This is a genomic window from Sphingobacterium puteale (genome assembly GCF_003627955.1).
In the GTDB taxonomy this organism is placed as follows: domain Bacteria; phylum Bacteroidota; class Bacteroidia; order Sphingobacteriales; family Sphingobacteriaceae; genus Sphingobacterium; species Sphingobacterium puteale.
In genome coordinates this window covers 1-57,671 of sequence record NZ_RBWS01000020.1, presented here as the reverse complement: position 1 = coordinate 57,671, position 57,671 = coordinate 1, and the positions used below count along the sequence as shown (strand labels likewise).

General features: G+C 40.4%; 50 protein-coding genes (1 of these 50 running past the window's edge). 16 read left to right on the top strand and 34 right to left on the bottom strand.

The features are described from left to right. Positions 1-354, bottom strand: partial view of a M61 family metallopeptidase gene (locus D7322_RS22555; RefSeq protein WP_121126467.1) — the 5' end (the start) only. It extends 1,392 nt beyond the left edge of the window; only the first 354 of its 1,746 coding nucleotides appear in the window; its start codon is at positions 352-354; the stop codon falls past the left edge of the window. 260 nt (positions 355-614) lie between these two features. On the opposite strand from D7322_RS22555, the gene D7322_RS22550 reads away from it, so the two are divergent. Next, on the top strand, positions 615-1,481 hold the full coding sequence (locus D7322_RS22550; RefSeq protein ID WP_108636951.1) for an N-acetylglucosamine kinase: 867 nt from the start codon (positions 615-617) through the stop codon (positions 1,479-1,481). Positions 1,482-1,492: 11 nt separating this feature from the next. Next, positions 1,493-2,017 carry a glutathione peroxidase gene (locus D7322_RS22545; protein ID WP_121126466.1) on the top strand — a complete coding sequence of 175 codons (525 nt, stop codon included), beginning with the start codon at positions 1,493-1,495 and terminating at the stop codon, positions 2,015-2,017. A gap of 150 nt (positions 2,018-2,167) precedes the next feature. Here the strand turns inward: D7322_RS22545 and D7322_RS22540 are convergent, their stop codons facing one another. Beyond that, complete coding sequence (locus tag D7322_RS22540; RefSeq protein WP_121126465.1) at positions 2,168-3,304, bottom strand: serine hydrolase domain-containing protein; 1,137 nt, start codon at positions 3,302-3,304, stop codon at positions 2,168-2,170. Between the two features lie 30 nt (positions 3,305-3,334). Then, the gene (locus D7322_RS22535; RefSeq protein WP_121126464.1) at positions 3,335-4,219 is read right to left on the bottom strand and encodes a LysR family transcriptional regulator; all 885 of its coding nucleotides are present in this window, start codon (positions 4,217-4,219) and stop codon (positions 3,335-3,337) included. Positions 4,220-4,415: 196 nt separating this feature from the next. Here D7322_RS22535 and D7322_RS22530 point away from each other — a divergent pair, with 196 nt between their 5' ends. Further along, positions 4,416-5,129, top strand: coding sequence for a class I SAM-dependent methyltransferase (locus D7322_RS22530; RefSeq protein ID WP_121126463.1), 714 nt, complete (start codon positions 4,416-4,418; stop codon positions 5,127-5,129). Positions 5,130-5,545: 416 nt separating this feature from the next. Here D7322_RS22530 and D7322_RS22525 read toward each other — a convergent pair whose 3' ends face one another. From D7322_RS22525 to D7322_RS22515, 3 genes are read right to left on the bottom strand one after another with little or no spacing between them, the layout of a single operon-like run. After that, positions 5,546-6,001 carry an NUDIX domain-containing protein gene (locus D7322_RS22525; protein ID WP_121126462.1) on the bottom strand — a complete coding sequence of 152 codons (456 nt, stop codon included), beginning with the start codon at positions 5,999-6,001 and terminating at the stop codon, positions 5,546-5,548. A 36-nt stretch (positions 6,002-6,037) separates the two neighbouring features. Next, positions 6,038-6,784: a hypothetical protein gene (locus D7322_RS22520; RefSeq protein WP_121126461.1), complete on the bottom strand. Its 747-nt coding sequence runs from the start codon at positions 6,782-6,784 to the stop codon at positions 6,038-6,040. A 52-nt stretch (positions 6,785-6,836) separates the two neighbouring features. Further along, positions 6,837-8,027 carry a DEAD/DEAH box helicase gene (locus tag D7322_RS22515; RefSeq protein WP_121126460.1) on the bottom strand — a complete coding sequence of 397 codons (1,191 nt, stop codon included), beginning with the start codon at positions 8,025-8,027 and terminating at the stop codon, positions 6,837-6,839. Positions 8,028-8,305: 278 nt separating this feature from the next. Between D7322_RS22515 and D7322_RS22510 the strand changes: the two genes are divergently transcribed. After that, complete coding sequence (locus D7322_RS22510) at positions 8,306-10,723, top strand: alpha-ketoacid dehydrogenase subunit alpha/beta (protein ID WP_121126459.1); 2,418 nt, start codon at positions 8,306-8,308, stop codon at positions 10,721-10,723. A 120-nt stretch (positions 10,724-10,843) separates the two neighbouring features. On the opposite strand, the gene D7322_RS22505 is transcribed toward D7322_RS22510, so the two are convergent. The 5 genes from D7322_RS22505 to D7322_RS22485 all read right to left on the bottom strand — a co-directional run bounded on the left by D7322_RS22505 (position 10,844) and on the right by D7322_RS22485 (position 16,312). Next, positions 10,844-11,698, bottom strand: coding sequence for an ROK family protein (locus D7322_RS22505; RefSeq protein ID WP_121126458.1), 855 nt, complete (start codon positions 11,696-11,698; stop codon positions 10,844-10,846). Further along, positions 11,685-12,791 (bottom strand): chorismate synthase, encoded by a 1,107-nt coding sequence (gene aroC, locus D7322_RS22500; protein ID WP_121126457.1) that lies wholly within the window; start codon positions 12,789-12,791, stop codon positions 11,685-11,687. The genes D7322_RS22505 and aroC overlap by 14 nt, the downstream gene beginning before the upstream one ends. 216 nt (positions 12,792-13,007) lie before the next feature. Beyond that, a complete protein-coding gene (aroA, locus tag D7322_RS22495) occupies positions 13,008-14,258 on the bottom strand; it encodes a 3-phosphoshikimate 1-carboxyvinyltransferase (protein WP_121126456.1) in 1,251 nt (416 codons plus the stop codon). Then, complete coding sequence (locus tag D7322_RS22490) at positions 14,258-15,370, bottom strand: chorismate mutase (RefSeq protein WP_121126455.1); 1,113 nt, start codon at positions 15,368-15,370, stop codon at positions 14,258-14,260. The genes aroA and D7322_RS22490 overlap by 1 nt, the downstream gene beginning before the upstream one ends. A gap of 117 nt (positions 15,371-15,487) precedes the next feature. Continuing rightward, complete coding sequence (locus D7322_RS22485) at positions 15,488-16,312, bottom strand: prephenate dehydratase (RefSeq protein WP_108636938.1); 825 nt, start codon at positions 16,310-16,312, stop codon at positions 15,488-15,490. Between the two features lie 546 nt (positions 16,313-16,858). On the opposite strand from D7322_RS22485, the gene D7322_RS22475 reads away from it, so the two are divergent. The 4 genes from D7322_RS22475 to D7322_RS22460 are packed head-to-tail and all read left to right on the top strand — an operon-like array spanning position 16,859 to position 19,688. Next, positions 16,859-17,335, top strand: coding sequence for a thermonuclease family protein (locus tag D7322_RS22475; protein ID WP_121126480.1), 477 nt, complete (start codon positions 16,859-16,861; stop codon positions 17,333-17,335). A 15-nt stretch (positions 17,336-17,350) separates the two neighbouring features. Further along, positions 17,351-18,223, top strand: coding sequence for an EamA family transporter (locus D7322_RS22470; RefSeq protein ID WP_121126453.1), 873 nt, complete (start codon positions 17,351-17,353; stop codon positions 18,221-18,223). Continuing rightward, complete coding sequence (locus tag D7322_RS22465) at positions 18,220-18,837, top strand: IMPACT family protein (protein WP_077437423.1); 618 nt, start codon at positions 18,220-18,222, stop codon at positions 18,835-18,837. Before D7322_RS22470 ends, D7322_RS22465 begins: the two co-directional genes overlap by 4 nt. Further along, positions 18,834-19,688, top strand: coding sequence for a nucleoside phosphorylase (locus D7322_RS22460; protein WP_121126452.1), 855 nt, complete (start codon positions 18,834-18,836; stop codon positions 19,686-19,688). The genes D7322_RS22465 and D7322_RS22460 overlap by 4 nt, the downstream gene beginning before the upstream one ends. Positions 19,689-19,716: 28 nt before the next feature. Here the strand turns inward: D7322_RS22460 and rodA are convergent, their stop codons facing one another. The 11 genes from rodA to D7322_RS22405 form a co-directional block, all read right to left on the bottom strand. Then, entirely contained in the window at positions 19,717-20,982 is a 1,266-nt protein-coding gene (gene rodA, locus D7322_RS22455) for a rod shape-determining protein RodA (RefSeq protein WP_121126451.1), read from the bottom strand. Beyond that, positions 20,975-22,957: a penicillin-binding protein 2 gene (mrdA, locus tag D7322_RS22450; RefSeq protein ID WP_121126450.1), complete on the bottom strand. Its 1,983-nt coding sequence runs from the start codon at positions 22,955-22,957 to the stop codon at positions 20,975-20,977. Before mrdA ends, rodA begins: the two co-directional genes overlap by 8 nt. Positions 22,958-22,984: 27 nt before the next feature. Further along, on the bottom strand, positions 22,985-23,503 hold the full coding sequence (locus D7322_RS22445) for a rod shape-determining protein MreD (RefSeq protein ID WP_104385799.1): 519 nt from the start codon (positions 23,501-23,503) through the stop codon (positions 22,985-22,987). Further along, positions 23,496-24,338, bottom strand: a complete 843-nt coding sequence (gene mreC / locus D7322_RS22440; RefSeq protein WP_121126449.1) for a rod shape-determining protein MreC — start codon at positions 24,336-24,338, stop codon at positions 23,496-23,498. The genes D7322_RS22445 and mreC overlap by 8 nt, the downstream gene beginning before the upstream one ends. Positions 24,339-24,430: 92 nt before the next feature. After that, a complete protein-coding gene (locus tag D7322_RS22435; protein WP_028071379.1) occupies positions 24,431-25,453 on the bottom strand; it encodes a rod shape-determining protein in 1,023 nt (340 codons plus the stop codon). Positions 25,454-25,904: 451 nt separating this feature from the next. After that, positions 25,905-27,212 (bottom strand): NAD(P)/FAD-dependent oxidoreductase, encoded by a 1,308-nt coding sequence (locus D7322_RS22430; protein ID WP_121126448.1) that lies wholly within the window; start codon positions 27,210-27,212, stop codon positions 25,905-25,907. A gap of 252 nt (positions 27,213-27,464) precedes the next feature. After that, positions 27,465-27,797 carry a 2Fe-2S iron-sulfur cluster-binding protein gene (locus tag D7322_RS22425; protein WP_121126447.1) on the bottom strand — a complete coding sequence of 111 codons (333 nt, stop codon included), beginning with the start codon at positions 27,795-27,797 and terminating at the stop codon, positions 27,465-27,467. A 2-nt stretch (positions 27,798-27,799) separates the two neighbouring features. After that, a complete protein-coding gene (locus D7322_RS22420) occupies positions 27,800-28,804 on the bottom strand; it encodes an NAD(P)/FAD-dependent oxidoreductase (protein ID WP_121126446.1) in 1,005 nt (334 codons plus the stop codon). A gap of 5 nt (positions 28,805-28,809) precedes the next feature. Continuing rightward, positions 28,810-29,244: a MarR family winged helix-turn-helix transcriptional regulator gene (locus D7322_RS22415; protein WP_121126445.1), complete on the bottom strand. Its 435-nt coding sequence runs from the start codon at positions 29,242-29,244 to the stop codon at positions 28,810-28,812. 114 nt (positions 29,245-29,358) lie between these two features. Next, positions 29,359-32,346, bottom strand: coding sequence for a protein translocase subunit SecDF (gene secDF, locus D7322_RS22410; protein WP_121126444.1), 2,988 nt, complete (start codon positions 32,344-32,346; stop codon positions 29,359-29,361). Between the two features lie 257 nt (positions 32,347-32,603). After that, complete coding sequence (locus tag D7322_RS22405) at positions 32,604-33,080, bottom strand: hypothetical protein (protein WP_121126443.1); 477 nt, start codon at positions 33,078-33,080, stop codon at positions 32,604-32,606. 224 nt (positions 33,081-33,304) lie between these two features. Between D7322_RS22405 and guaB the strand changes: the two genes are divergently transcribed. The 4 genes from guaB to murA all read left to right on the top strand — a co-directional run bounded on the left by guaB (position 33,305) and on the right by murA (position 39,650). Beyond that, positions 33,305-34,780 (top strand): IMP dehydrogenase, encoded by a 1,476-nt coding sequence (gene guaB, locus D7322_RS22400; RefSeq protein ID WP_121126442.1) that lies wholly within the window; start codon positions 33,305-33,307, stop codon positions 34,778-34,780. 141 nt (positions 34,781-34,921) lie between these two features. Further along, positions 34,922-37,201 (top strand): ATP-dependent helicase, encoded by a 2,280-nt coding sequence (locus tag D7322_RS22395; protein ID WP_121126441.1) that lies wholly within the window; start codon positions 34,922-34,924, stop codon positions 37,199-37,201. Positions 37,202-37,253: 52 nt separating this feature from the next. Further along, on the top strand, positions 37,254-38,054 hold the full coding sequence (locus D7322_RS22390) for a DUF4290 domain-containing protein (RefSeq protein ID WP_121126440.1): 801 nt from the start codon (positions 37,254-37,256) through the stop codon (positions 38,052-38,054). A 270-nt stretch (positions 38,055-38,324) separates the two neighbouring features. Further along, positions 38,325-39,650, top strand: a complete 1,326-nt coding sequence (gene murA, locus D7322_RS22385; protein ID WP_121126439.1) for a UDP-N-acetylglucosamine 1-carboxyvinyltransferase — start codon at positions 38,325-38,327, stop codon at positions 39,648-39,650. A 94-nt stretch (positions 39,651-39,744) separates the two neighbouring features. On the opposite strand, the gene D7322_RS22380 is transcribed toward murA, so the two are convergent. Next, complete coding sequence (locus D7322_RS22380) at positions 39,745-40,149, bottom strand: DUF5606 family protein (protein WP_104385787.1); 405 nt, start codon at positions 40,147-40,149, stop codon at positions 39,745-39,747. A gap of 25 nt (positions 40,150-40,174) precedes the next feature. After that, on the bottom strand, positions 40,175-40,633 hold the full coding sequence (locus D7322_RS22375; protein WP_104385786.1) for a peptidylprolyl isomerase: 459 nt from the start codon (positions 40,631-40,633) through the stop codon (positions 40,175-40,177). Between the two features lie 163 nt (positions 40,634-40,796). On the opposite strand from D7322_RS22375, the gene radC reads away from it, so the two are divergent. The 3 genes from radC to D7322_RS22360 all read left to right on the top strand — a co-directional run bounded on the left by radC (position 40,797) and on the right by D7322_RS22360 (position 42,837). Further along, positions 40,797-41,495 (top strand): RadC family protein, encoded by a 699-nt coding sequence (gene radC / locus D7322_RS22370; protein ID WP_121126438.1) that lies wholly within the window; start codon positions 40,797-40,799, stop codon positions 41,493-41,495. 15 nt (positions 41,496-41,510) lie between these two features. Then, positions 41,511-42,260, top strand: a complete 750-nt coding sequence (locus tag D7322_RS22365) for a class I SAM-dependent methyltransferase (protein WP_121126437.1) — start codon at positions 41,511-41,513, stop codon at positions 42,258-42,260. Positions 42,261-42,378: 118 nt separating this feature from the next. Then, positions 42,379-42,837: a hypothetical protein gene (locus tag D7322_RS22360; protein ID WP_121126436.1), complete on the top strand. Its 459-nt coding sequence runs from the start codon at positions 42,379-42,381 to the stop codon at positions 42,835-42,837. A 117-nt stretch (positions 42,838-42,954) separates the two neighbouring features. Here D7322_RS22360 and D7322_RS22355 read toward each other — a convergent pair whose 3' ends face one another. The 4 genes from D7322_RS22355 to D7322_RS22340 all read right to left on the bottom strand — a co-directional run bounded on the left by D7322_RS22355 (position 42,955) and on the right by D7322_RS22340 (position 50,598). Beyond that, a complete protein-coding gene (locus D7322_RS22355) occupies positions 42,955-46,269 on the bottom strand; it encodes a DEAD/DEAH box helicase (RefSeq protein ID WP_121126435.1) in 3,315 nt (1,104 codons plus the stop codon). 11 nt (positions 46,270-46,280) lie between these two features. Then, positions 46,281-48,350 (bottom strand): TonB-dependent receptor, encoded by a 2,070-nt coding sequence (locus tag D7322_RS22350; protein WP_121126434.1) that lies wholly within the window; start codon positions 48,348-48,350, stop codon positions 46,281-46,283. Positions 48,351-48,368: 18 nt separating this feature from the next. Beyond that, positions 48,369-49,178 carry a hypothetical protein gene (locus D7322_RS22345; RefSeq protein WP_121126433.1) on the bottom strand — a complete coding sequence of 270 codons (810 nt, stop codon included), beginning with the start codon at positions 49,176-49,178 and terminating at the stop codon, positions 48,369-48,371. A 109-nt stretch (positions 49,179-49,287) separates the two neighbouring features. Further along, on the bottom strand, positions 49,288-50,598 hold the full coding sequence (locus D7322_RS22340) for a BamA/TamA family outer membrane protein (protein ID WP_121126432.1): 1,311 nt from the start codon (positions 50,596-50,598) through the stop codon (positions 49,288-49,290). A gap of 251 nt (positions 50,599-50,849) precedes the next feature. Between D7322_RS22340 and D7322_RS22335 the strand changes: the two genes are divergently transcribed. Then, positions 50,850-52,730, top strand: a complete 1,881-nt coding sequence (locus D7322_RS22335; protein WP_121126431.1) for a M1 family metallopeptidase — start codon at positions 50,850-50,852, stop codon at positions 52,728-52,730. Between the two features lie 157 nt (positions 52,731-52,887). Here the strand turns inward: D7322_RS22335 and D7322_RS22330 are convergent, their stop codons facing one another. From D7322_RS22330 to D7322_RS22305, 6 genes are all read right to left on the bottom strand, one after another. After that, positions 52,888-53,502 carry an alpha-ketoglutarate-dependent dioxygenase AlkB family protein gene (locus D7322_RS22330; RefSeq protein ID WP_121126479.1) on the bottom strand — a complete coding sequence of 205 codons (615 nt, stop codon included), beginning with the start codon at positions 53,500-53,502 and terminating at the stop codon, positions 52,888-52,890. A gap of 23 nt (positions 53,503-53,525) precedes the next feature. After that, positions 53,526-54,362, bottom strand: coding sequence for a methylated-DNA--[protein]-cysteine S-methyltransferase (locus D7322_RS22325; RefSeq protein WP_183078811.1), 837 nt, complete (start codon positions 54,360-54,362; stop codon positions 53,526-53,528). A 78-nt stretch (positions 54,363-54,440) separates the two neighbouring features. Further along, on the bottom strand, positions 54,441-54,728 hold the full coding sequence (locus tag D7322_RS22320; RefSeq protein WP_108636909.1) for a SelT/SelW/SelH family protein: 288 nt from the start codon (positions 54,726-54,728) through the stop codon (positions 54,441-54,443). Positions 54,729-54,880: 152 nt separating this feature from the next. Then, positions 54,881-55,738, bottom strand: a complete 858-nt coding sequence (gene ygiD, locus D7322_RS22315) for a 4,5-DOPA-extradiol-dioxygenase (RefSeq protein ID WP_220700158.1) — start codon at positions 55,736-55,738, stop codon at positions 54,881-54,883. Positions 55,739-55,852: 114 nt separating this feature from the next. After that, positions 55,853-56,686, bottom strand: a complete 834-nt coding sequence (locus tag D7322_RS22310) for a helix-turn-helix transcriptional regulator (protein WP_121126429.1) — start codon at positions 56,684-56,686, stop codon at positions 55,853-55,855. 434 nt (positions 56,687-57,120) lie between these two features. After that, positions 57,121-57,417: a hypothetical protein gene (locus D7322_RS22305; protein WP_121126428.1), complete on the bottom strand. Its 297-nt coding sequence runs from the start codon at positions 57,415-57,417 to the stop codon at positions 57,121-57,123. Positions 57,418-57,671 lie beyond the last annotated feature (254 nt).

Below are 57,671 nucleotides of genomic sequence, written 5' to 3'. Positions count from 1 at the left end.
TATAAATGCGTGGTCGCTGTCAAAAAAATTCGTGCGGACAGAAACTTCAAAGCCATATACGGCATAGCTTATATGCAGCTGATCCAGTGCATTTGTTGTAACACGCCAGGTATTTTTTGAAATTTTGCAGAAGGGAACGGGATTTCCATCAGTATCAACAGGTTTAAATCGCTCTACATTTTTTGCATATTCACGAATTAAATAGGAGCCTGGCGACCAAACTGGCATTTTGAGATCAACATAAGGCTGATTGAGTTTTTTTATGCTCATATTTACGTTAATGTAATGAGCCTGTACTTCTGGAAAAGATACCTCAAAGTTTATTATGGGTATATTTAAATGGTCACTATCCATGAAAGATGATTTTAGTATGCGCTTACAAAATTAAAATTATCTTATGCTTAAATCAAAACAAAAAAATGTTTTATTGGTTCTTCAATAGTTCATTAAATCCGTCAGACTTTAATTGATTTAAAAAGTTTCATTAGATTGTAAAGATATCACATAAAAAATCCAAGATACGTATTTTCTTTAAGAACCGTCGTTTCAGTTTGGACGTAATTTTCGTATATTTGATACACTAGTTTATCAGGGGAAAATAATCAAGAATTTGTATGATCTTAGTTGTTGATAGTGGCTCGTCAAAGTCAGATTGGAAATTGGAATTGCCCGACAGCGCACCTATTTCGTTCAGTACAAATGGACTCAATCCTTTTTTCGTTAACGAAAAAGAAATTACACGGGTTATTAAAGAGATACCCGAAATAATACCTTATGCGGATGAGGTTACGGAGCTTTATTTTTTTGGAGCTGGCTGCATTACCCCAGATCGCCGTGAAATGGTTTCAAATGCCTTGACTCCCTTGTTCGAAAATGCCTATATCGCTGTTGAGAATGATCTTTTCGGATGTGCGCTGGCAACCTGTGGCAATAAAAAAGGATATGTTGCCACGCTTGGCACAGGATCGGACCTGAGTTTTTTTGATGGCGAAGAGTTGATGCCTTCGCATAACGGCAACGGTTATGTGTTGGGAGATGAAGGCTCTGGGGCCTATTTTGGGAAAAAGCTTCTTCGTTTATTTCTTTACGGGCGTATGCCGAAAGATCTGAACGAGAAATTTGCGGTCAAATACCGCATTAATAAAGAGATTGTTATAAAAAACGTGTACCAGAAAGAACGACCAAATGCTTTTTTAGCATCTTTTGCGCCTTTCATGTCTGATAATATTACCCATCCATTTATCATCGACCTGGTAAAAGGAGGTTTTGAAGAGTTCGTTCAGGCATCTATTTTAACTTATGCTGATTACAATCAGTATGAGTGTCACTTTGTGGGGTCAATTGCTTACAGTTTTGATTTATTATTACGAGAAGTGTGTGAAACGCATCAGATTAAGGTCGGAACAATCCTCAAGTCCCCTATAAATGAATTGTTCAATGCAGTATTGGAAAGAGAGAGTAACTCATTGTTGAGTCTTTAAACAAAAAAAATATGATTATAGCAACTATTATGGTGTATATGTCAATGTTATTTGGCAATCCCGAAATTTATAATTTCACTTTTAAGACCCTGGATGGGCAGGAAGTGAAAATGTCCGATTTCAAAGGCAAGAAAATCTTGATCGTCAATACAGCGTCTAAATGCGGTTTTACGAAACAGTATAAAGACCTGGAAGAACTACACAAGACCTTTGGCGATAAATTGGTGATCATTGGTTTTCCAGCGAATAACTTTGGACAACAGGAGCCGGGTTCCAACACCGAGATTCAAGAATTTTGTGAGCAGAATTATGGTGTGGATTTTTTAATGGCAGAAAAGGTAGATGTGAAAGGTGATCAGATTTCGCCATTATTTAAATATTTGATCACACAAAACAATCCGGATTTTACCGGCGATATCAAATGGAACTTTGAAAAATTCCTGATTGATGAAAATGGTCAATTGGTACACCGCTTTCGATCAGCAACCAATCCATTGGATCCGGCAATTGTAAACTGGGTTGAGAATAAAAAATAAATCAATCCATACGCTCAACGATACGATACCCCCAAAAAGTCGAATACTATTTGGGGGTATTTTTATGCGTTGTTATGGAAGTTGCTATCCATTTAATTGTTTTCTTTCCTGCTTGAGGCAGACAGTCAGACTTTGTCCTTAGACTTCAGCCTATTTTATAAAGCTATCATATAGGGCTTGGATACAGTCTTTGAGCAAAGGATTGAAATTATCGCTATCTGGCAAGTTGCAACCGTTGGTGATCACTACGAATCCATATTTTTTTGTGGGATTAAAAAATAGCGCACTGTATAATCCATAGGCAGATCCCGTATGCCCCGTTAGGGTGAGGCCGGGAATAATGCTGCTTTCGTTCATGATCGCGAGACCATAACCAGATTGCTTGTTAACCGCCGTTTGCATGATCTTTGCATATTTTTTATCCATTATTTTTTTCCCTTTGGTCGTACCATAGTTCATGTGCATGAGCATGTATTTTGCGAGATCGAGTGCTGATATTTTCATACCACCAGTGGGAGAGAGTATCGGAGTCGTATAGCCCAGGTGATAAGTTGCAAGTTCATCGCGTCTTGGAGCATAGGCATTTGCTTCTTCTATAAAATTAGCTTTTTCATCGAATGAGTATAAAGGGACTAATCTTGAATGATCCAGTGAGTCAACACAATATCCACCATAAAGCTGCAATGGCTTGAGAATGTTTTTGGAGATATAGTTATCAAAACGCATCTGTGTCAGTTTCTCCAATACGGCTCCCGCCATATTAAAATTTAGATTACAATACTGATATCGGCTGCCCGGGGCATAACTGTTGTATGAATCTTTCCAGTTCGGATTTTTGGACGGGTTGATCACATCCAGGTTAAAATAACCGTTTTTATCATTCATACTGGAAGTGTGGGAAAGTACCATCCGCAGGGTGATTTTTACCTCAGGGTAGTTTGGATTTCTAATCGGGAAACCGATTAGATCCCCGAAATCATCATCTAAAGAACAGAGGCCCTGTTTTAAGAGTTGCATAAAAGCCGTGGCGGTAAATGACTTTGATATGGAAGCTATCCGGAAGATGTCGTTTTCCTGTAATGGGGTTTTGTCTTTTATATTTTTGTAACCATAGTTTTTATGAAAGTCAATCTGGTTGTTTTTGACGAGTACGACACTCAATCCTATCGCTTGATAGCGCTGCATAATGGCCTGCAATTTCTGGTCAATTTCTGATGCCCGCTGTCCGAACAATAGTACGGGGAGCAACAGTGTTAATGGAAGAAGGGAAATGATGGTTTTTTTCATTGTTTGAATCGGGACAAACCAGTCCTTTTTTTAATATGCTTTATTAAATTTAAGGTATTCCTTTTGAATACATTGAATGAACTCTCCGAGCGCACTGTTCTTACTTTTTATATTGGAAACCAAAATAACTTCTGTTTTGCTATCTATATCATCGAGTTTCATAATTTTTAATTTCAGATGGGGATACTGTTTTATCGTAGATGCTGGTACTACAGCTAATCCTAAGCCTTGTGATACCAATTCGAGGATCGAAGACATGGAATTGCTCTGGTGCACAATCTTGGGTTCAAATCCCATGCGATTACAAGTATTGATTGTTAAGCGATGGTATTCAGAGGCGTATTTTTGGTTGAAGGAGATGAAATTCTCGTTGAAAAAATTGATATCCTTGAAGTCTACTGCTGTGGATCCCACAATGACCATTGGGTCTTCGAACAGCGGTGTGATCAGGAGCTCGCTAGCGTATATGGGCGCACGCATAATTCCGAGATCCAATTTTCCGTTTTCTAACGCTGCTTTTTGTTTTTGTGTAGATGTCTCAAATAGGCTGACCCGTAGATAGGGGAATTTTTGCTGAATCTGTTTCAATACTGTTGCCAACATCTGTTTTGGTGTGGAACTGATATAACCTAATTTAAATTCCCCTGAGATATTGTTATGGATCTGTTTTGTGATTGTTTTGCTATGCTCTAAATTTTGAAGGATTTCGATGACCTCTTCCAAAAAGTATTTACCGGCTTCGGTCAGTTCCACCCTTTTGTTTGTTCTGAAGAAGAGAATAACACCAAGCTCATCTTCAAGATCTTTGATCTGTCTACTGAGCGGTGGTTGGGACATAAATAAACGCTCGGCTGCTCTTCCGAAGTGAAGCTCCTCGGCTACTGTTTTGAAATAAATAAGATGTCTGATTTCCATTGATACTTTTTTGGTATGAATCGATGACAAAATAAATATTTTTAATGAATTCGAGTTAACACTACCTTTAAATAATTAAAATTTATATATCCTATCTTATCGGAAAAAGCCCGACATGCTTTTCAAAACGATCCGGATACGATGTAGTCATTGAAAGACAACAGAGCATAGTCAGCTCGTAAATAAATATATTACTATGAATAAAGCAACATTACAGGAGATTGAAACGCGATTTGACAAGGATGTTGAACGGTTTGCTAATTTAGAGACGGGGCAGGCGACGACATTGGATGCCGTGTGGAATATGGAACTTATAACGGATGCAATTTCATCCCTTTACCCGGGGCTCGAGCAGGTATTGGATATTGGCTGCGGTGCAGGTAACTATGATGTCAAATTATTGCAAAAAGTCAGTTCCAATCCAGATGTTACCTTAGTTGATCTGAGTTTACCGATGTTAGAACGTGCTAAAGAACGTGTCGGAGCACTTACCAGTGGACGGGTGCATCAGGTGAAAAGCGATTTTCGACAGGCTGATCTGTCCGAGGGAAAATATGATGTAATAATTGCGACGGCGGTATTACATCATCTACGGGACGATCAGGATTGGGAGACTGCATTCCAGAAACTTTTTAGATTACTCAAAAGTGGTGGTAGTGTATGGATTTTCGATCTAATCGAACAAAATAGTGCGTCTCTCCAGCAGCTGATCTATCGCGAAAAATATGGAGCCTACTTAACGAATTTGCAAAATGAAGCATATCGCGATCATGTCTTTGCCTATATCGAACATGAGGACACACCGAGGCCGTTGGTATATCAGCTTGAGCTATTGGCAAAAGTCGGATTTAAAAATATAGATGTATTGCATAAAAATTTGTGTTTTGCCTCTTTCGTCGCATTCAAATAGGATCCGCAATTGTTGCTGTCGTTGCTGAGGTTTTAGCAGGTGTAGAGATCTCTAAAAAAGAAATGAGAGTGAGTCCCTGACCGTGCTCTCCGGATGTGTAAATACTCTAAATAAAGGCGACAGAGACAGCGCGTAATAAGACAAAAAATAAGGCGATACGGGGAGTATCGCCATAAAATCACACTAACTATTAAAAAACCTATAGGACTAGGAATTTACAAATTCAATAAACCAATGTCTGTTTGATATCGCTTTTCTCTTCACTCATCTCGTCTTACGAGATATCAAAAAAATAATAAAATGTAATTATTAAGGTCAATACTTTAAAAAAACAAAGTATTTCCATTGGTTTACGTAAAGATATGTGTTTATTTTTTAAATACAAATAAAATTGACGAAAATTAAAAAAAATCTTATCATCTCAGCGTTTTCAAAAATTCTGTCCAGGCAATTTGATCCGTTTTAAATGTTAGATCTGCTATCCTAAGCACATGGACAGGAACCCATCGGAAAGACTGACGCTTATTGTCTTCCACTTTCTCGTTCGGATCAAAGTCAAATGCCTTGGTGGTTGTTCTGATCTGAATGGCCGAAGTATTTTTGACCTGATAATAAATTGATATGATCTGGCTATCATTGAAACTTGATTTCTCGTAAAAATCAGTTGTGTAGATATGTTTTATGACGTTAATGTCAAATGCGCACTCTTCTTGGTATTCTCTGATTAGGGCCTCTAATAGCCCCTCTCCATATTCTAATCCTCCGCCCGGAAATTTAGTAAATGAAACATTTTCCGTCCTTTCGTCACTGATCAGCACTTCTTCTTTCTCGTTGATCAATATTCCGTATACTCTTACGTTAAATGGAAACATTATTTATTCGCTGTTTATATAATCAAATTTTTTCTTTTACAATGGCATAAAGCCATTCTCAATCGCAAATTCATCCAATCCGATATAGGAATAATGTCTGGGCAGGAACCAGCCGATTGCTTCCATGATATCCGTGAATTCTTTTTCTGTCCTAAATTGATTGGCAACGATATTAAAGACCAGATCTTGGGACACTTTTTCTTCGTCTTTATAGTTACGTGCAATAAGCATAATTTTGGCGTTCTTTACACCATAATAATCCAAAAACTCGCGAAGTTGTGTCCGGACGTGACGCGGTAGGATGGTTTCCGATGGTTGACCAACTAATATTTCTTCATCTTTACTAATGGTGGTCTGTTCATTTTTTTGTGAAAAAATGCTCCGGTCAGTATAAAACTCGTCATTCAAGAAATAATTAACCAAATCTCCATAAGTAAAGATCCAATCCGGGTTTCCATTTTGTGTATTGATGGCGATACCAAAACCTTTCGGCAATACAAAATCCTTCAAGCGGTTTTTGATGACGAAAGCCTGGAAATTTTGGTCCTTGGGCACACTTTCCAACTGAAAATAAGGAAATCCGTCCGGGCCGATCACAACTTCAGTTTCAGCAAGCTTTAGGGTGCATTCTGCTATGTTGTTTAAGAAAGTATCGCGCCATAATTCATCCCGCTCGTCAAAAGGAACCTCCATCAGATTATTCATGATGATGGTTTTTTCGAGATCCCCCAGGCGATTGTCGTTCGCATTATTACTATCGTCAAATAAATGTATTGTACTCATCTTGGACTGTGATTTTGTTAATTGCAGGTAAAAGTAAAAGAATAATTATAATTTAACGACGTTTTCTCGATTTTGATTGGCCTTTTCGGGTATTGCTTTGACTGCTGGACAGCATTTTTTCCCAACTCAATAAAAATGGATGCTGATCGTCAATCTGTATCTGTTTGTTTAGTGCTAATTGTAGCTTTATCCATTTCTGATTGTCTTCTGCGTCGCAGAGTGTGATAGCCATGCCGTCAGCCTGAGAACGGCCTGTTCTTCCGATACGATGTGTGTATGTTTCAGGGGAGTCTGGTACTTCATAATTAATAATAGCTTCAAGATTTGGGAAATCTATGCCTCTTGCTAATAAATCCGTCGCTATTAATACCCTGTTTTCACTGCTTCTAAATTTACTAACGATATCCTCCCGTTGCTGTTGCGACTTATCGCCATATAGAGCGAGAGCCGAAATGCCATTTCGCTGAAGGTCTGTGACAATTCGTTCGGCAGCATGGACGGTACGTGTGAAAATAAGCACTTGTGAATTTATCCTGTTTTCAAGCAGATGTCGGATGAGATTTTTCTTGTCATTTTTATCAACGTACATCACATATTCGTGTATTTTTCCTTTTTTAAGTTGATTTTCTACGACGATTTCGATTGGATTTTTGAGTCTTTTCTGAACGATCTTATCCATTTCAGCTGTGCGAGTTGCCGATACGAAAATAGACTGTCTTTCCGTAGGAAGTGCCTGCATAATTTTATTGATTTCTAGTGCGAAACCCAGATCGAGCAGTTGATCAAATTCATCAATGACCAGGGTGTTTATCGATTTCAGATTAATAACCTGTTGTTCCAGAAAGTCAAGCAGTCTGCCTGGAGTAGCCAGGATCAGGTGAGCGTTAGGGTAGTCCGCAAGTTGGCTTTCGTAAGTTCCGCCACCATAAAAGCATGCGATACCGAGGCTGGTACCTTCAATCAGCTTAGCGATTCTATCTTTCGTTTGGATGCAGAGTTCACGTGTTGGAAGCAGAATAAGGACGGAGGCATGTTCCCTTTGACCCTTTTCTAATAAATGTTGAACGAGCGGAATGGCGAAAGCTTCGGTTTTTCCGGTGCCCGTAGGGGCAATCGCCAGACAATCTTTGCCATCCAATAGGGCAGGGATAACTCGTTCCTGGACAGCTGTTAGTACCGAGAGCTTCTGTTTTTCAATGTTCGAAAAAAGAAGCTTATTGAGTTGAAGTGCTGAAAAATTCACAGTAAAAAAATAAAATTAAAAAGAAGATCTATCGCAATCTCATGTTTACTATCTGTTGAGAGAAAAGAAAGTATAATTTCTGATCCCTATCGCTAGACTTTAATCCTTATGTATAATAATTAAAAATCTACAAAAATTAGGAATTTTTCTCAAAAAGTACTAATTTGAGAAATTAGAATATTCTATTTCAAATACGAACCATTGATTGTCAATTTATTTGACAAACACCAATTATATAGAATAATATTTTTGTTAAATTTGTTGAAACAAAAAAGAATATGCTTGATACTGCATTTGACCAAAACAATGAATCTATTTCCACTTTGAGCTTTGACGAGTTCAAAAAGATTATTGTGAATGATTATCGAACTGCCTTGGAGAGTCGTTACGTGAGTTTATTGGGACGTAAAGAAGTGCTTACCGGTAAGGCGAAGTTTGGTATTTTTGGCGATGGAAAAGAGTTGGCACAAATTGCGATGGCTAAGGTCTTCAGAAATGGCGATTGGCGGTCGGGATATTACCGTGACCAAACATTTATATTTGCTTCGGGCATCAGTGATGTTTACCGTTTTTTTTCTCAATTGTATGCACATCCGGATGTTGAGGCAGATCCTTCTTCCGCCGGTCGGCAAATGAACTGTCATTTTTCTACGCGGGTATTGGATGATCAGGGGAATTGGCTTGATCAAACCGTGCAGAAGAATTCCTTCTCAGATATATCCACCACAGGAGGGCAGATGGCGCGGGTGCTGGGACTCGGATTGGCCTCTAAATTGTATAAGCAAAACAGAAATTTGGATTATTTGTCCTATTTCTCGAATAAAGGAAATGAAGTTACCTTCTGTACCATAGGGAATGCCGCAACTTCGGAGGGGGTATTTTTTGAAGTTATCAATGCTGCCGGAGTGCATCAGATACCTACAGTTATTTCTATCTGGGATGATGGTTACGGAATTTCAGTGTCCAATGAAATACAGACCACGAAAGGTGATATTTCTGAAATCCTAAAGGGTTTTCAAAAAGAGGAGCTGACCAACGGAATCGAAATTTTCAAGGTCAGAGGTTGGGACTATGCGGGCTTGTGTGAAACTTATGAGCAGGCTGCCAGCATTGCAAGAGAAAAACATATCCCTTGTTTGATTCATGTGACCGAACTGACACAGCCACAAGGGCATTCCTCTTCGGGATCCCACGAGCGTTATAAATCTCAGGAACGCCTGCAGTGGGAAACAGACTTCGACTGTATCGCCAAAATGAAGGAATGGATTCAAAGTTCGGGTATTGCTACGGATGAAGAGTTGGATCAATTGGATCGTGAGGCCAAAGATTTTGTTCGTCAGGAACAAAAAAGGGCTTGGGCTGACTATATCAGAACGTTGACGCTGGAAGCAAAAGAAGCCATTGATTTATTGGCTCGAATTCCAAATGAGAAAGCGGACTTCGCAGCAAAAAAACTGCAATCGATGGTAGAACCTTCGTTGAAAGAGGTGTATGGACAGGTCCGGAAGATCTTGCATGAGCTAAAGGGAAAACAGACAGAAGGTCGTCAGGAATTGTTGAATTGGTATAAAGTTAAGCAGGAGATTAACGAGAAACGGTACAATTCGAAATTATTTACTGATGGTGTTGATTCTCCCTTCAATGTCCCTGCAGTACCCGCGATTTATAATGAAGATTCTAAAATCGTGGATGGTCGGGAAGTGTTGAATCTTTGTTTTGAAGAAAATTTTCGACGTGATGAACGTTTATTGGCATTCGGGGAAGATGTGGGGAAAATAGGGGATGTCAACCAAGGATTTGCAGGTCTACAGGATAAGCTCGGTGCACATCGCGTATTTGATACCGGGATCCGCGAAAATTCAATTATCGGTAAAGGGATCGGATTGGCGATCCGTGGGTTAAAACCAATTGCTGAAATTCAATACTTAGATTATCTGATCTACGGTATCACGGTTGCCAGTGACGATTTAGCCAGCTTAAGTTACCGTACGTTCGGCGGGCAAAAAGCACCGGTCATTATCCGTACCCGCGGACACCGACTGGAAGGTGTATGGCATTCGGGATCACCGATGTCTGTGATATTGGGCTCCTTAAGAGGATTGCATGTCTGTGTACCTCGTAATATGACACAAGCTGCCGGAATGTATAATACGCTTTTCCGCTCAGATGAACCGGCTATTGTCGTTGAATGTTTGAATGGATATCGCCTCAAAGAACGTTTGCCAGAAAATGTTGGTGAATTTACGGTGCCGATCGGTTATGCAGAGCGTATTAAAGAAGGACAAGATATTACGGTAGTCTCCTATGGTTCAACGTTACGCGTTGTCGAAGAAGCTGCTGTAGAATTGGAACGTCTGGGGATATTTATCGAGATTATCGATGCCCAGACCTTGTTGCCGTTTGACAAAGCACAATTATGTGCGGAATCTCTGAAAAAAACAAATAAGTTGTTAGTGGTAGATGAGGATGTACCCGGAGGTGCTGCCGCATTTATATTACAAGAAATACTTGAAAATCAAAATGGTTATTATTTGCTTGATAGCCAACCTCGGACATTGTCAGCAAAAGCGCACCGACCTCCTTATGGTTCGGATGGTGACTATTTTTCGAAGCCATCTTCGGATGATGTTGTCGAAACGGTATATGCAATCATGCATGAGGCTAATCCAGAAAAATATCCATCTATGTTTGAATAGATGGATATTTCTTGGGATCTGTTATTTTAGCGATACTATTCAAAGAGCTGCTTGCAAGAAGCTCTTTGAATAGTATTCTTTTTCAGGGGGAACGCTATTTTGTGTTTTTAAGTCCCTGAACTAACTGAATATGCTTGCGGCGCCAATCATGGCTGCCTTTTCCCCCAATATAGCTGTATGCATGGTGAATCTATTGAATTCTTCCCGGTCCGCGATAAAGATAGGAAGTGCTTTTGCGATGTTGCCACCAATAATAAAGATATTCGTCTGGTATTTTTCTTCAAAAAATTGCATAAAATCAAAGAGATGTGTTGCGTATTCATCCTTGATTGTTGTGAATGCAGCCGTTTCTCTATGATTGTCCAAGATTTCCTTTAAACCGGTGACATTTTTCCCTGTGATCTCTTTGAAGCGTTTGACAAACCATCTTGTCACAAGATATTCTTCAAAGATACTTTCCTTGTAAGGTGTATTCCATAGATCTGCATCGAAAGCTTTTTCGCCGTTATTCCATACGGCAGACCCTAAGCCAGTCCCCAATGTAATCCCGAGTATCCTCGGGTTGGTCTGAAGGTGCTGTACAAATATCTCCCCTTGTAGGAAAGCCGCTGCATCATTGATAAAGTGAATGGCGGTAGGCGGTAAACCCAGCTCAGCAGATAAAAGGCTTTTAATGTCTTGATCGTACAAGTTGTCGTACTTGCTTTGTCCTAACATTTTAGAAATCCCATTTTCATAGTCAAAAGGCCCCGGCATTGCTATGCCAATGAATTGAATAGCTGTGGGTGAGGTGGTCATACAATCCCGTATTGCGGAGGTCCAGGTGTGTAAAATCGTTTTAGCATCTCCTTGAGAAAAAACGTGGTTTCTGACCACGTTCTCTAAATGTATATTCCATTGTTTGGTGTCAATGATACAGGCGGAAATATGAGTGCCTCCAATGTCAACACCTACGACATAATTATCTTGCAGCATGTTTGTAACTTTGATGTTTAAGTAGATGATCCGCAATTACAAGTGCCGCCATGGCTTCTACAATAATTACCGCCCTCGAAACAACACAAGGATCATGTCTTCCCTTTCCACTTGCGATGGCCGGGTTGCCATGGATATCGACTGTTTCTTGATCTCTCATGATGGTGGCAACAGGCTTAAATGCTACTTTAAAAGTAATATCCATACCGTTTGATATACCGCCCTGTATTCCCCCGGAGAAATTGGTATGTGTATGCACTTGATTTAAATCATGGTCATCTGCTACAAATATATCATTATGTTCGGAACCTCGCAACTCCGAACCCGCAAAACCTGATCCATATTCGAATCCGTGTACGGCATTGATACTCATCATTGCTTTGGCGAGGTCAGCATGGAGTTTGTCAAATACAGGTTCTCCAAGTCCAACGGGAACATGTCTTATCACTGCCGAAATGCGTCCACCTACTGTATCACCAGCTTTTCTTACGGAATCTATAAATGCGACCATTTCATTGGCTGTGGCCGGATCAGCGCAGCGAGCGATATTGGATTCGCGTAGCTCAAGCAAGGCTTTAAGATCTTTGGTGTCCAAATTCGGAGCTTCGATCGTGCCTACACCGGAAACATGGGCAAAGATTTCAATGCCAAATTGTTGTAGAAAGCTCTTCGCAACAGCACCTGCAGCAACACGGGCAGCTGTCTCGCGGGCCGAGGAACGGCCACCGCCGCGGTAGTCACGGATGCCATATTTCATCTGGTAGGTGAAGTCCGCATGGGAAGGTCTGAAGATATCTTTAATGTGGGTATAGTCCTTGGAACGTTGATCTTCATTAGGTATAACAATGGCAATCGGTGTTCCGGTTGACTTGCCTTCGAATACGCCCGATAATATCTGAGCAGTATCGCTTTCTTTTCGTTGTGTGGTAATCCTGGACTGTCCGGGTTTCCGTTTATCTAGTTCAGACTGTATAAACTCTTCGTCTATCGTTATATTTGAGGGGCAACCATCAATAATTACACCGATCGCTTTACCGTGTGATTCACCAAAAGTGCTGATTCTGAATAAATCGCCAAATGAGTTTCCTGCCATAAAAATTAAATTTCAATAAACTTAGATAAATTTGCCTTTAAATGCAATGAAAACACTATCCTAAAACCTTACTTTGTCAATTTTGATTATTTTAAATCATATCTACGTCCGTCTGCGGATAGTCTTCCTTTTGTCGTCATTAAAGCTATTAAAAGCGTGTATATAGGTTGTAAAAACCGGGAACTTATAATTATACTCTCCCGGTTTCTTTTAATATTAGTCGATGCTAAAAGATTGGGCCTGTAGATGTTTCCAGAAATCAGGATACGATTTTTCCACAACCATTGGCTCCGCAATCTTGATCTGGTCAAAAACCAATGCAAGGGGGGCAAAAGCCATTGCCATACGGTGATCCTCATAGGTATTAAAGGTCACGTCTTCTGGCCGGAATACCCCTGCTGTTTTAAGATGATAGGTTTCATTATCTGCGATCAGTTCAGCGCCAAATTTAGCTATTTCAGTCTGGAGAGCTGCAATTCGATCCGTTTCTTTGATCTTTAATGTTTCAAGACCTGTAAAGGAAACCTCACGCCCTAAAGCTGCCGCGACAACGACGACAGTCTGCGCAAGATCCGGGCATTCCTTGAAATCAAATAACGTTTTTTCCGAATCTATTACCGTTTTATGAAGATGCAAACCATCGGCTTCAAAACTGGATTGCACACCAAAATGGGTCATGATATCGACAATTGCAATATCTCCTTGCAGACTGTCTTTTTTAAGCCCAGGTAAGATAATGGATGCTCCGTCTTCCGCCAGCGCTACAATAGCGTACCAGTAGGAAGCTGCGCTCCAATCTGGCTCCACATAAATCGTGCTTTTTGAAAAAGTCTGCGGGGCAATATGTATTTCATTTGCTGTCCACTCATGCTTTATGCCGACACTTTTTAACATATCCAGGGTCATGGATACGTAAGGTCTGGAAGTCAGTTCGCCCTCAATTTCCAATGTGAGCCCCTTTTTCAATGCGGGAGCAATTAATAGTAGGGCAGAGATGTATTGGCTACTGATATTCCCTTTTATCCGGACACGGTCCTTCCCCTGAAATAAACCTCCGTCTATTTTTAGGGGCGGATAGCCGGATTTCTTCTCGTAATGAATGTCGGCGCCGATCTCCTTCATGGCATCAACCAATATACCGATTGGCCGTTGTTGCATGCGTTCGGTCCCCGTAAGGATAAAGTTTCCTTGAACAAGGTTCAGGTAGGCTGTTAAAAAGCGCATTGCTGTACCCGCCGGACCGATGTCAATCGTGTTGTAGCCAGGTTGAGGAGCTGATGCGATCTGTAAGACACGGTTTAACGTCACCGTATCGGCAGCCTCGGAAAGGTTTGCTATATCAACTTGCCCCTTGCTCAACGAGCGGATAATAAGAGCACGGTTGCTCTCGGATTTTGATCCTGTCAGTTGAACCGTGCCTTTTATTTTTTTCGATGGATGCGTCAGCTTGATGACTTGTTGATTCATTATGCTTCAGCTGTTGGTTGTTCCTGTGAATTCATGACCGCATTTTGTTTACGGATAGATTCGTTGTGAATTAATTCTAGGAATTTTGTTGCAAATTCACTGCCCAAAGATAGCGCTTCAGCAAGTTTTGTGCGTTTTTGAACAATCTCATCCCAACGGTTTACCTGTAAGATCGTCACATTGTTATCGCGTTTGTATTCACCGATTTTCTCTGCAATTTTCATCCGCTCACCGATTTTTTGGATAATTAAGTCATCCAATTTGTCAATGTTACTACGCAATTCGGCTAATTTATCCTCGAATGAAGGGTTGTTAGAATCAGCTTTACGTAATGTCAAATGATTGATCAACTCTGCTAGGGCTGCTGGTGTAACCTGTTGCTTGGCATCTGTCCATGCAACAGAAGGATCAATATGTGATTCAATGATCAAACCTTGCATATCCATATCCATAGCTTTTTGGGCGATGTACGGTAGCAATTCACGGTTACCACAGATGTGGCTAGGGTCATTGATGATCGGCAAATTAGGGCAAGCAGTTTTTAACTGGATGGCTAAATCCCACATCGGTTCATTACGGAATGCTGTTTTCTCGTAAGAAGAGAAACCGCGGTGGATCGCACCTAATTTTTTGATACCAGCACGATTGATACGCTCCAAAGCACCGATCCATAACGATAAATCAGGGTTAACAGGGTTTTTTACGAAAACAGGTACATCTACGCCCTGTAGTGCATCAGCAATTTCTTGTACTGTGAATGGATTTGCAGTGGAACGTGCACCTACCCAAAGTACATCAACACCAGCTGCCAAAGCTTCTTCGACATGTTTTGCTGTTGCAACCTCTGTAGCTGTTAATAAACCTGTTTCTTCTTTCGCTCTCTTCAACCACTCCAGACCAATGGAACCGATACCTTCAAATTCGCCCGGACGCGTACGTGGCTTCCAGATTCCTGCACGTAAAATATTTACTTTTCCAGTATTTGCCAATAGGTGTGCTGTAGATACCAATTGTTCTTCTGTCTCTGCACTACAAGGGCCTGCGATAATTAAAGGCTTGTCTCCAGTATCCAACCATGATTTCAAAGGAGTGATTTCTAATGTATTTTTCATCGGAATAAATTTTTAAAAGTATTTGAGTCTGTTAAGCTGTTAAGCTTGTTTTGTAAGTTTTTATAGCTCCAACAGATTCAGGGTAAGTTGATTGTTTTATAAGTATTAATTTGTTGATTATAGTTTCTCGTTTTTGATGTACTCGCCCATAATATTGAAATTGACACTATGTTTGAGTACTTTTCGGATCGCAGCTTCATAGTCTGATTGTTTTTTCCATTCAACATCAACGAAAAAGTCATATTCGTTGCGTTTTCCGATAACAGGCATAGACTGAATCTTGCTCAGGTTGATATTTTGCTCAGCAAAACACTGTAAAATTGTCGCTAAGGAACCAACAGTATTTCCCGTTTGGAACGATAAGGATGCTTTATTCGCATTTTTATGTTCAACCACCTCATTCGAAAGAACTAAAAAACGTGTTGCATTCTTTTTATTGGTTTCGATTCTTTTTTCTAAAATCTCAAGACCGTAAATCTCTGCAGCCAAGGTACCCGCAATAGCAGCGGTATCAGTCAATTTCCGTTCAGCAATCATCTTTGCTGTGGCCGCGGTGTCTGACCCTTCGGTAATACGTACACCTTCCAGCTCCGAAAGAAATTCTTCGCATTGACGGATGGCGATCGGATGTGATTCGATATGCTTGATGTCTTTCAATTTTACACCCGGTAATACCATCAGATTCTGTTGAATGTTGAGATAGACTTCACCTGTGATATGAAATTTATAATCCCGAAGCAGATTGTAGTTTGGTAATAGGCTACCCGCAATCGAATTCTCGATCGCCATAACAATGTAATCTACTTTTCTTTGCTTAAGCAATTCACAGGTTTTTTTGAATGAATCACATTCAACAATCTCGACTTCGCGTCCAAAATATTTAAATGCTGCTTCCTCGTGAAATGAAGCTTTTGCTCCTTGTATCGCAATTTTTAAACTCATTTTTTTTTGTTACTATTTTGCCCTTAAACAAGAAAGAGTCCCGATGATCTAAACCGGGACTCTTTCTTGTTATATTTTAATGTATACACAATCTAATCCCGGCTCTTATTTTTAAAATAAAAGAAGTTAAAATAGAAATATGTATATGATCTGTTCATCCTTGTGTTGTTTGACATTTCAAATGTACGAATGTTTTTGGAATATCAAAGAAAAAATAAATTTTTTCATATAAAATATATCATTTATAGGTGTGTTTTTGGTTGTTTTTTTTCTGCTTTTTTTGTGTTAAAAATAAATGTTTTTTTAGGTTTTTTGAAGTTGTTTGTTTTTGTAATTTTCTTTTATATAGGCTTTTATTGTTTTTGTAATCTCTTTTATGTCTGTTTTTTTTAATGGTTTTTTAATAAAAAAAGCATATTAAAAACAGCTATTTTTTTTTAGTGTTTTTTTTATTGAAAATACCGTTTTTTTTTGTTGAAATATGGAGTATTTTATATGTTGTTTGCTGAAAAAGTATTTTATTACCTTTGCCCAAATTTGATTTTTATGCTAAAGCGATTTAATTTTTTGGTGAGTACCGCGATTATCTGTTTCTTGTTTTTAGGTTTTTCTTATAAAGGGGAGGAGCGGTATGTGAAAGTGAGACGGGTAATAGACGGGGATACCTTTGTGATTGAAAATGGTAGTAAAAAAGGAGAACGGGTACGCTTGATCGGGATTGATGCTCCCGAAACAAGGAAGACAGCACGTAAAGAGGTTGGTTACTATGGCATGGAGGCAAAAGAATATCTAAAAACTTTGTTGACCGGAAAAAATGTGAAGCTGGTATTTGATGTCGGTAAAAAGGATCGTTATGGAAGACTTCTTGCTTATGTGTATCTTCGGGAGAAATTTGTTAACGCGGAGCTGATCGAGCAGGGCTATGCGGTGACCTACACCTTGGCCCCGAATGTTCAGTATGCTGATTTTTTTGTGAAATTAGAACGACAGGCCCGTCAGGCTAAGCGTGGACTTTGGAAGTAATTTAGTAACAGAACAATGATTTTTGTCCTTATAAGTGTTATCTGTAGTGTCACTGTAGCCGTATTGTTAAAACTGGCGAAACAGTATGGCGTGGAAACAAAACAAGTGATCGTTTGGAATTATCCGATGGCGGTTGCTTTGACCTACTTTATATTACGGCCCCAAATAAAGGAAATTAGCTTGACGACCTTACCATTCCCGCTGTATACGGCATTGGCTGTCCTGTTACCGGGGATGTTTGTATTTATTGCACTATCTATCCGTTACAGTGGTTTGGTAAAAACAGAGGTGGCTCAGCGGCTGTCTTTATTTATTCCCCTGCTGGCAGCGTTTTTTCTATTCCAGGAAAAGCTACAGGGAAACAAGCTGTTGGGGATAGGGATAGGTCTATTGGCGATCATATGTTCCATCGGTTGGCGAAAATCTCTTCCTACAATAACGCAGTCAAATGCAAAGTATAGAAATGGCCTCTACCCATTGCTTGTTTTTATTGGTATGGGGATTATTGATATCCTCTTTAAACAGGTGGCATTGCATGTGACGATACCTTATGTCAGTTCGATGTTTATTATATTTGTTATGGCCATGCTGATCGCATTTGGTTTATTAGGTTATTTTATCTTCGTTGACAAGCAGACCTTTTCACCTAAAGCAGTCGTCTATGGTCTAATTTTAGGTGCTTTCAATTTTTGTAATATATTATTTTATATGAAAGCCCATCGGGCATTGCCTGAAAACCCTTCCATCGTATTCACCGGGATGAATATTGGTGTTATCTCGCTGGGTGCTTTGGTCGGTGTACTATTTTTTAAAGAAAGACTCTCATGGTTGAATTACCTCGGGATAGTTCTTTCCATTGTTTCAGTTTTAATTATCGCATATCAGTGAGTTTATTTGAAGATACTTATCGGACGATCGATGCAAACTATGAGGGAATTTTTAGAGATAAGGGAAGTAAATTTATCGCTTATGCATTTCCTTTTAAATCTGAGGAGAAATTAAAAGATGTTTTACAGGAAGTGAAATCCCTGCATCCGAAGGCAAGACACCACTGCTGGGCCTATCGGCTGACTCCGGATCGGAATGTCTTTCGGATAAACGATGACGGTGAACCCTCTGGAACTGCAGGGCGTCCTATTTTAAATGCTTTGCTCTCGGCAGATATTACAAATATAATCGTCGTTGTTGTCCGTTATTTCGGTGGAACCCTATTGGGTGTACCTGGCTTGATTAATGCTTATAAATCGGCTACACAGGATGCCTTGGACCAAGCTCAGATCATCGAACGTACAGTTAACGATAGCTATGGCTTGACCTTTGATTATCTAAATATGAATGATGTTATGCGTATTATTAAGGAAGAAGGACTGGAAATCGAAAAGCAGGAATTTGACAATAATTGCTATCTGGAATTTGAGGTACGTAAAATGCAGGTGAACCGTGTCGTGGAACGTTTTTCCAAAATTGAAGGTTGTCAATTGAATTATTTAAGAACGATATGATAAACAATTCAGAACTCATTTTGAATTCAGATGGAAGTATTTACCATTTGAATTTATTGCCGGAGGACTTAGCCCATACGATCATTACGGTAGGAGACCCGGACCGTGTCGCCAAGGTGTCGAAATATTTCGACCGTATTGAACTCAAAAAAGGGAAGCGTGAGTTTATCACCCATACGGGATATATTGGTGCCAAACGGCTGAGCGTGATCTCTACGGGTATAGGTACAGATAATATCGATATCGTATTGAATGAACTGGATGCTTTGGTGAACATCGATTTTCAGCGTAGGGAAGTAAGGAGCGAACTGACCGCTTTGGAAATCGTGCGTATCGGTACTTCCGGTGCTGTACAGACAGATGTTGAAATGGGAAGTATATTGGCTTCGGAATATGGGGTTGGCTTTGATGCATTGATGCAGTTCTACCAAAAACCTTATGATGAAATTGAATTGAATATCCAGCAGGCTCTAATTCGTTATTTTCCACAGTTAAGTTTAAAACCTTATGTAGCACGTGCCGGAGAGCGATTATTGGACCGAATTGCTTTCGATCTACCTAAAGGGATAACGTTGACGGCACCGGGATTTTATGCGCCACAGGGACGTTGTCTACGATCAGACAATACGATCCCGGATCTGATTTCTTTGATAAATTCATTTCGGCATAACGATTTCCGTTTGACCAATCTGGAAATGGAAACTGCCGGTATCTATGCGCTGGCGAACATGTTCGGTCATCAGGCTTTATCCATTAATGCCATTTTAGCAAGTAGGGTAGCGGGAGAATTTTCTGCAGATCCTGAAGCGGTCGTGGAAAAGGCGATTCAACTGGTACTGGAAAGGATTTAGTAAAATCTCTCCCAGTACCAACTGCAAACTATACGACCCCTTTTCTATTGGAGTCAAATTTGAGCATGATAAAGAGCAGTATCGTGAAACTCCAGAGTGAAGAGCCTCCATAGCTGACAAAAGGCAATGGAATTCCAATGACAGGGATGATTCCTATAGTCATTCCGATATTGATAAACAAGTGAAAAAATAGGATGGAGGCCACGCCGTAAGCGTAGATGCGGGCAAATGCCGAACGCTGTCGCTCCGCGATATGAATGATACGCAAGAGTAGGGTGAGATAGATTGTTATCAGTGTTACTGAGCCGACAAATCCCCATTCTTCCCCTACGGTACAGAAGATAAAATCTGTACTCTGTTCGGGAACAAAATTATACTTTGTTTGTGTACCCTGTAAGTAGCCCTTGCCCCAAAATTGACCTGAACCAATGGCAATTTTAGACTGGTTCAAATTATAGCCCTTTCCTCGGAGGTCTTGCGTTTTGCCAAGAATGATATCGATCCGATCACGTTGGTGTGGTTGCAATACATGGTCGTAAACCAAGTCGACGCATAGTATAAACGCGGTACAGGCAGCGAAAAGAATACTTAAATTAATGATGTATTTCCTCTTTTTTCGGAAACTCCACATAAAAAATCCAATGATAAGGGCTAATACCAAGATTAATATCCACGGGTTGAACAGCAAAGCCAAAACGAAAAGCAAAATACACAGTCCACCGAATATCAATAACTCGTTGTTTACATACCCTTCACGGTAAAATACGAAAATTAAGGAAAAGAAAGCCAATGCAGATCCCGTGTCGGGCTGTAGCATAACCAAGAATACAGGAAATAGTACAATACCTGCGCCCATGGCCAAGGTTTGCATAGTGGGTGCTTTATTGCTCTGGGCGCTTAAAAAATTGGCCAGCAACAGACAGGTTGAAAGTTTGGCAAACTCGGACGGTTGCAGCCGGAAGAATCCCAAATCAATCCAGGCCTGATTTCCACCTACATTTCGGCCCACAACCAAAACAATAACAAGTAAGATGGCCGTTATTCCGTAGAATATCGGCGAAGCTGAACTGAAAAACTTGGCATCTATAATCAAAATGGATATACCTAATATAATCGCCGAAACAAGATACAAAGACTGTTTTCCATAGTTGGTCCCCAAGCTGAAGAAACCGGGCATATCTGGATTAAAAACAGCCGCACGGATATTGAAAAGACCGATTATACACAACGAAAGCCAAAGCATGATTGTCAGCCAATCAATTTTTCCAAAGAAACTATTTTTTTGATTATTCATATCTTCTCTTTACCTCGCTATGGTGAACAATTGTTTCCTTTGGTTTTACCAGGGCTGCCACTTGACGCTTTGCTTTAACAGTATCTGTTTTTGATTTGATCGAATCCGCCTTCTTGACATCTTTACTTTTGGGATCTATTACTTTTTTTGGCGCCGGGAGAAAGTTTGCTTTATAGATCCGATCCTGAATATATTTTGGTGCCGTAATGGTATCTTTTAAGTATTTCTCCACCATCATGCTGGCGATTGGGCCAGCCCAAGTGCCGCCATAACCTGCATTTTCAACAAATACCGCTATGGCAATTTTAGGATTTTCCCGCGGGGCAAATGCGAAAAATACGGCGTGATTTTCACCATGTGGATTTTGTGCCGTACCTGTTTTTCCGCACATTTCAATCCCGGGAATACGATTTGACCAAGCTGTACCTTCAGGTGTGTTTACGGCATCACTCATCCCCTGGATCACGACAGGATAATATCGTTCATCCACCCCAGCGCTTATCTTTTCCGTGAATTCCTTTTTGGCGATTTTTTGCGCACCGATTCCTTTAATAAGGTGGGGTCTATAATAAAAGCCTCTATTCGCGACAATAGCCATGATATTGGCCATTTGTAATGGCGTGATGCCCATTTCACCTTGTCCAATGGATAAAGAGATATTAAAACTTGAACGCCACTTGTCATTGCCGTAACGTTTTGTATAAAACTCCGATGTAGGCAATAAACCTGCTTTCTCCCCCGGTAGATCTATCCCTAATTTGTGTCCGATTCCAAACTGTGTGACTGCATTTCGCCAGAGGTCGTAAGCTTTCGGGCCGGAAAGACCACGGCCATCGATCATCTTTGCATAAGTAAACCCGTAGTATGTGTTACAGGAAACAGCGACAGAACGTTGTAAGGTCGTTGATCCATGATAGTGGGTACAGCCCATCCAGCCACGTCCACCACCATAGCTATAACCGTGCGGACAGAAAAATACCGTATTGCGGTCGATTACTCCGGCTTGTTGCGCCGTTAAGGCCGAAACGACCTTAAAAACAGAACCTGGAGGATAGGATGCTTGAATGGGGCGGTTAAAAAGGGGCTTGGTCTCATCGTTCAGCAATTTCATGTAATTGTTGCCCACCTGACGGCCAACCATCAGATTCGGATTGTAACTTGGGCTACTCACATAAGCCAGGATTTCTCCTGTTGCCGGTTCAATGGCAACGATGGAACCTAATTTATTTTTCATGAGGTTTTCACCTAATATTTGTAGATCCTTGTCCAAGGAGGAAACCAAACCTTCACCGGCCACGGCCAAGGTGTCATATTTACCCTCCATAAATATACCTTTAGGACGATTCAATGCATCCACCATTAAGTTGTTAACACCTCTTTTCCCCCGGATCAGATCTTCATATGAACGTTCAACACCACTTCTGCCGATATAGTCGCCACTACGGTAAAATCCATTCGATCGCTCAATATCTTTATCATTTACCTCACTGACATAACCTAAAAATTGAGCAGCAATACTATCGGGATAACTCCGGATCGTTCTCTTTTGTACATAAAACCCGCGAAACTGATATTGATATTCCTGATACTGAGCCCAAGTCCGGACAGATAGCTGTTTTTCAAAAATTGATGCCCTGTACGGGGAGTGTGCCCTAGCTTTATCCATTCGTTTAATAAAGCCTTCTTTGTCGATCTCGATTAATTTGCAAAACAGAGCAGTATCAATTTCTTTCACCTCGCGTGGCGTTACCATCAAATCATAGACAGGCTCATTTTGTACCAATACCTTACCCTTGCGGTCCAAAATTACACCCCTTGCAGGGTAAACAATGACCTTGCGCATGACATTGCTATTGGCTGAATGTATATAGGAATCGTCAATGATCTGTAAATAAAATAGGCGGGCGACCAAAGTCAGCGCAATGGCAACAAAGATTCCGGAAACGACGTACTTGCGAGCAAAAAAACTATTCATAGAAATAAATTTCTATCCATCGATCTACTACAACCGATCTTTCTTTTTGTAGAATAATATGCTAAATAATAGCATGATAATTACTGTAAATATACAACTTAAAACAATACTGAGCAGTGTGTATTGAATATGTTGAAAGGAGAAAGATTCCAGCAGATACAGGAAAGTATGGTGAATCAATGTACCGAAAAAGATATAGGAAAAAAACCATCTCACATTCATCAATCCCAACATTGGGGTAAGAAAGGAGTCCCGTTCCTCCACTTCAAGCGTGATTTTCATAAAGAAAATGCGGAAGGCCGCCAGGGCTACACATGCGGCAGTATTGACCCCCAGCGTATCGTAAAAAGAATCTACCGTTAGTCCCGTTAGAAATGCGATCAGGTACACCAGAAAATTAGGTGTTCCCGTTGGTAGCAAGAAGACAAACAAAATATAAGGAAACGCTGCAACCAAGTTGTAATAACCGATATTTTGGAACAAAAATACCTGCATTCCAATCAAGACGATAAATCGAATAATGTTAAATATTAAAATCCTAGCCATTGTCCTTAGTCGATTCCTCCAATGTTTTTAATTCATTACTTAATAAATCTTTTACGACATATACATGTTGTAGATTGGAGAAATTGGTGCTTAAAAGAATGCGAAGATCCAAGAACGCATCCCCGGATGAAATACCCGTTTGAATAACTGTCCCTACAAAAATGCCCTTGGGAAAGTGTCCTGAATATCCAGAGGTATAGACTTTATCGCCTTTGTTTACTTTGATATGATTGGGAATTTCCTTCACTGTTGCGGCACGATAATCTATATTGTTGCCCCAAACTAAAGATCCAAAGACTTCACTATGGCCCAAGGTTACTGATATGCGGGTATCGGGATGTAGAAGGGACTGTACTGTTGAAAAATTCGGCGAAACGTTTAATACGATACCAACAACACCATTGGGTGCGATGACCCCCATTCCTTTTTCTATCCCATCTTTACTGCCCTTATCCAGGGTAATTGTATTCGCTTTTTGATGGATACTATTGTTGATTACATTTGCAATTAGAAATTGGTAGCGGTCGAATTCGCTGCTGTCCATAACCGGCACAGGGCCAATTTTGATACTGTCGGTCGATTTATATGCCTGGAGGTCTTTCCGTAACTGAGCGTTTTCTTTTGCTAATGCATCATTTGTCTCCCCTAGATGTAAATAGCTTTTCCAGGAGTTTATCTTTGCATAAAGACTACCGATTACATGATTGGAAGAGTTTAACACAGAATTGCGTTGAAACGAATTGTTGGTAATAATCATAAATAATGAGAATCCAAAAAATAGGATAAACCAAAAGAATGCATTATATCGTCTCAGGAATAACCAAAGGTTTCTCATTTTTTATTGCGGGTATTTAATAAGCAAGCGATATAATAGTTTTGCATATTATATCGCTCTTTAATAAAATCTTGTTAATTATCGAACGTTAATTATTGCATCAAGAATTTGAATCGGCCAATATTTTTAAGCGCAATACCGGTGCCTCTGACAACAGCACGAAGAGGATCTTCGGCAATGTGTACTGGAAGTTTTGTTTTCGCTTGAATACGACGATCTAAACCACGTAATAACGCACCGCCACCAGTCAGGTAGATACCTGTTTGATAGATATCGGCAGATAGCTCCGGTGGCGTAATTTCAAGTGCTTTTAAGATGGCTTCTTCGATTTTAGAAATTGATTTATCCAAACAATGGGCAATTTCTGTATAAGAAACCGTAATCTGTTTAGGGACACCTGTCATGAGGTCACGACCTTGTACAGCAAAATCTGCAGGTGGCTCCTGTAACTCAGGAAGTGCTGCCCCAACTTCAATCTTAATCTTCTCCGCAGTACGTTCACCGATCATGATATTATGTTGTCTACGGATGTATTGAACAATGTCAGAGTCAAAGTTGTCGCCTGCTACGCGGATGGATTGATCACAGACGATACCAGATAGTGCGATGACCGCAATTTCTGTCGTCCCGCCACCAATATCTATAATCATGTTACCCATCGGTTCTTCCACGTCGATGCCAATACCTACAGCAGCAGCCATTGGTTCGTGGATCAGATAAACTTCTTTGGCTCCGGCGATCTCCGCAGAATCACGTACAGCTCTTTTTTCCACCTCAGTGATACCCGATGGAATACAGACCACCATGCGTAAAGATGGGAAAAACCAACTCTTACCATTGTTGACCAATTTTACCATCCCTCTGATCAAATGTTCAGCAGCCGTAAAATCAGCAATCACTCCATCACGTAAAGGTCGTACCGTTTTTATATTGTCGTGTGTTTTACCTTCCATTTGCATGGCCTGTCGACCGATGGCAATCACTTTGTTTGTGGTGCGGTCAAATGCAACAATAGAAGGCTCATCCACTACTACTTTGTCATTATGAATTATTAGGGTATTTGCAGTACCCAAGTCAATCGCAACTTCTTGCGTAAACCAATTAAATAAGCCCATTTGCTAATTCTTAAGCTATTTTAAAATAATATGCAAACCTACACAAAAAAAATTAATCTTTTTGAGGTTATACATCAAAAAAAACTATATTCTGCAAGTAAATTCTATCTGGAAAAAACCGTTTCTAAATTTAACGAATATAATCTACAATTGTTACTTCTTGTGCTAACTTATTTTTTATTGGATGCAATACGAAATGTGAATTAAAAATGTGTCTTTGAAATATTTGCCATCTAAATAAGTGCTGATGTTCTCTAGATAGTAGCTTTGACAACTATATGAAATTGGCCGTCAATTTTTTTATTGAATAATTTTTTTTTGATCAGCTTTCGATCGTTTTTAGAGGTGGAGAGAAAAGAAGAATGCCATTATTCTTATTGAAAATAATGGCATTCTTCTTTGATTAAAAAGCAAGGTTATGCTGCTTTTTATAATGATTTGGTGATCGACTTTATTGTATCGTTTTAGCTTGCTCTTCCGGTTTAGGCTCATTATACTTATGGAAGATTAAGCGGACGCCACTGTTTTTTGTGAAAAACTTCACCGACCAATTTACAAATGTGATCAACTTATTTCTAAATCCATAAATGGACATCAAGTGGACAAACATCCAGGTCATCCATCCGAAGAAGCCGCTGAAGTGAATTTTGCCCATGTCAACGACAGCCTTGTTACGCCCTACTGTGGCCATTGAACCCTTGTCAAAATAGCTGAATTTTTCCGTGGGTTGATTGGACATTGTCTGAAGGATGTGTTTTGCCACATATCCTCCCTGCTGTTGTGCTACTGGAGCAACACCCGGTAAACCACGAGGTAGGTCATCTGTAATAAATGCAGATACGTCACCGATGGCATAAACCCCCGGCATGTCAATAACACGACATTGATCATCTGTCTGTATACGGTTACCACGCTGGATAACTTCCTTTTTGAATCCATCGGGATATTGACCTGCAACACCTGCACCCCAGATGACTGTTTTTGTTTCGATGCTTCTGCCATCGGCGAAAGTAATGGAGTTACCGTCATATCCGGTCACCTGTACGTTCAATAGTACTTCAACACCAAGATCTTTTAAATATTTCTCCGAATTTTTTGATGCTTTCTCCGAGAGATTGGCCAAAACTTTTGGTAGACCTTCCACCAGGTAAACAGACATTTCTGATTTCTTCAATTCAGGATAGTCTTTTTCCAGTACATTATTCTTAATTTCCGCAATAGCACCAGAAAGCTCTACTCCGGTAGGACCACCACCCACGATCACAAAGTTCAGGTTAGGCTTGCGGTCTTCAGGATTAGGGATCATTACCGCTTCTTCAAGATTTTGAAGAACGTAGCTCCGAATATTAAGGGCCTCCTGAATATTTTTCATCGGCAAAGCATATTTGGTGATCTGCTGATTGCCGAAAAAATTTGTCGTTGCACCAGTGGCGACAACCAGATAATCGTAGTCGAAATCTCCAATATCAGTCTTAACAATTTTAGCCTCGTTATCGATGCTTTTGACGTCGGCAAGTCTAAAATGGAAGTTATCCTGATTTTTGAACATTTTACGAACAGGGAAGGAGATAGAGTCCGCCGAAAGAGTACCCGTAGCAACTTGGTACATTAATGGTTGAAAAGTGTGAAAGTTGTTTCTATCTAATAAGAGAACTTCAACCTCCTTATTTTTAAGCTTTTTAGCAACTTCAATTCCTCCAAATCCAGCACCAATAATGATTACTCTTGGGAATTTTCTATTTGAACTATTGCTTGGCATATTTTTAATAGTTTGTTGTAAAAATTCGTACAATCGAATTAAGCTGCAAATATCTTAAATTTTGAACCAAAAAGCTAAAAAATATTTATTTATTATAGCAATACGTTGTGAAATTTATCGTTACAAGGTCAATTCTTTTAATAAAATATTTTGTAGTGTTTTGGTTTTAAGTCTTTTATGGACCGTAAATGCGTATAAAAAAAACTTGCACAGATAACCAAGTCATTGTGTATTTTATACACAATGACTTGGTTATTGCAACGAACCTTTCAGCTTGATTTTCATGCCATTGTTATTCGGATGGAGGTGCAGCTGACAGGCGAGCCGGCTTTGTTCGTCTGCATCAGGTAAGGTGTCCAGCATATCCAATTCCTGATCGTTGGCTTCCGGAAGATTATCCAGCCCCTCAAGGACTTCGACATGGCATGTGGCACATAGCGCCATGCCGCCGCAGGAGGCCAGTATATCGTATTCAGATGCTTTCAGAATTTCCATTAGGGAAAGGTTGATATCTGTCGGAACGTCTATTGTATTTTCTGTACCGTCACGATCGATAACGGTTACTTGGATCAAATTATCTTCCATGGTTAAAATGTATTTATACCATTAACGGTTGTATATTTAAAGGTTAATTTTTGATCCGGATAAACAAACTTAAAAGCACTTTGGCACATTAAGGCCGCCTCATGGTATCCGCATAGGATGAGTTTGAGCTTGCCCGGATAAGTGTTGATATCACCAATGGCATAGATGCGTTCGACATTGGTCGAGTAATCAAAGGTATTGACTTCAATCGCATTTTTATCAATATTTAGCCCCCAGTCAGCAATTGGGCCAAGCTTGGGTGTCAGGCCATATAACGGAATAAAATAATCCGCTTCGACCGCAATTGTTTCTTTTTCCTTACTTACGGTTTCAATAGCCGTAAGGCTTCCGTTACCTTGTAGATTACTTAAATTATGGGATAAAAGTAAATTGATTTTACCTTCTTGTGCCAATTTAAAGACTTTTTCCGCGGAATCGGGGGCGCCGCGGAAAGAGTCGCTCCGGTGAATAAGTGTAACTTGCTGGGCAATATCAGCCAAATGATAAGTCCAATCCAGTGCAGAATCACCTCCACCGGCAATAACGATCCGTTTGTCCTTGTATTTTGTAGGATCTTTTACCATATAATCCACACCGTTACCTTCATAGAGATGCAGGTTTTGAATTTCAGGCTTACGAGGTTCAAAGCAGCCCAATCCCCCTGCAATGACAATCACTTGCGCATGAACTTTTGTTTGATCGCCCGTGGAGAGGATAAAGGAACCATCATCCTGCCGTTCGATATGTTCGACACGCTCGCCTAATGTGAAACTAGGGGCAAAAGGTTTTATCTGCTCAAGTTGATTATTAATAAGTTCCTGTGCGGTGATGCTCGGGTAGCCAGGTATATCATAAATCGGTTTGTGTGGATATATTTCGGATAACTGTCCGCCAACCTGAGGTAAAACGTCAATCAAATGGCACCTCATTTTTAGAAGTCCAGCTTCGAATACAGCAAACAATCCTACCGGTCCGGCACCGATGATACAGATGTCAGTATTTATCATAGCTATTATGCATTTAAATTGTGATAGATCGTGTTTAATATTCTTGTAAAATCCTCGAAATCTTTTTCCGTAAGTTTCTCCCAAGCTTTCATCCGGATTTCTGCAACGATAGGGGATAGGGATGCAACCTTAAGTTTTCCTTCTTCAGTCAAATGGAGATAAAGGCTCCGGCGATCTGTCTCATCAATGAAACGCTCAGCCAGACCTTTCTTAAGCAGGATATCCACGATACGGGTCAACGTGGGCTGGTCTTTGCCGCATCGTTTGGCCAATTCTTTCTGCGATAGCTGTTCGTTTTCGTATAGCGCCTTTAAGACAGCCCATTGATCTACTGTAATGTCAAATCCCTTTTCCGTAAAAGAAGATTGTGCAAATTGTTTTACCTTCTTGGCGGTTTGATCCAGGATGAAGGAATAACGGTCGAATTTTTCGTTTAGCATACAAATATTTAGTATGACAAATATATTTAAAATATTTAGTACAACAAGTAATCTGAATGCAATAAAAAAGGCGTTCAAATTTTTGAACGCCCTCTTATGATATTTCAAAGCTTATTATGGTCTCACTACTTCAGCTTTTTTTGCAGCATTACCTTCAGCTAGATGCTTTCCTTTACGTAAGTCGTATACAGAAGGCGCAGCCAGGATAATGGAAGAATAGGTACCTACAATAACACCGATCAAGATCGCGAACGAGAATCCACGGATAACTTCACCACCAAAGATGAACAAGACCGCAAGAACGAAAATGATCGTCAATGAAGTAATGATTGTTCTACTTAATGTAGAGTTGATTGCGTGATTTACAACCTCGCCAAGATCTTCATTATGTGCATTAGGTTTTGATACGAACTCTCTCAAGCGGTCAAATACAACCACGGTATCATTTACCGAGTATGCGATTACCGTTAAGATGGCCGCCACAAAGTGTTGGTCAATGTCCAATGAGAATGGCACAATACCATCTAATATGGAGAATAAGCCCAATAGAATAATCGCATCGTGGATGGTTGCAATAGCTGCACCCACCGAGTATTCCCATTTGTGGAAACGGATTAAGATGTAAGCCGCTACGATGATAATGGAGAAAATTGCTGAACTGGTCGCTCTTGACTTGATGTCTGATGCGATACTAGGTCCTACTTTTTGTGAAGACAGGATCTCATGTTTATTGGAGGCATCTACCTTAGCTAGTCCTTGATTTAATTTATCCAATACTTCTTTATCGGCCGCATCGGAAGTTTCTTCAATATGATATGTTGTCGTCACACGAAGTTGGTTGGATGCACCAAATACTTTTACTTCTGTTGTTTTTTGGAAAATATCGTCCAAACTGGTACGAACCGCTTCCGGATCAACTGGTTTATCGAAACGAACAGTATAAGTGCGTCCACCTTGGAAATCCACACCTAAACTGAAGCCTTTTGTGAAAATTGAAGCTGCAGAAATTAATACTGCTACAACAGAGATCGCATAGAATACTTTACGTTTTTGAACGAATTTGAAGTTTGCATTATGCAAGGTATTTGCAGACCAAGGGAAAGATACTTTAATTTTGATATCTTTTTCCAGCATCCATTCAAAAATAACACGTGTTACAAGTATTGCTGTAAACAATGATGTGATAATACCCACCATCAATGTAGTTGCGAAACCTAAAATTGGACCACTACCAAATAAGAATAAGATGATACCAATTAGGAATGTCGTAATCTGTGAATCTAAGATTGAAGGTAAAGCATGTTTATAACCATCAGCAACCGCCTGACGAACTGATTTTCCTAAGCCCAATTCCTCACGGATACGTTCATAGATCAGTACGTTAGCATCGACGGCAGTACCCATTGTCAATACGATACCGGCAATACCGGGTAAAGTCAGTACGGCATTGAGTGAGGCTAATACCCCCATGATAATGAATACGTTCAACAACACAGCAATGTTAGCCACAATACCTGCAGTGTTGTAGTACGCAATCATGAAGATCATCACAACGATAATACCGATTACCGCTGAGTTGATACCTGCATCAATCGCTGCTTGTCCCAACGTAGGACCGACAACTGCTTCTTCAACGATTTTGGCTGTAGTCGGAAGACGACCAGCTTTCAATACGTTTGCTAAATCTTTTGTATCCTCAACAGTAAAGGATCCAGAGATCGATGAGCTTCCGTTTGGAATTTCACCATTAACAGATGGCGCGGAATAAACTACATTATCTAGGACAATTGCAATGGCATCTCTGTTTTGAGCAGCTTTTGCCGTGATTTTTTTCCATGCATGTGCACCTTCGCTGTTCATTTGCATACCAACAACAGGTTGGTTTTTTTCATCAAAGTTTGCATTGGCATCAGTGATGACGTCACCTGTCAATACAGCACCATTATCTGCCCCTACGGCTTTGATGGCATATAAGGAAAGTTGCTCTGGTGTTTTTTGCTCTGGTTTTACAGCCCATAAAAGCTTTAAGTTGCCCGGAAGGATTGATTTTACTTCTGGACGTTGCAAATAAGCGTTTATTTTAGCAGTATCTTTCAATGAAGCAATACCGACCATTGGACCTGGGGCCAATGTAGGTTGTTGGTTTTCATTTAAATAAGCACTAGGTTTTAATAAATCAAACAATGGTCTTTTCTGACCTAGATTAAGTGCCGCACTGTCTTTTTTCGCTTTACTGTCGTTTTGACCACCGGTTAAGTTAGATAGTAAATCGTCAGACTTTTTCGTTGTGTCAGCAGTAACATTGTTGGTCGCAGTCGGAGCAGCTTTTAAAGTAGTTGCTAATGTTCGGTCAATATTTTCTAATAACGGATAAACTTCTTGATTGGTGAAAGTTTCGTAGAACTCCAATTTAGCCGAACCTTGAAGTAGGTTACGGACACGGCTTTCGTCTTTTACACCAGGGAGCTCAACTAAGATACGGTTTGTCCCCTGTTGAATCTGGATGTTTGGCGAAGCAACACCGAATTTATCAATACGTGTACGTAGTACTTTGTACGAATTTTGAATGGCGTTGTCGGCTTCTTTTTGAAGGAATGATTCCACTTTTGAGTCAGAATCACCTGGTTTAATCAAAGAAGCGTTGTCTTTTGTCGAAAAGAATGTTGAAAGTGGGGTAGAAGCTCCAATGGATTTGTACTCTTCCATGAATAAAGCAACGACCGTTTTTTGACTGGTTTTGCTTTTTGCTACCGCTTGTTCCAACGCTTTGTTGAATTTCTCATCTTTTGGATTGTTGGCCAGATTACGGATCAACTCATCCAATGAGATCTCCATGGTAACGTTCATGCCACCTTTCAAATCCAATCCTAAAGCCAGTTCATTTGCTTTTGCTTCCCGATAGGTGTATTTCGCAAAACCTAAATTGTACACTACTTCACCTGCCATGGAGTCTAGATAGCTCTTCTCTTTTGCCAAATCTCCTTTGGCAAATTTCTCAGCATCCTGCTCCACCTTGCGGGTCACCCAAGTAAATGATAGGGAGTATAGACACGCTAATGACACCACTATCACTAAAAGTTTAATCAGCCCTTTACCTTGCATCGTCTGTTATTAATTGTATTAATTTTAATGTTAAATACTGTTTATGTAATTGATAATTAGTTCTTGTTTAATCACACTTTACCAAGAATGGCAAAGGTATAAAATTTTTGTAGAATGAAAAGCTTTATTTATGCCATTTAGGTCAAAGGCATAAAATTAGAAGAATTGCTGAAAAAAAGAAATACTTAATGGATTTATTTTACAAAAAAAGGCTCTGTTCAAACTTGAACAGAGCCTTTTTTTTCTTTTTTTTTCTACTATCTCAATGTATATTTAATACCGAAAGTGAAAGTTGAAGCGTCGAAATCATTACCGTGATTTAATCTCCAGTCAGGTTTCCAGTCTGCGTGAAATCCGATAGGAGCAGCAGGGATTTTAAATTCCAAACCCAATTGCGGTCTTAAACCAACAAGAGTCATATCGTCATTTCCAGCGTCAAGAAATGTCAACTGCGCACCAATACCTGCATACCATCCTAGTCCGTTTACACCACGGAACGGTCTAGCGTATTGATAGTCCGCACCTACAGCAACGACGTTGTCATCAAACATCACTTGCGCTTGACCATTATTTGTTCCGCCAAAAGATTGCTTGTATTGAACACCCCAAAGATCACCACCTGTTCCGTCAAAAACAACACCGATAGCGGCACGTTGTGGAGATTGAGCTTTCGCTTCTTGTGCTCCAAATGCTAATGCTGCAACAGCAGCTAATGAGAGTAATGTCTTTTTCATAATTATCTTTACTTTATATTTTCATTAATTAAAAATTACTTTTCGTGTTACACAAAAGCAAATAGCTTGCCAAAAAAAAGAGGCAATCCGTTGGAAGGGCTAATTGCATCAATTCATAATCGTTCTAATTTGTCTTAAGATTGTAATTTGTATATTTTATTTTTTAATATTGCTTATTTTTCTTAGATTTGCCTGGCAAATAGAAAACCCAATACATATTTGCCATGCAATTAGATCCACAAAAATTCGTAGCAGAAGGTCTCACTTACGATGACGTCTTATTAATTCCAGCTTATTCTGAAATTTTACCACGTGACGTCGATACGAGTACCTCGCTGACAAAAAAAATCAAATTAAATATTCCATTGGTTTCTGCTGCAATGGATACGGTAACTGGTGCTGATTTAGCAATTGCGATCGCACAAGCGGGCGGTATTGGTATGTTACATAAGAACATGACGATTGCAGAACAAGCCGCTGAGGTGCGCAAAGTAAAGCGTTCTGAGAGTGGTATGATCCAAGATCCGGTCACACTATTAGCGAATGCTAATGTTGGAGATGCCTTTAATATTATGAAGGAACATAAGATCGGGGGAATTCCAGTAGTGAATGAAAAAGGACAATTGGTGGGTATCGTGACCAATCGTGACCTTCGTTTTCAGAAAGATATGACTCGTCCGATCAATGAGTTAATGACAAAAGATAATCTTGTCGTAGCTCCCGAAGGGACGGATTTGGTCAAAGCAGAGGAAATCCTTCAGAACGAAAAAATAGAGAAACTTCCAGTTGTCAATAATGAAGGCATCTTGAAGGGTTTGATCACCTTTAAGGATATACAAAAATATAAACATTATCCAAATGCTGCCAAAGATAGCCACGGCCGTTTGTTAGTAGGTGCTGCAGTAGGTGTTACGCCAGATACCTTGGACAGGGTTGAAGCTTTGGTAAAAGCCGGTGTGGACGTGGTGACCATTGATACTGCACATGGGCATTCTAAAGGTGTAATCGATAAATTGAAATTGGTAAAATCCAAGTTTCCGGAACTACAGGTGATCGTAGGGAATATCGCAACAGGTGCAGCTGCAACAGCGTTGGCTGAAGCTGGTGCTGATGCCGTAAAAGTAGGTATCGGACCTGGTTCGATCTGCACAACACGTATTATCGCAGGTGTCGGCGTCCCTCAGCTTTACGCTGTATATGAAGTTGCTAAAGCACTTAAAGGAACGGGAGTACCATTGATCGCCGATGGTGGTATCAAACAAACAGGTGATATAGCAAAGGCTATTGCTGCTGGAGCAAGCACGATTATGGCGGGTTCTTTATTTGCGGGAGTAGAAGAGGCTCCGGGCGAGACAATCATTTACGAAGGTCGTAAATTTAAATCGTACCGTGGTATGGGATCGATCGAAGCAATGGAAAAAGGTTCTAAAGACCGTTATTTCCAGGATGTGGAGGATGATATCAAAAAGTTGGTTCCGGAAGGTATCGTCGGACGTGTTCCTTACAAAGGTACATTGGCTGAAGTCGTCTATCAGTATATCGGTGGCTTGCGTGCTTCAATGGGCTATTGTGGTGCTGCAACAATCGAGAAGCTACAGCAGGCGCAATTTGTTCGCATTACAGGCGCTGGCTTGAGAGAGTCTCATCCACATAATATCTCTATTACAAAAGAGGCACCAAACTATAATAGCAGAGGCTAAACAAGTGACACTATAAAAATCCGACGATTTTAAATTGTCGGATTTTTTTATGCAAAAATATTGGCTTGATTGCCTTAGTGATCGATAGGAAATTTGTACTTTTATACCCTATTCTCAGGTTTTAAAATTTAAGGAGTTAATTTGGATTATTTAGCGGGTTTAAACCCTTCACAACGAGGAGCCGTAGAGCAAACAGAAGGCCCTGTCATGATTGTTGCAGGAGCTGGTTCAGGAAAAACACGGGTAATTACGTTCCGTGTAGCACACTTGATTCAAAAAGGCGTTGATCCATTCAATATTTTGGTATTGACATTTACGAATAAAGCGGCCAAAGAGATGCGCGCGCGTATTGTTTCTGTCGTAGGAAGCGAAGCGAAAAATATTTGGATGGGGACATTCCACTCCGTTTTCGCAAAGATACTTCGGGTAGAAGCTGAACTGATCGGATACCCCCGAAATTTTACCATCTACGATACAGATGATACCAAAAGTCTGCTGCGTGCCATCCTAAAGGAAATGAACCTGGATGACAAATTATACAATGTCAACCATGTCTATGGCCGGATATCCCAAGCCAAGAATAACTTGATCTCGCCACAGGAATACAATAAAAATGAAGCCATATTAGCCGAAGATATTTCGAATGGACGTGGGCAGCTGGGGCAGATTTATATGACCTATGCACAACGCTGTTATCGCGCGGGTGCCATGGATTTCGACGATCTCCTGTTCAAGACAAATGTTTTATTGAACAAACATCCAGAGGTATTGCACAAATACCAGCATCAATTTCGTTACCTGATGGTCGATGAGTATCAGGATACGAACTTTTCCCAGTACCTGATCGTAAAACGACTGGCCGCTGTCAATGAGAATATCTGCGTTGTCGGTGACGATGCACAATCGATATATGCCTTCCGGGGCGCGAATATTCAGAATATCCTGAATTTCCAGAAAGATTACCCGGACGTGAAGATTTTCAAATTGGAGCAGAATTATAGATCCACCAAAATGATTGTCAATGCGGCCAACTCAGTGATCGCCAATAATCAGAACCAGCTGGAAAAGAATGTTTTTTCGGATAATGAAGAAGGTGAAAAAATTAAGGTTTCACGTGCTTTTTCCGATAATGAAGAAGGGAAAATTGTTGCAGATCAGATTATTGAAGAGAAATCCCTGAAAGGACTTAATTACAAAGATTTTGCTATTCTTTATCGGACCAATGCGCAATCACGGGCGATGGAAGAAGCCCTGCGCAAGATTAATATACCTTATAAGATCTATGGTGGAACGTCCTTCTACCAACGGAAGGAAATTAAAGACCTGATCGCTTATTTCCGTCTTACCTTCAATCCCAATGATGAGGAAGCATTGAAACGGGTTATTAACTACCCACGTCGGGGAATCGGAGATACAACCATAGAGAAGATTATGATTGCTGCCGATCAAAACCAATATCGCATTTGGGATGTGGTAGCCAATGCGGCACATTTTCTGGACGGTCGCAGTGCGACTTCCGTGGGAGGTTTCGCACAGATGATACAGAGTTTTCAGGCATTGGCTAAAAATAACAACGCATTTGATACCGCTATGCATATCGCACAGCACTGTGGTATATTGAAAGAACTATACGAAGATAAATCTGTCGAAGGATTAGCGCGTTATGAAAATATTCAGGAGCTACTTAACGGTATTAAGGAGTTTTCGGAACGCGAGGATATTGAAGACCGTGGTCTTGATATATACATGCAGGATATTGCTTTGTTGACCAATGATGACAACGATAAAGATCCAAATGCAGATACGGTTTCGTTAATGACAATACACTCTTCAAAAGGACTTGAGTTTCCAATCGTATTTATTGTAGGTCTTGAAGAAAACTTGTTTCCGTCTCAGTTGTCATTGAATTCCAGAACAGAATTAGAGGAAGAACGAAGACTTTTTTACGTTGCTGTTACCAGAGCTGAAAAAAAATTACTACTTTCGTATGCTACTTCGCGATATCGTTGGGGGACGTTGAATAACTGCGAACCCAGTCGTTTCTTGGATGAACTGAATCCTGCTTGTCTTGCATTGGATTTTAAACCCCGACAAACTTCCGCCTCAGCCGGAAGTTTTCAAGGCGAACGAGTTGCGTGGCAACAAAAGGACAGTGATGATGTGTTTTCGAAACCTAAGCCTAAGCCAATGGTTAAAACAACGTCTATACTGCCCAAAGCCCACAAACCTACTGCGGGTTTTGCTCCTTCTGATACATCAAATCTTCAGGTCGGCATGGAAGTTGAACATGAACGCTTTGGATTTGGTAAAGTTGTCAACCTAGAAGGAAATAAAGGAGATATAAAAGCAACTATTTTCTTTAAGGAGTTGGGACAGAAACAATTGTTGCTTAAATTTGCAAAACTTAGAATAATTCAATAATAAAATACCAAAACGAAATCTTAACCGTTTAATAGGTACTTATATTAGCTATATGAACTTTGACTACAACAGCACTAGGCCAAAATTGATCCTTGCAGAATATGGCCGCAACGTGCAAAATATGGTAGATTACATTTGTACTTTACCCACAAAGGAAGAAAGAAATAAACATGCCCAAATCGTGATCGACATGATGGGGGTGTTGAATCCACACTTAAGAGACGTTTCAGATTTTAAGCATAAACTTTGGGATCACCTACAGATTATCTCGGATTTTAAGCTTGATATTGACTCACCATATCCAATCGCTACTGCAAAAAGTGTGAAGCATGAGGTTGAACATTTGGGCTATCCGCAACATTCCATCAAATTCAAACACTATGGATTTACGGTGGAGAAAATGATTGATAAGGCCTTGAAGGTGACCGATGAGTCTAAACGGGAGCAGATGGTGATTGGTATCGCCAACTTTATGAAAATGGCCTATGTCACCTGGAACAAGGATTCCGTATCCGATGAATTGATTATTCAGGATCTGAAGGAATTGTCCGGCTACCAATTGACTTTACCCGAAGGTACGGTATTGACTAAACTTGATTTTAAAACTCCGCCTCCGGGAAACCGTGTCAAAGGCCCTACAACAGGCAATTCAAACGGAAACAATAATAATAGCAACAGCAACAATAACAACTCTTCAGGTTATCAGTCGAAAGGCGGCGGTGGCAGTGGCAAGCCTCGTATGTCAAACAACAATAACAACATGAAGCGGAACAATTTTGGTGGCAGCAATAACAATAACAACAATAGAAATAGAAAACCTCAGAATAATTACAATAATAATAAAAGGGGCTAGTTCTTTAAGTTTTTAATTTATAAGTAGCGGGCAATTGCGAAGTGATTCATATATTTCTTTACAATTGCCTTCTTTATTTATGGAATGGATTTGTTTATCAGTTCCGGTCAATAGGATCTGACTGAACCGAATCTGTGCATTGGAAAATTCCATAAACTTTTTTCAATACAATTTTGTTGATTTTAAGAAGTCCGGATTTTCATTTAGTGACATCAGGAAACTAAATTATACCTCGGGTTTTGTTGTAATAAGAAGATATCAGTTATATAAATGAATGCATTTGAAATAATCGGTGGAAAACCGTTAAAGGGAGAGATTATTCCACAAGGAGCAAAAAATGAAGCTTTACAGATTCTGTCAGCAGTTTTACTGACTGAAGAACCCATGACCATCAGTAATATTCCGGATATTAAAGATGTCAATAAGTTAATCGATCTGTTGGCTGCATTGGGTGTTAAAATTGATCGTATAGATAAGGATACTTACGTTTTTGAAGCCAAAGACATTAATATAGATTATTTCCAATCGGCAGAGTTTAAGGAAAAGGGTGGGGGCTTACGTGGTTCGATCATGATTGTAGGACCATTATTGGCTCGCTTTGGCAAAGCTGCCATTCCAAAACCGGGAGGTGATAAAATCGGGCGCAGACGTCTCGATACACACTTTCTGGGTTTTGAAAAACTAGGCGCTAAATTTGTCTACGACGCATCCACACACTTCTTTAACGTAGATGCTACCGAATTAAAAGGTAATTATATTTTATTGGATGAAGCGTCCGTAACCGGTACGGCAAATATAGTTATGGCTGCTGTATTGGCCAAAGGAACAACAACAATTTATAATGCGGCCTGTGAACCTTATCTGCAACAACTCTGTAAAATGTTGAATCGTATGGGGGCTAAGATATCGGGTATCGGATCTAATTTGCTGACCATAGAAGGGGTACAACGTCTTGGCGGAACATCGCATCGTATGTTGCCTGATATGATTGAGATCGGTTCTTTTATAGGTTTGGCGGCAATGACAGGTTCAGAAATTACGATTAAAGATGTCTGTTTTCAGGAATTGGGCATAATACCTTCGGTATTTTCCCGTTTGGGTATTCAATTTGAATTGAGAGGGGACGATATATTTATTCCAGCACAGGATTCTTACGAAATTGATACCTTTATTGATGGTTCTATCTTAACAATCTCAGATGCCCCATGGCCCGGATTTACACCAGATCTATTGAGTATCATTTTGGTGGTCGCAACGCAGGCGAAAGGGAATGTATTGATTCACCAAAAGATGTTTGAAAGCAGATTGTTCTTTGTCGATAAATTAATAGATATGGGGGCACAGATCATTTTGTGTGATCCGCACCGCGCGACCGTAATCGGAATGAATAAATCCCATCCTTTGAGAGGTATCGAAATGACATCTCCTGATATTCGTGCGGGAGTATCTCTATTGATTGCGGCTTTATCTGCGAAAGGAAAGTCCGTGATCCACAATATCGAACAGATCGAGCGTGGATATCAAGACATCGAGGAGCGTTTACGTAAACTAGGAGCAGATATCAAACGTGTAGACGTCGAACCCAAAGGCCACTAGTCAAATATTTGTATAGCACGCGTAAAAGATTATTGTGAAAAGCTAAAAAAGCCCCGGAACTTGTTCCGGGGCTTTTCTTATCCGGCTATCCGGACTATACCAAAGGAGCTGGTGCTTCTTCTTCAAATAATGGGAATTCCTTGATAATGTTGTACCAAGTGATTACCTTCTTGATATCTGATGTATATACACGAGATTCATCATGGCCAGGAGCAACTTCACGGAAAAAATCCCGCAATGTAGCACCATCTGATTTCGTGTCAGGTAATGTTAAACCTTTTTCTTTAATGGTTTCGAAGATATCCAAAAGACGGATCTCCTCTTCGTCACCATAAATGGTAATATCTTCCAATGTTGCCATTTTTGTCGAAGATAAACTTACCACAGTCTTAATTTTTGCTTGATCAAGGGTTTCTAAAATAAAACCACCTTTGTTTTGTCCAACCAATTTGAACAATCCTGGCTTACCAGTTACAGATACTAATGCTCTTAAATTCATCTTAATTTTTTTAAATCTCCAAGAATTAATCTTCGATTACTTCAATTGATAAAATACGGTCTCCTTGTCTGATATCGTCTACTACATCAACATTCTCGATTACTTTTCCGAAACAAGTATGGTTGCGGTCCAAGTGGGCAGTGTTATTGCGGCTGTGGCAAATGAAAAATTGAGAACCTCCTGTATTGCGACCAGCGTGAGCCATTGACAATACACCCCTGTCATGGTATTGATTTTCACCAGTTAATTCACAATCGATTTTATAACCGGGACCACCTGTTCCGGGGATACCTGCAGCACCTTCACGTGAATTTGGGCAGCCACCTTGAATAACAAAATCAGGAATAACACGGTGGAAAGCCAATCCATCATAATATCCTGATTTAGCAAGTTTAATAAAATTTGCTACTGTATTTGGAGCATCAGCTGTGTAGAATTGCACAGTCATGTCGCCTTTTTCTGTTTTAATAATCGCTTTACTCATGTTCAAAAATTTTTATGAAATACAAAGATAATGTTTCAGAGTGAAATGCGAAGTAAATCCCAATCTCCATTTTTCAAAATCGCGTTATTTGTAGCAATACGACCGAAAAAAAATGCGAAATATTTTATATATTTATGTTAGCTAGCCGGTTATAGTTTTAACAATGTCAAATCTACATAAATTAGTTATCAGGGAGTGGTCCGAGGCGGACCGTCCCCGCGAGAAATTATTGAATCAGGGACGAAGGGCCCTTTCCGATGCGGAGCTATTGGCGATTCTGATTGGATCTGGTTCAATGGAGGAAAGTGCGGTAGGACTTTGCCGGCGTATTTTAGCAGATGCCAACAATAGCCTGGATACACTTTCCAAGATGGAGGTCAATGAATTGAGTCGATATAAAGGCATCGGTGACGCCAAGGCCATATCGATTATTGCTGCCTTGGAGCTGGCGCGCCGTAAGAAAGAATCTCCGGTAGAGGAAAAGAAAATGTTAAATAGCAGCAAGCGGGTCTATGACTTTATGAAACCTATCCTGCAGGATTTGCCCCATGAGGAATTTTGGACCCTCTACCTGAATACGGGATGCAAATTGTTGGATCAACAGCTTATTGGTCGTGGCGGAAATGATTTTACACCGGTCGATGTCCGGATTATTCTGAGAAATGCCCTCGCAACAAAAGCACACGCGATCGTCCTGATCCACAACCATCCCTCAGGGACTTTGCTTCCCAGTAATGCTGACAGAATTCTGACGCAAAAAATTGTCGAGGCATCAAAAATTATGGATATTAGGGTAAACGACCACCTGATCTTTACAGACAATGGATATTATAGCTTCAGAGATGAAGATATAATCGATTAGCTATAGCAATCTGATATGAGCAAAAATAGTATTGAACGATTTACCGACAGGGTTGTGGATTATGAAAAATTCAGACCCAATTATCCCAAAGAAATTATTCAGATTCTTCAGGAAAAGATAGGTTTGAATAAAAGCTGGCTGGTAGCAGATATCGGCAGCGGTACCGGCCTATCCACGCAGTTATTTTTGGAAAACGGAAATGATGTGTTTGCTGTGGAGCCCAATAGGGAGATGCGTGAATCTTTGGTACACCATTTTAAAACATACCGGAACTTAATTGCATTAAACGCCACGGCTGAAGATACCGCTATCGAGTCCGGTTGCGTGGATTTAATTTTCGCTGGACAATCTTTTCATTGGTTCGATCGGACCGCCTGTTTCCAAGAATTTAACCGCATTCTAACGGAAACCGGTCATATTGTGCTGGCCTGGAATCAACGTGATCCGGAAGATGCTTTCCAGAAGGAATATGAGCAGTTTTTACACAATCATATTCCCAGCTATCAATCTGTCAGTCATAAAAATATATCCGATGGGGACCTTCGTATTTTTTTTGCCGATAGGCCAATGACGAAGGTATCCTTGCCCAACCAACAAGTATTTGACCTGAAATCCTTTTTGGGAAGGGTAAGATCATCCTCTTATTTTCCTAAAGAGGAGACGGAGAATAAAAATTTATACGATGACCTTCGCTCATTGTTTGAAAAATATGCGATCTCTCAACGTATCGTGTTTCGGTATATTACAGAGATTTATATCAGTTAAGATTAAGCGACAGGAATCTGTAGGGCTTCTTTCGATAGTTAAAAAAATGTTAAAGATATGACGGGAATAGGTGTGTGGCATTTTATTTGGAAGTGATTTAGGCATAAGTAAAAAAGATATGCTGAGAGTTGAATTGATATTCTTTAGACGCTGCTTATTTTTACTGCCAATTTTTGTGTTCGCAAGTAGAGTTAATGGTCAGCAGCTTACTTTCTTAAATAATTGGGATGAAAATTTCCCTATTGTAAATCATTGGATAGATCCTTTTTTTCCGGTAAATATGCAATCTCATGTCGTTAGTTTGGAACGAACGGAGGATAAAGATAAAAAGGCTATTGCAAAGGAGCAAACCATGGATAAAGTAGATGCGGCGGCTGTTGATCTTTCTAACGTGGTCGTTGCACGTAGTAGACATCGAGGAGATATCAGGTATTCTTCTTCACGTTCAGGTGCGTTATATCGTGTTGCTTTGGACAAACAGACCGATGAACGGTATGAGGGTAAGCCTGTTTTTTTGGATGCTAAGGGGGTAAAATATATAATTGACTCGAAATATAGAAAGCAAATTATCAGATAACAGAATAGCTAAGTTAAAACGCTGTTTAAAAAAATAATGCGGGGAAATTTTGGTATTTGTATTGTACTTTTACTTATAACTATTTAAATAGAAATTGGGGCATGACGGCAATAAATTCTACCGTAAAATCTTAAGTAAATAATCCTTATCAAGGTAAAAAGCATCTAAGCTTCCACCATCTTCTAGAATAGTGCTACTGATTTCCTTTTTATGCTGCTGAAGTGCCTGAATTTTATCCTCAACTGTATTTGGGCTGATCAGACGCACCGCGGTGACATTCTTTTGTTGGCCAATGCGGTAGATACGATCAATCGCCTGTTGTTCCACAGCCGGATTCCACCAGGGATCAACGAGATAAACCACATCCGCAGCAGTGAGGTTAAGCCCAGTTCCTCCGGCCTTGAGGCTAATCAGAAAAACCCGGCTATCTTCGTTCGATTGGAAATCACTGACAAGCTGCCCCCGGTTTCGCGACTGACCAGTGAGGGTGAGCGAGGGGATTCCATTTTTATCCAACGCTTCTTTAATTAGATGCAACATGCTGACAAACTGCGAGAACACGATGATTTTGTGCTGATCTTTTTTATGCTGAATTTGCTCGATCAGCATTTCAATCTTTGCTGAATCTTCGACAGATGTTAGATCTTCGCTCTGGAGCAATTTACTGGAATTGCAGATCTGCCGTAATTTCGTCAGACCTTTCAGAACATGCATCGGACTTTTCTTGATTTCATCCCCATCTTTAGCAGAGATAAACTCCCGAAATTCTTTTTCATAGAGATCATATATCCGTCGCTGTGCGGTTTTCATTTCGCAATAGAGTACCAATTCATTTTTTGCAGGAAGATCATCCAATACATCCCGTTTTGTTCTTCGAAGGATAAAGGGTTTTATTTTTTCCTTTAACATCTTCTTTCTTTTGCGGTCGTGAAAAGCATCAATTGGCGTCGTATAGACGTCTTTAAAATATTTTTTATTTCCCAATAAACCCGGAATGGCGAAAGAAAGCTGCGCGAACAAATCCATGGTATTATTCTCTATAGGTGTTCCCGTTAGTATGATACGATTTCGAGAGTGCAGTAAATTTACCGCCTTGTACCGCTGTGAATCCGGATTTTTTATGTATTGAGACTCATCGAGTATAACATAATTGAAGGTCAGCTTTTTTAACCTATTGATGTCGGTCAGTAGATTATGGTAAGAAATAAGCACGATATCCAGTTCTTCAAACTGCTCGCTTATGTCGCGTCGGTTTGACGCCTCTAGGACGACTGTATTAAAAGAGGGTAAGAATTGCTCAATTTCGTGCTTCCAGTTAAAAATCAGCGTCGTAGGGAGAACAAGCAATGTTGGTGTGGTTATGCCCTTTGCTTTTTGAGTGGCCAGAAAGGCAAGGATTTGGACTGTCTTTCCCAGCCCCATATCATCCGCTAGGCAGGCACCAAAATTTAATTTGTCCAAGAAGTTGAGCCATTGTAGCCCTTGCTGCTGATAGTGACGCAAATCGCCAACAAAAGTATCGGGTAATTGCACCGGCGGGTAGCTTGCTGATGCGGAGAGCTGATTTCTTAAATAATCGACCTCGACGGATACGGCATGATCGATCTCTTCGTTGGAAAAGAGCTGGTCGATTTCATTAAACTTGTATTTGGGAATCTGAATAAGTTCATCTTCTATAATTTCGGCAGCGTTAAAATAGGCTTCAAATTTTTCCAGCCATTCCTGAGGCAGGATACCAAGTGTGCCATCGTCCAGGGGAATAAATTGAGAACGGTTGCGGACTGCTTTTTCCAGTTTCTTCAGTGAGACACTTTTGGGACCAAATTTGACCTGAATATTGGCATTAAACCAATTTTGTCCACTTAATACCTCGATCTGTATGTTACCTTTGAACCGGCTAAGTTTATTGCCTCGTATGGTATTGAAGCCAATGATCTGGACTCCGTGTTGGTGCCACTCTTCAAATGCATTTAAAAACCAGTTTTTATCGAGAAAATATTTACGGTGTAAATAAAGGTGTTGAAAACTATCATCATCCAATTGCTCCTGAAAATAAGAATGCTGCTTGAGGAGCAGTGAGATGACTTTTGTTTCAGCCTCTTTTTTCCGCTCTACCAAAAATTGAGATCCTTTCGCATCTGTTCCAAATATATTTCTTTTACTCAGGATCGGAACCTCAACATCACCGTAACGCATGACAGGAATGATATTTACAAAATCTTCCGATTCCTCCAGGAAAATAAGTGCCTGCATATCCTGATAGTAGAGGTTTTCTTTCAGTTGCGGTTTATTCGCCTTGGGGATATCCTTAAAATTTAACGCTACCGAATTGGCCAAAGGAGCCAAGAATAATTCGTTAAACTCTTTAAACTTATTCCGGTGTATGCGCAGCTCATTTCCTTTGTTTCCAAACAAACGGATCAGTTTGAGATGAAGCTTATTCTCAACAAGATATAGGTGCTTTTTTATGGCGATAAAATGATTGAAAAGAATAGTCAGATCCTGTAGTTCGTAAGTAATGCCATGAAGGGATAATTCTCCTTTAATGCAATAAAAGGAACCGCTCTGTTCGATCAGCAGTTTGATTTCGCCTTTGTTCAGACCGATTTGAATCGGAGATAGGGAAGTAGCCGTTATATTTTCTGCTTTTTCATAATCATGAAGGAAAAAATCCAGACCCAAAGGATTCTTGGCAATGGCCCGCAGACTTCGGCCAATGGGTGTATCTGTCTGTTGTAACGGTTGTGCCAATTGGCTGATCGCCGCAAAGAACTGGGTTTCGTCAACGGATTCTGTTTGCCAGATCCGTGATTGGCTCTCCACTGTGGAAATGGGGTTTTTCGGCTTGCCCGATTTCGACAGTGGTGCCTGACATAGCAGGATCTGTAATTGTTTATAATAACGATTACGTGTCAGTACAATGAAGCTATACAGCTGTTCACTGTGAATTTTAGAGGGGCTGGTTTGTGGCTCCAGGAGATCAAAATCGTCTATGGATGTCAGGTGTTTATCTTTGAGAACAAATTGTAGCGTTGCATCTTTAATATGTGCTGAAAAATAGTTTTCCAATAAGGGCTCATGTTCTAAACCATATTGTACAGCAATCTTTTTTAAAAGATTTCGATACCGGTTAAAGTCAAAAAAAGACAACCAGTTTTCTTGTCCGAATAGCCTTGTCAATGTCGCTTTCTGGTGACTACAGAAACCTGTCTCCTCACAATTGCAGAAAAGCGAAGTTACAGGTGATCTGTAAATAACCGTCACCCGGAAATCCCTGTAATTTTCGAGGATCTGAAAGGTCGCCTGGTTGAATTCCATCTCCAGGACATTGATTTGGATATTCGCCAAGACGGTATCCATCCAGGGGAAATAAGAGTAACGGCTTACTGTACCGAAATCTATTGTTGTCAATGTATATTGATGGAACTCCATATAATACGGTATTAAAAATGAAAATTCATGCCACCATAATAATTTCGCAATGGAGCAGGATTGAAATATCTGCCTCCAAAAGCATTGATGTCATTGCCTAGGCTGTATTTTTGGTTCAATAAATTGTCAGCACCAACAAAAAAATTGAGCTGATATCGCTGGCCGATCGCTTTATTCCAGGATATTTTGCCCTGTAAAAGATGGTAACGTTTTGCATAAACGGTATTGGCGTCATCCAAGGGTATTGCAGCGGTTAAATTTGAAAGAAGATCCAATCGAATTTGGTATGGAAAAAGGGCATTTAAGGTATTGACCCAAACTGTTTTCGGTACCGCAGTTAGTTTGTTACCACTATAATCTTTATCTCCTATCTTATAATTTTTGAAAGCATAATTATTTAACGAGAAATTGCTTCCCACCTGTAAACTACGGATAATCCCCGAAGATTTTGGAGTCATCAAGTAGGTCAATATAGCGGCTTCAATTCCCTTTTGATCTATCTTTCCTGCATTCTGAAAATATTCTGCTCCTGTTTCACGTACTTGTCGAATAATGGCATCATTCATTTGATAACTGTACACTGAGGCATCAAAAATAACTCGACGGTTCCACAAATGCCATCGAATGCCAAATTCATGGTTGGTGCCGGTCTCCGGCTTGAGGTCGTTATTAATTATATTGTCGGATGAGCGTACTTCAGCAATTGTCGGCGCAGAAAATCCCTTTGAGATCGAGGCCCGAAGCGCGAAAGTTGCTGTAGCCTGATAGGAAACAGCTGCCCGTGGCATCCAGGTATTCCCGAAATCGATGTGTGATTTATCCATCTGGGCTACAGGATAGCGCTGTTGATAAGCGATTTTATTCTCATTGAGTCCGACAGATAATTCGACCTGAAGGCGTTCCAGCCAAGCTAACTGTGTGCGCGCAAAAAATGATTGCTGGCTGTTTTCCAATTTATCTTTCGCCTGGGGATTACCAATATTACCCTGATTATTATCATAATTGTCAATATCGTACCAGCCTTTTTGTGCCTCTAAACCAAATTGCAATTCATACTTTAGGTTTTTGCTGATCCGATCGACATAGGATAGGTACAATCGTGTGCCCAGATTTTTCTCATCCCTTTTTTCATAATTTGTGATAAAAGGATTTTTAATTTGGTTGGATGAACCGAATACATTAGCAAAAAGGGTTAATTTGGTACTGATATTCGTTTGGTTGCTCAGGCCGCCAAAAAATGTTTTATCGTAGATGGCTGCTTTTTGTTCTGCAGCACTTGGATTGGGCCCGGCCTTAGGGCGGGACTGCCGTCGATCGCTTTCCATTTGTGCAGCAGTCAGGCCGCCGGGAGTCTGATATCCCAGATCAGTGTAGAACCCTGTAAATTTCAGTTCAGAATGTTTGGCATATTGCCAATTGTAGTTTAGCTGAATGTTTTTCTTGTTTAAAGATGAATGCTGTCGATATCCGTCACTACGCGTCCAACTTTGATTGATGGCCAACTGCTGTGTGTGGTTTATGGGCAGTACGGCATTGAGCTGCTGCTGAAATAGGCCATAAGAGCCCCCTGTTAGCTGAAGGTTGACTTCGGGCTTGGTCAAGGTATGATAACCTTTGCTGTAGAGTGAAATTACACCACCGGCATTTGCACCATATATGGAACCATCAGGCCCCTTCAAAATATTGACCTGGTTTATTGTGTAGGGGTCAATCAAATTTAGATAGGTATTTCCCCCTGCATCTGTAAGCGGAAAGTCGTCAAGATAGATCTTTACATTACGTACGCCGAATGGAGAACGCAGCATACTGCCACGCAGTGCAAGTCGGTAACTCCCCGGGGAGCGTTCTTCCATACGTAGTCCGGGCACTGTATTCATAACGGAGACGAGCGCCGGCGATTGCTGTGATTGTAGATGTTGCTGGCTTAACACAGCCGCCGATGAGGTTAGTTTCAATAAAGGCTGTTTAGTAAAATAGGCTTTAATCTCCACTTGTTCAAGCCTATTGCTGGTGCTGTCAGTAGTCTGTGCATATAATTTGCCACTTAGACAAAGGGCGACGAGTACGTAATTTCTTTTCATGGCTAATGGTTCGATCGGCTAGTCCGCAAATTCTTGGCTAAAGTAAATTTCAAAAATCTCTTTGGTCTTATTGTATTTTAGGCATTGATAATTCGCATATACTGAACTTGTCGGTATACACAAGGTATTAGCCGTGGTATTTTTCGAAAAATCTTTGCTTAGGCATCCCCGTTTCAGATCGATGTTGTTATTTTTTGAGATATCATCAATGGAGAATGCCTTGTCATCGATCAAGTAATTTGATCGACTCGAACGTATATAGTCTTCCTGATAGATCAGTTCGGCTGCAATGCTATAATCTATTGTGCCATTCGTATAGTAACAATCGGATTGTCGCAATAAATTTGATACATGAACATCCCGATACAGTGTTTTAAACCGTTTGCTCTGCTTGTCAAAAAGAATGATTTCAATTTGATGTTTTTCTTTATCATAGACGACATAAGCAAAATCATTTTCCTTGTTGCCAAAGATATCCCCATTTGTGTGAGCCAGCAAATTGAGGTTTGTATGGCTTTCGAAATAATTTTTTTGGTTTTCAGCAAGGTCCTTAAGCAACTTTAGATGTAATTTTTCAAAGAGCCCCTCCTCAGCCAATTTGACGAGCTGTTGTCGTTGCAGATTAGCCGTCTCTTCGGTCCGTGGATTAGCATAGTTGGATGTATCAAGAAGAGGTTTCTCTGTGCGCGGGCTTTCAGCCACCTGTCGGTTTTGGTCGTTGACCGCACGGTCATGTGTCGGGATATTTTGAGAATTAGATTGAATTGTCTGCTGACAGGAAGCAAATCCAAAAAGCAAAAAGTATAGAAAAATCGTCTGTAAATTCATGCGTATTTATCTTCAATGGGAGACTCCGTCTATCGGATTTTAGGCGACGCCACAATATCGGCTAATTTAATGATTTTATAGAAAAGAAGTCTTGCTGCTTTCCATTAAATTAAAACGCTTCATTCAATCCGAGGAAGAACCCACGGGATCCATATTTTCCTATGGCGTAGTCCAAACAGAGATTTGTTCGAGTGGCTTTGTTAAACAGGACGCGTAATCCTGCGCCGCCTCCCGGCTGCCATCTTTCAAAAAGTTTTGTGCCTAATTCATCGCTAGCACTTTGGAGATTAAAAAATGCTGCACCGCTCAAAAAACGGTTTTTTAAAATTGGAAAGCGATATTCCGTTTCTGCGTAGGCAAAAGATATCCCCTTAAAATAACCAATTGTATAGCCACGGCCTGTTCTTACAGCGGCATCCCTTCCTGTCCCCGGAAGATCAAAGTAAGGGAGGACACCCCCCAGCTTATAGGAGCCCCAATACCAGAATGCAAGTACATGTGCGGGATCGGATTGCGATACACTAAAGTATTTACGAAAGTCAGTCGTGAGTTGGACGGCACTTTTGCTACTGCCCAGTAAGGTTGTATTCCATCGCAGGCCAATATCCGAATAGATTCCCTTATAAGGTCTGTTGGGATTATCGCGGGTGGTGTATTGCATATTTAGCAACAGTCCGTTTGAATTATAGCTATCTGGAGCAAAACCATGTTTTTCCGTGTAAATAGTATTGGGTGTAATATTCCCGTTAGGACCACTGCTCGTTATCTTTCGACGAAGGTCAAATGCCAATCCAGCTCCTAGAAACAAATCATCAGCAACCTTTTTGTAGACCTTCTCATTAAACGTAAAGGCATTGTATTTGGCTCCATATTTTTTATGTTCGGGATTCGCAAGCATTTCCTCTTCTTCATTGTTCCATTTGCCGTAAGGAGTCATCCCCAAACCCGCATCCAATGCAACCATTTTGACCAAAGCGAAAGCTCCTTGAAAATTCAGTTTATTGTTTGGGGTGAACACATTATGGCTGATGTAGAAAACCATAATGTTTTTGGTCGTGATGGACGCTGATGTTGCAGCAATTGACATGGTCGTCGTTTTTGGATCCCCCAATACTTTCCCCGCAACGGCTTTGACACCGATCTGCCCACCGATCGTAGGGTTATAGGCGATATTTGGCATTAGCGTAATCGGAGAACGTTTGCTCGAACGTTTCTTTTTGCGTTTAGGATGAATAATGCGACCGATTAAGTCCGATATATCATATTGGCTTGCCAAAATCGAATCGCGTTGTTTCTTATAGAATGAAGCGGAATCTATTTCGGTTTCAGATTGAGCTACAAGTGTATTGGATACCAGCAGGAGGCACGATAGTAAAAAACAGAAAGTGAATAAATAGTGATTACGTAATGGTCGCTGCATACCTTCGGGTTTATCTTAGATTTAAACGTCAAAAATATTAAAATGTTTTCTAATCGGGCAAAGCCAATTCCGTAAAACATAGATATTGGCATAAACTGATAAGCGTGTAAAGGTTATTGGTCCGGATAAATGATCCGGGATTACGGCCCAACGGTGCGGGCGGAATATTTTTGGCAGTAAGAGAGAATCCGGTAATTAAACTTGGAAGTAAGTGCAAATTTATCTTAGTTTTGATTATTTAATTCGGAGATATGATCAGACAAAACATATATCGCTTCAGTTTGGCCTTGCTGTTGCTAACGGGGTTTGCGCAAGCACAGGAACTCTATACACCCAGGAATATTAAACAAGCCATTGAAAAAGGCACACGCACCACCACCGGAGAGCCCGGTAAAAATTACTGGCAAAACTTTGGGAAATACGATGTAAAGGTACAATTGGATCCCGCGACGAGGACTGTTCGTGGAAATGAGACAATTTTATATACCAACAACAGCCCTGATACTTTGAAGCAATTGGCTATCCGATTTGTGAATAATGTACATAAGCCCAACGCCGTGCGTGCTAACTATGCCTCGGATGATTATTTGACCTCGGGGTTGAAAATAAAATCATTTACGCTCAATGGAAAGGTTTATGAGGTAAATAGTGCGGATTGGGGCACAGTCAAAATTGGTGATTTTGGGCAGAAAATTCTTCCCGGAACGGTGGCAACCTTAGAGATTAGCTGGGAATATCCGTTATCGGTTGAGAGTGATCGCGAAGGCCTGCTCAATGCATCTACTTTCTATTGTGCTTATTCCTATCCACGTGTATCTGTCTATGATGATTATAATGGCTGGGATGTTTTGGAGCATAACGGTAGACAGGAGTTCTATAATGGTTTCAATGATTATCAGTTTGAAATTGCTGTTCCTAAGAATTTTGTTGTCTGGGCTACAGGTGAGCTTCAGAATGCGGCGGAGGTATTGCAGAAGCCTATTTTAGAACGTTTTGAGCAATCGAAACAAAGTGATGTGCCTATTCATGTTGCTACAGCATCTGAGATGAAAGAAGGTCGGGTGACCGCACAGCAGGATTGGAATAAGTGGAAGTTTAAAGCGACTTATGTTCCTGATTTTTGTTTCAGTGTGAGTGACAATTATATTTGGGATGCTGGTAGTGTGGATTTGGGAACGAAACGCGTCAGTGTACAATCCAGTTACGTCGCCGGTACTCCCGATTTTGAACAGTATATTGGCTGGCAGCAGTATTGCATCGACTGGTTTTCCAAAAATTGGCCCGGTGTGACCTACCCTTATCCGACGATGACAGCAGTACAAGGGTTTGCGGATATGGAATACCCGATGATGATCAATGATTCGAGTGTGCCCGATAATTTTGTTGATGCCCGACAAACAGCGGATCATGAGATTGCGCACACCTATTTCCCATTTTACATGGGAATTAATGAAACCCGCTATGGGTATATGGACGAAGGCTGGGCTACTGCACTTGAATTTTGGATTGGTAATGCAGAAATCGGAGCCGAAAAGAACAAGGAGCTCTTTAAAGACTCACGTGTGAAACGATATATTTTTGACCCGTCCACCGAAGAGGATCAGCCATTGATTACCATGACCTCACAGTTAAATGGTCTGGGGTACGGAAATAATGCCTATATCAAAGCTGCCTTATCGTATATCGCGTTACGGGATTATTTAGGTGATGCGGTTTTCAAAAAAGCACTACATCATTATATGGATCTTTGGCATGGTAAGCATCCAACGCCATGGGATTTCTTTTACAGCATCAATGCCGGAGCTGGTCAGAATTTAAATTGGTTTTGGAAAAACTGGTATTTTACCAATAATTATATTGATTTAAAAGTGGATAGCTTTAAGCAATCTGGTAATAAAAACACTTTGTCGATCAACAACGTAGGAGGATTTGCGGTTCCTTTTGATGTCTTGATTACCTATACGGACGGCACTTTGGAAACAAAACATCAAACACCTGCAATTTGGCAACAGAATGAAAAACAGGCAACAATTACCTGGTCATCACCTAAGAAGATAAAAAAGATTACGTTGGATGGCGGTGTTTTTATGGACTATACAGCAAAAGACAATGACTGGGAAGCTGTAAACTAATGTATCAATTCAATTGGATCAATCGCTGCGCTAGGGGAGATTGATCCAAATTCTCACCCGATGAAGTTTATGTTTGCTCAAGTCATAAGTGTTGTGCTGATCTTCCTCACGACGTATATAATTCGGTAAATGAACTGGATTTATGATCCAGATGTATTTAAAAGAAATTATCGATAGTTCTGAAAGTAAGATTGACACGTGGTTTAAACACTTTTTTTGTCGGGGGTAGCCGATGTAGCCAATAGGTCTGCGTGAGATCTTTCATGACTAGAAGACTACCATTTTCCAAAATAAGATCTATCTTTTCTTTTGTGGTTTTATGTTTGAACGCAAATTTTCTTTCGGCTCCAAAACTTAAAGAAGCAATTGCCCCATTTTTTTTCAGGTCCTTTTCTCCGTCACTATGCCAGGCCATGCCTTCGTCACCATTGTGATATAAATTTAATAAGCAGGAATTATAGGTTTCCTGTGTTTTCAATTCAGCAAGAGCTTTTAGCTCGAGAAGTTCTTTTGTCCAAGGGAGAGCCCTTTTGGTGGTGTTGGAATAGCTATATTCAAAGGCCTGTTCGCCGTACCAGGCAACTTTGCGTTTGGTGATAATTTCATTTCCAAAAATAATAGCGCGATCATTTACCCATTCGATGGAATCCATTAACCGGTCGAAATAGTGATTTGCTTGGGCCTGATCTAGTATTTTGCCGTAGTAATTCACTGTCCCGTCATAGGGTAGTATATTTTTGTTTCCATCAAAAAGATTGTCGAAGAGTTCCATGATATCCTTGCTGTTTTGTTTTTTTATATTGCGGCATGGAGGCTTTCCCAGCCTATCATCGCTGTTTTCCGCATCGGATCCCAACGATAACCGCCAAATATACCACTGTTTTGAATAACCCGATGGCAGGGGATCAGATACGCAATCGGATTGCTGCCAACGGCGGTACCTACTGCGCGTGAAGCCTTGGGGTTTCCGATCTGAGAAGCAATTGAACCGTAAGTGCTTAAATTGCCCATGGGAATTTTTAATAGTGCCTCCCATACTTTCAATTGAAATTCCGTCCCCTTGAGGTGCAGTTTCACCTGACCGATACCGCCATCCTGTGGATTTAATGCTTTTAGTGCATTTTCGTGCATAATGTCTCTTTGTTGTATAAATTTAGCGTTAGGAAAACGACTTTGGAGTGCTTTGAATGCAGATTCTTTATCTTCTTCATAAGCGATATGACAGATACCTTTGGCGGTGGAAGCGATGATAATAGGGCCAAAAAGTGTATCATAGTAATCATACGAAATGAGCAGGTTGGCACCTTCATTCTTGTACTCAGCAGGTGTCATCCCTTCGATATTGATAAATAGTTCGTGTAACCTGCTGCTACTTGAAAGGCCCAGCTGAAAAGTGGTTTCTGCAATATTGTTTTCCTTCAGTAGTGATTTGGCATGATTTAAACTGATATATTGCAAGAACTTCTTTGGGCTTGTGCCTGCCCAGGAGGTAAACATCCGTTGAAAATGAGCTTCACTCATGTAGACATGAGAAGCGATCTGCCCCAATGTGGGTTGATTTCTGAAATTTTCTTGTAAGAAATGTATAGCCTTGGCGATACGTTGAAAATCTACTTCTTGTTGAATAGTCATGATTGTCCATTTAATTTATACAAAGTTGCTAAGAAGAAGAAGTTAATAAAATCCGATTTATGCTATATTGGAAGAATGCTAGGAAGTTTTATCCGAGTGTCCCAATGATTTTTCAGGAGCGACAATATCCCGGATCAGTTGTTTTAGCTCCTTTATCTCCGGAAATCGGCCTGCTCGCTTTCGATCGAAGATTTCTTTGCCGTCTATGCGTATGGTATAGCGGCCTGAGATTTCACTCGGAATAAGCAGGACGCCGTGGATATCTTCGGTGAATGAGCTCAGGATTTCTTGGGACATATAGGCCGCACGGAGCATCCAATTGCATTTTGGACAATACTCGATTTCAATAACAGGTTTTGTTGCCATGATTTAAACTAAGATGGTATACATTCTATATAACAAATGTACTTATCTCTCTGCTGTCATCAAAACGTGCATAAGAAATCCAGCCCAAACCGTTGACAAATAGTCGTTGAATAGTGTGGGCTGGAATCTTATTTCATTATATTGTTCTTCAGTTAACCGATCTTTAATGAGGTCATGGTGAGGGAGCCTGCTACAGAATTGTCATTGAACAAAAATAAATCTTCATTTTTTTCCTGTAAAGCCAGACTATAGATTAAAGGAAGATAGTGCTCCGGTGTAGGGATTGCCAGATCAAACTCTTTCCCCTGCTGTCTGAACTCAATTAAAGCCTGATGATTTCCATCCAGAATAAACTTTTTCATCTTATCATTGGCAATGGTAGCCCATTCGTAAGCATATCCTGTTGTATTGAGTTTATCCCAGGCTACCATTCGGAGATTGTGGACCATGTTGCCACTTCCGATAATCAATACACCTTTTTTTCTTAGCTCAGCCAGTTGCTGTGCAATTTCATAATGATAGGCAGCTGGTTGGGTGTAGTCGATACTCAACTGAATAATGGGCACGTCGGCATTTGGATACAGGTGTTTGACAACAGACCAGGAGCCGTGGTCCAAGCCCCACTTATCGTCCAGATGAACCTCTGTTTTTGTGACGATGCGTTTTGTTTCATGGGCTAATGAGGGGCTTCCGGGAGCAGGGTATTGCACGTCAAACAAAGCTTGTGGGAAACCACCAAAGTCATGGATTGTAGCAGGATGCTCCATGGCGGTAACAAATGTTCCACGTGTCTCCCAGTGTGCTGAGATCACTAAGATTGCTTTCGGTTTTTCGAATGTTTGTCCTATTTTTCTGAACCCTTGAACAAATTCATTGTCTTCAATGGCATTCATGGGGCTTCCATGTCCTAAAAAAAGAACCGGAAATTTGTCTGTAGCAGCAAGGTCAGTAGAAAATTTACGTAATGAACTTGCGGGACCTGCTATGCCTGATAGGGAGAGTGTTGCCATAATTTTGATAAAGTCCTTTCTACGCATTTGAATGATACGAATAGCGTTAATATTCCTACAAAATTAGACAGTCTGGAACGGTATCAGGTATTGTTTTTTAGCCAAATTGTTGTATTATTCGGAAATCAGTTTCTGAATCTCATGTCTAAATTCAGATGGGGTCATTCCGGCTTTCTTCTTAAAAACATTGGTGAAATAAGCTTTTTCCTGATAGCCTAATTCGAAACCTATTTCTGAAATGGTCTTATTGGTTGTTAGCAGCAGGTTTTTCGCCTCTATCAGTTTTCTTGTTTCGATGATCTCCGATACACTTTGCTGCAATATACTTTGGCAGATCAGATTTAAATTACGGGCAGACATAAAAAGTTTTTCTGCGTAATAGTTAACGCCCTCCGGTCGTCGATAATTTTCTTCCAGTATAGATAGAAAACTGGTGAATGTTGTACTTTGGTTTTTCAATTGTTGTTGTGCGGCTGGAAATTGTTTTTTTCGCTCAGACTCGATCATAATAAATATTGTACTTAGCAACTGCTTAACTACTGCATAGTCAGCTACGGCTTGTTGCATTTCCTGTTGCATCATTTGGCACAAAATCACCAGCCTGGAAAAACAGGAGGGCCGAAAAAATTTCAATGTCGCATTTTCGTGAAAATGTGCATAGAGCTGGAAGGTCGTTTCGGGAATAAATTCACTTTTAAATCTGATCACCCAAAAGTCGATCTTTTGGTCCAATAGGAGAGGTGTTACCCGATGATTTTTACCTTGCGCGACAAAACTGACGAAAGGAGCTGTATAGGTTTCCGCTTTAAAATCGATAAAATGTTTTAATTGCCCTTTGACACCAATAATCAGTTCTTCGAAATCATGTTGATGTATTTCGTTTTTCGATTCTTGGATGCGTAGTGCTTCATTTGCATCAAGCTGGTAAATTTTGAAAAGTTCGTTCAAAATCGGTGATGGTGATTAAATTTCCTTTTATCCGAATATACGGTTTAATTCGTGATTTTTGACTTTTAAGCTTCAAAAAGCTGTGTTTCTACTGAATTTTACGCGTTGCTAGTTTATGTCAGTTTTTTGGCTGCGGTCGGAAAACTGCTCGCCTCCGAATCAGGTTTGAATACGATCTAAATGGTTGATTCAAGCGAATTTTGAGAGGTTGGATTTGGTATCGTTCATGTCGCATCTCCGTCTTTAGTTTATGTTATGATCTGCTCAGGTATCGATTTTATAATAGTTTAGAAATAATCTAGACTTAGGTTAGGATTTAGTTAGGTATAGGTTAGCTTTTAGCTAAAGAATACCTAAACTAAACCTAAACAAAACCTAACTAAAACCTAACTAAACATAGGGTCTGTACCGACATTGTTGTTGGTATTGTTGCCTTATTTTTCTATGGGCTCCGCGGACTGCCCGGCTGCGGTTCTTATGCCTGCCCATGATTCGGTCTCCCCGGTCCCCCGTTCCGCCATAGAGCCCGTCGGAGATCCGCGGATAACCGTCCATTTTCGTCCCCCGGAGCCCCCAGGATCCTGTTTCACAAAAAGAATCCACCAAGTTCCCAGCGAGTTACAGGGATATTGAAAGAAAATAAAACAAAAGTCTTGGAAGTCTGCCCGAAATCTCCCTATCTTTGCACCACTCCGCAAGGGAGGTAGGGTTGCTTCGAGAGAGGTGACCATGAAAAAAGAGGGGCCTAACGGAGGTTAGGCGCAGAAATCGGGAAAAAAGAAAGAAAAAAAACTTGAGAAAGTTTTTTGGAATTCCGGAAAAGATTTCTACCTTTGCAGTCCCGACGGAAACGGCGGGAAAACAGAAAAGATAAAGAGGGACCTGGTGTCCATCGGAATATAGCGGATACGGAAGTTGAAGCGCAGAAAGTTCTTTAAGAAAACACAATCATGTAGCGTGACGAGTAGACAGACGAAAGTCGAAA

Bases quoted from the DNA above. Each gene is read 5' to 3' on its own strand.
- D7322_RS22405 (WP_121126443.1), bottom strand. From the start codon at position 33,080: ATGAAAAAGACATTACTCTCATTAGCTGCTGTTGCAGCATTAGCATTT.
- D7322_RS22445 (WP_104385799.1), bottom strand. From the start codon at position 23,503: ATGGCTAGGATTTTAATATTTAACATTATTCGATTTATCGTCTTGATT.
- D7322_RS22540 (WP_121126465.1), bottom strand. From the start codon at position 3,304: ATGAAAAAAACCATCATTTCCCTTCTTCCATTAACACTGTTGCTCCCC.
- murA (WP_121126439.1), top strand. From the start codon at position 38,325: ATGAATGCATTTGAAATAATCGGTGGAAAACCGTTAAAGGGAGAGATT.
- D7322_RS22365 (WP_121126437.1), top strand. From the start codon at position 41,511: ATGAGCAAAAATAGTATTGAACGATTTACCGACAGGGTTGTGGATTAT.
- D7322_RS22415 (WP_121126445.1), bottom strand. From the start codon at position 29,244: ATGCTAAACGAAAAATTCGACCGTTATTCCTTCATCCTGGATCAAACC.
- D7322_RS22325 (WP_183078811.1), bottom strand. From the start codon at position 54,362: ATGACTATTCAACAAGAAGTAGATTTTCAACGTATCGCCAAGGCTATA.
- D7322_RS22355 (WP_121126435.1), bottom strand. From the start codon at position 46,269: ATGGAGTTCCATCAATATACATTGACAACAATAGATTTCGGTACAGTA.
- D7322_RS22435 (WP_028071379.1), bottom strand. From the start codon at position 25,453: ATGGGCTTATTTAATTGGTTTACGCAAGAAGTTGCGATTGACTTGGGT.
- D7322_RS22340 (WP_121126432.1), bottom strand. From the start codon at position 50,598: ATGCAGCGACCATTACGTAATCACTATTTATTCACTTTCTGTTTTTTA.
- secDF (WP_121126444.1), bottom strand. From the start codon at position 32,346: ATGCAAGGTAAAGGGCTGATTAAACTTTTAGTGATAGTGGTGTCATTA.
- D7322_RS22350 (WP_121126434.1), bottom strand. From the start codon at position 48,350: ATGAAAAGAAATTACGTACTCGTCGCCCTTTGTCTAAGTGGCAAATTA.
- ygiD (WP_220700158.1), bottom strand. From the start codon at position 55,738: ATGGCAACACTCTCCCTATCAGGCATAGCAGGTCCCGCAAGTTCATTA.
- D7322_RS22470 (WP_121126453.1), top strand. From the start codon at position 17,351: ATGATTTTTGTCCTTATAAGTGTTATCTGTAGTGTCACTGTAGCCGTA.
- D7322_RS22375 (WP_104385786.1), bottom strand. From the start codon at position 40,633: ATGAGTAAAGCGATTATTAAAACAGAAAAAGGCGACATGACTGTGCAA.
- mreC (WP_121126449.1), bottom strand. From the start codon at position 24,338: ATGAGAAACCTTTGGTTATTCCTGAGACGATATAATGCATTCTTTTGG.
- D7322_RS22430 (WP_121126448.1), bottom strand. From the start codon at position 27,212: ATGCCAAGCAATAGTTCAAATAGAAAATTCCCAAGAGTAATCATTATT.
- D7322_RS22510 (WP_121126459.1), top strand. From the start codon at position 8,306: ATGCTTGATACTGCATTTGACCAAAACAATGAATCTATTTCCACTTTG.
- D7322_RS22420 (WP_121126446.1), bottom strand. From the start codon at position 28,804: ATGATAAATACTGACATCTGTATCATCGGTGCCGGACCGGTAGGATTG.
- D7322_RS22305 (WP_121126428.1), bottom strand. From the start codon at position 57,417: ATGGTCACCTCTCTCGAAGCAACCCTACCTCCCTTGCGGAGTGGTGCA.
- D7322_RS22550 (WP_108636951.1), top strand. From the start codon at position 615: ATGATCTTAGTTGTTGATAGTGGCTCGTCAAAGTCAGATTGGAAATTG.
- D7322_RS22320 (WP_108636909.1), bottom strand. From the start codon at position 54,728: ATGGCAACAAAACCTGTTATTGAAATCGAGTATTGTCCAAAATGCAAT.
- mrdA (WP_121126450.1), bottom strand. From the start codon at position 22,957: ATGAATAGTTTTTTTGCTCGCAAGTACGTCGTTTCCGGAATCTTTGTT.
- D7322_RS22425 (WP_121126447.1), bottom strand. From the start codon at position 27,797: ATGGAAGATAATTTGATCCAAGTAACCGTTATCGATCGTGACGGTACA.
- D7322_RS22535 (WP_121126464.1), bottom strand. From the start codon at position 4,219: ATGGAAATCAGACATCTTATTTATTTCAAAACAGTAGCCGAGGAGCTT.
- D7322_RS22335 (WP_121126431.1), top strand. From the start codon at position 50,850: ATGATCAGACAAAACATATATCGCTTCAGTTTGGCCTTGCTGTTGCTA.
- D7322_RS22545 (WP_121126466.1), top strand. From the start codon at position 1,493: ATGATTATAGCAACTATTATGGTGTATATGTCAATGTTATTTGGCAAT.
- D7322_RS22525 (WP_121126462.1), bottom strand. From the start codon at position 6,001: ATGTTTCCATTTAACGTAAGAGTATACGGAATATTGATCAACGAGAAA.
- D7322_RS22530 (WP_121126463.1), top strand. From the start codon at position 4,416: ATGAATAAAGCAACATTACAGGAGATTGAAACGCGATTTGACAAGGAT.
- D7322_RS22390 (WP_121126440.1), top strand. From the start codon at position 37,254: ATGAACTTTGACTACAACAGCACTAGGCCAAAATTGATCCTTGCAGAA.
- rodA (WP_121126451.1), bottom strand. From the start codon at position 20,982: ATGAATAATCAAAAAAATAGTTTCTTTGGAAAAATTGATTGGCTGACA.
- D7322_RS22330 (WP_121126479.1), bottom strand. From the start codon at position 53,502: ATGGAACTCTTCGACAATCTTTTTGATGGAAACAAAAATATACTACCC.
- D7322_RS22460 (WP_121126452.1), top strand. From the start codon at position 18,834: ATGATAAACAATTCAGAACTCATTTTGAATTCAGATGGAAGTATTTAC.
- D7322_RS22360 (WP_121126436.1), top strand. From the start codon at position 42,379: ATGCTGAGAGTTGAATTGATATTCTTTAGACGCTGCTTATTTTTACTG.
- D7322_RS22345 (WP_121126433.1), bottom strand. From the start codon at position 49,178: ATGAATTTACAGACGATTTTTCTATACTTTTTGCTTTTTGGATTTGCT.
- D7322_RS22520 (WP_121126461.1), bottom strand. From the start codon at position 6,784: ATGAGTACAATACATTTATTTGACGATAGTAATAATGCGAACGACAAT.
- aroC (WP_121126457.1), bottom strand. From the start codon at position 12,791: ATGGCAGGAAACTCATTTGGCGATTTATTCAGAATCAGCACTTTTGGT.
- D7322_RS22490 (WP_121126455.1), bottom strand. From the start codon at position 15,370: ATGAAAAATACATTAGAAATCACTCCTTTGAAATCATGGTTGGATACT.
- D7322_RS22380 (WP_104385787.1), bottom strand. From the start codon at position 40,149: ATGAATTTAAGAGCATTAGTATCTGTAACTGGTAAGCCAGGATTGTTC.
- radC (WP_121126438.1), top strand. From the start codon at position 40,797: ATGTCAAATCTACATAAATTAGTTATCAGGGAGTGGTCCGAGGCGGAC.
- D7322_RS22485 (WP_108636938.1), bottom strand. From the start codon at position 16,312: ATGAGTTTAAAAATTGCGATACAAGGAGCAAAAGCTTCATTTCACGAG.
- D7322_RS22505 (WP_121126458.1), bottom strand. From the start codon at position 11,698: ATGCTGCAAGATAATTATGTCGTAGGTGTTGACATTGGAGGCACTCAT.
- guaB (WP_121126442.1), top strand. From the start codon at position 33,305: ATGCAATTAGATCCACAAAAATTCGTAGCAGAAGGTCTCACTTACGAT.
- D7322_RS22475 (WP_121126480.1), top strand. From the start codon at position 16,859: ATGCTAAAGCGATTTAATTTTTTGGTGAGTACCGCGATTATCTGTTTC.
- aroA (WP_121126456.1), bottom strand. From the start codon at position 14,258: ATGAATCAACAAGTCATCAAGCTGACGCATCCATCGAAAAAAATAAAA.